Origin of the sequence: Nocardia sp. NPDC049707, assembly GCF_040674855.1 — a bacterium.
GTDB lineage: Bacteria > Actinomycetota > Actinomycetes > Mycobacteriales > Mycobacteriaceae > Nocardia.
Genome location: NZ_JBFANN010000012.1, coordinates 57,019 through 114,689, shown reverse-complemented (window position 1 = coordinate 114,689; position 57,671 = coordinate 57,019). Strand labels below are relative to the sequence as shown.

51 protein-coding genes and 1 tRNA gene (2 of these 52 only partly in view) are annotated in these 57,671 nt (G+C 65.2%); 21 read left to right on the top strand and 31 right to left on the bottom strand.

Features of this window, described 5'->3' with window-relative positions:
* A protein-coding gene (locus AB0J29_RS14185; RefSeq protein WP_364784626.1) for an FAD-dependent monooxygenase crosses the window boundary here: on the bottom strand, positions 1-1,568 show its 5' portion. The gene continues 22 nt to the left of window position 1, outside the view; 1,568 of the gene's 1,590 nt are visible here — the first part of the coding sequence; the start codon lies at positions 1,566-1,568; the stop codon falls past the left edge of the window.
* Positions 1,569-1,656: 88 nt separating this feature from the next.
* Between AB0J29_RS14185 and AB0J29_RS14180 the strand changes: the two genes are divergently transcribed.
* Positions 1,657-2,373 (top strand): TetR/AcrR family transcriptional regulator, encoded by a 717-nt coding sequence (locus AB0J29_RS14180; RefSeq protein WP_364784623.1) that lies wholly within the window; start codon positions 1,657-1,659, stop codon positions 2,371-2,373.
* A 443-nt stretch (positions 2,374-2,816) separates the two neighbouring features.
* Here the strand turns inward: AB0J29_RS14180 and AB0J29_RS14175 are convergent, their stop codons facing one another.
* Together AB0J29_RS14175 and AB0J29_RS14170 are read right to left on the bottom strand one after the other, a co-directional pair.
* On the bottom strand, positions 2,817-4,835 hold the full coding sequence (locus AB0J29_RS14175; RefSeq protein ID WP_364784620.1) for a glycosyltransferase family 39 protein: 2,019 nt from the start codon (positions 4,833-4,835) through the stop codon (positions 2,817-2,819).
* Positions 4,836-4,972: 137 nt separating this feature from the next.
* Positions 4,973-6,169, bottom strand: a complete 1,197-nt coding sequence (locus AB0J29_RS14170; RefSeq protein WP_364784617.1) for a hypothetical protein — start codon at positions 6,167-6,169, stop codon at positions 4,973-4,975.
* Positions 6,170-6,409: 240 nt separating this feature from the next.
* On the opposite strand from AB0J29_RS14170, the gene AB0J29_RS14165 reads away from it, so the two are divergent.
* The 4 genes from AB0J29_RS14165 (at position 6,410) to AB0J29_RS14150 (ending at position 11,152) form a co-directional block, all read left to right on the top strand.
* Positions 6,410-7,297, top strand: a complete 888-nt coding sequence (locus AB0J29_RS14165; RefSeq protein ID WP_364784615.1) for an alpha/beta fold hydrolase — start codon at positions 6,410-6,412, stop codon at positions 7,295-7,297.
* A 118-nt stretch (positions 7,298-7,415) separates the two neighbouring features.
* The gene (locus tag AB0J29_RS14160; protein ID WP_364784613.1) at positions 7,416-8,537 is read left to right on the top strand and encodes a metallophosphoesterase; all 1,122 of its coding nucleotides are present in this window, start codon (positions 7,416-7,418) and stop codon (positions 8,535-8,537) included.
* Between the two features lie 61 nt (positions 8,538-8,598).
* The gene (locus tag AB0J29_RS14155; protein ID WP_364784610.1) at positions 8,599-9,771 is read left to right on the top strand and encodes a permease; all 1,173 of its coding nucleotides are present in this window, start codon (positions 8,599-8,601) and stop codon (positions 9,769-9,771) included.
* A gap of 73 nt (positions 9,772-9,844) precedes the next feature.
* Complete coding sequence (locus tag AB0J29_RS14150) at positions 9,845-11,152, top strand: family 1 glycosylhydrolase (protein WP_364784607.1); 1,308 nt, start codon at positions 9,845-9,847, stop codon at positions 11,150-11,152.
* A 79-nt stretch (positions 11,153-11,231) separates the two neighbouring features.
* On the opposite strand, the gene AB0J29_RS14145 is transcribed toward AB0J29_RS14150, so the two are convergent.
* Positions 11,232-11,999 carry a hypothetical protein gene (locus AB0J29_RS14145; protein WP_364784604.1) on the bottom strand — a complete coding sequence of 256 codons (768 nt, stop codon included), beginning with the start codon at positions 11,997-11,999 and terminating at the stop codon, positions 11,232-11,234.
* Positions 12,000-12,050: 51 nt separating this feature from the next.
* Positions 12,051-13,472: an MFS transporter gene (locus tag AB0J29_RS14140; protein ID WP_364784601.1), complete on the bottom strand. Its 1,422-nt coding sequence runs from the start codon at positions 13,470-13,472 to the stop codon at positions 12,051-12,053.
* A gap of 71 nt (positions 13,473-13,543) precedes the next feature.
* Here AB0J29_RS14140 and AB0J29_RS14135 point away from each other — a divergent pair, with 71 nt between their 5' ends.
* Positions 13,544-14,200: a TetR/AcrR family transcriptional regulator gene (locus tag AB0J29_RS14135; RefSeq protein WP_364784598.1), complete on the top strand. Its 657-nt coding sequence runs from the start codon at positions 13,544-13,546 to the stop codon at positions 14,198-14,200.
* 34 nt (positions 14,201-14,234) lie between these two features.
* Here the strand turns inward: AB0J29_RS14135 and AB0J29_RS14130 are convergent, their stop codons facing one another.
* The 4 genes from AB0J29_RS14130 to AB0J29_RS14115 form a co-directional block, all read right to left on the bottom strand.
* Positions 14,235-14,396, bottom strand: coding sequence for a hypothetical protein (locus AB0J29_RS14130; RefSeq protein ID WP_364784595.1), 162 nt, complete (start codon positions 14,394-14,396; stop codon positions 14,235-14,237).
* A 17-nt stretch (positions 14,397-14,413) separates the two neighbouring features.
* A complete protein-coding gene (locus AB0J29_RS14125; protein WP_364784592.1) occupies positions 14,414-14,614 on the bottom strand; it encodes a hypothetical protein in 201 nt (66 codons plus the stop codon).
* Positions 14,615-14,761: 147 nt separating this feature from the next.
* Positions 14,762-15,112, bottom strand: a complete 351-nt coding sequence (locus tag AB0J29_RS14120; RefSeq protein ID WP_364784589.1) for a hypothetical protein — start codon at positions 15,110-15,112, stop codon at positions 14,762-14,764.
* A 172-nt stretch (positions 15,113-15,284) separates the two neighbouring features.
* Positions 15,285-16,205 (bottom strand): LysR family transcriptional regulator, encoded by a 921-nt coding sequence (locus tag AB0J29_RS14115; protein WP_364784586.1) that lies wholly within the window; start codon positions 16,203-16,205, stop codon positions 15,285-15,287.
* Positions 16,206-16,291: 86 nt separating this feature from the next.
* Between AB0J29_RS14115 and AB0J29_RS14110 the strand changes: the two genes are divergently transcribed.
* Positions 16,292-17,626, top strand: a complete 1,335-nt coding sequence (locus AB0J29_RS14110) for an aspartate aminotransferase family protein (protein WP_364784583.1) — start codon at positions 16,292-16,294, stop codon at positions 17,624-17,626.
* Positions 17,627-17,637: 11 nt separating this feature from the next.
* Here the strand turns inward: AB0J29_RS14110 and AB0J29_RS14105 are convergent, their stop codons facing one another.
* Positions 17,638-17,979, bottom strand: a complete 342-nt coding sequence (locus AB0J29_RS14105) for a hypothetical protein (protein WP_364784580.1) — start codon at positions 17,977-17,979, stop codon at positions 17,638-17,640.
* 180 nt (positions 17,980-18,159) lie between these two features.
* Entirely contained in the window at positions 18,160-18,738 is a 579-nt protein-coding gene (locus AB0J29_RS14100; RefSeq protein WP_364784577.1) for an alanine-zipper protein, read from the bottom strand.
* Positions 18,739-18,979: 241 nt separating this feature from the next.
* On the opposite strand from AB0J29_RS14100, the gene AB0J29_RS14095 reads away from it, so the two are divergent.
* The 6 genes from AB0J29_RS14095 (at position 18,980) to AB0J29_RS14070 (ending at position 25,600) form a co-directional block, all read left to right on the top strand.
* Positions 18,980-19,195 carry a hypothetical protein gene (locus AB0J29_RS14095; protein WP_364784574.1) on the top strand — a complete coding sequence of 72 codons (216 nt, stop codon included), beginning with the start codon at positions 18,980-18,982 and terminating at the stop codon, positions 19,193-19,195.
* A 354-nt stretch (positions 19,196-19,549) separates the two neighbouring features.
* Positions 19,550-20,416, top strand: coding sequence for a hypothetical protein (locus tag AB0J29_RS14090; RefSeq protein WP_364784571.1), 867 nt, complete (start codon positions 19,550-19,552; stop codon positions 20,414-20,416).
* A gap of 597 nt (positions 20,417-21,013) precedes the next feature.
* Positions 21,014-22,912: a serine/threonine-protein kinase gene (locus AB0J29_RS14085; protein ID WP_364784568.1), complete on the top strand. Its 1,899-nt coding sequence runs from the start codon at positions 21,014-21,016 to the stop codon at positions 22,910-22,912.
* A 356-nt stretch (positions 22,913-23,268) separates the two neighbouring features.
* Positions 23,269-24,159 (top strand): hypothetical protein, encoded by an 891-nt coding sequence (locus AB0J29_RS14080; RefSeq protein ID WP_364784565.1) that lies wholly within the window; start codon positions 23,269-23,271, stop codon positions 24,157-24,159.
* A 250-nt stretch (positions 24,160-24,409) separates the two neighbouring features.
* Entirely contained in the window at positions 24,410-24,679 is a 270-nt protein-coding gene (locus tag AB0J29_RS14075; protein ID WP_364784562.1) for a hypothetical protein, read from the top strand.
* Between the two features lie 549 nt (positions 24,680-25,228).
* Entirely contained in the window at positions 25,229-25,600 is a 372-nt protein-coding gene (locus tag AB0J29_RS14070; RefSeq protein ID WP_364784559.1) for a hypothetical protein, read from the top strand.
* 88 nt (positions 25,601-25,688) lie between these two features.
* Here the strand turns inward: AB0J29_RS14070 and AB0J29_RS14065 are convergent, their stop codons facing one another.
* The 4 genes from AB0J29_RS14065 to AB0J29_RS14050 all read right to left on the bottom strand — a co-directional run bounded on the left by AB0J29_RS14065 (position 25,689) and on the right by AB0J29_RS14050 (position 29,904).
* Positions 25,689-26,471, bottom strand: coding sequence for a hypothetical protein (locus AB0J29_RS14065; protein ID WP_364784556.1), 783 nt, complete (start codon positions 26,469-26,471; stop codon positions 25,689-25,691).
* A 219-nt stretch (positions 26,472-26,690) separates the two neighbouring features.
* Positions 26,691-26,764, bottom strand: a tRNA-Leu gene (locus tag AB0J29_RS14060).
* 107 nt (positions 26,765-26,871) lie between these two features.
* Positions 26,872-28,395: an amino acid permease gene (locus AB0J29_RS14055; protein WP_364784553.1), complete on the bottom strand. Its 1,524-nt coding sequence runs from the start codon at positions 28,393-28,395 to the stop codon at positions 26,872-26,874.
* A 42-nt stretch (positions 28,396-28,437) separates the two neighbouring features.
* On the bottom strand, positions 28,438-29,904 hold the full coding sequence (locus AB0J29_RS14050; RefSeq protein WP_364784550.1) for a peptide MFS transporter: 1,467 nt from the start codon (positions 29,902-29,904) through the stop codon (positions 28,438-28,440).
* A gap of 295 nt (positions 29,905-30,199) precedes the next feature.
* Between AB0J29_RS14050 and AB0J29_RS14045 the strand changes: the two genes are divergently transcribed.
* Complete coding sequence (locus AB0J29_RS14045) at positions 30,200-31,012, top strand: neutral zinc metallopeptidase (RefSeq protein WP_364784547.1); 813 nt, start codon at positions 30,200-30,202, stop codon at positions 31,010-31,012.
* A gap of 35 nt (positions 31,013-31,047) precedes the next feature.
* On the opposite strand, the gene AB0J29_RS14040 is transcribed toward AB0J29_RS14045, so the two are convergent.
* From AB0J29_RS14040 to AB0J29_RS14020, 5 genes are all read right to left on the bottom strand, one after another.
* The gene (locus AB0J29_RS14040) at positions 31,048-31,995 is read right to left on the bottom strand and encodes a Ppx/GppA phosphatase family protein (protein WP_364784544.1); all 948 of its coding nucleotides are present in this window, start codon (positions 31,993-31,995) and stop codon (positions 31,048-31,050) included.
* Positions 31,996-31,997: 2 nt separating this feature from the next.
* The gene (locus AB0J29_RS14035; RefSeq protein WP_364784541.1) at positions 31,998-32,531 is read right to left on the bottom strand and encodes a DUF501 domain-containing protein; all 534 of its coding nucleotides are present in this window, start codon (positions 32,529-32,531) and stop codon (positions 31,998-32,000) included.
* Positions 32,528-33,175 (bottom strand): septum formation initiator family protein, encoded by a 648-nt coding sequence (locus AB0J29_RS14030; protein WP_364784538.1) that lies wholly within the window; start codon positions 33,173-33,175, stop codon positions 32,528-32,530. Before AB0J29_RS14030 ends, AB0J29_RS14035 begins: the two co-directional genes overlap by 4 nt.
* Before the next feature lie 94 nt (positions 33,176-33,269).
* Positions 33,270-34,556, bottom strand: coding sequence for a phosphopyruvate hydratase (gene eno, locus AB0J29_RS14025; RefSeq protein WP_364784535.1), 1,287 nt, complete (start codon positions 34,554-34,556; stop codon positions 33,270-33,272).
* 156 nt (positions 34,557-34,712) lie between these two features.
* Complete coding sequence (locus tag AB0J29_RS14020; RefSeq protein WP_364784532.1) at positions 34,713-35,438, bottom strand: lytic murein transglycosylase; 726 nt, start codon at positions 35,436-35,438, stop codon at positions 34,713-34,715.
* Positions 35,439-35,570: 132 nt separating this feature from the next.
* On the opposite strand from AB0J29_RS14020, the gene AB0J29_RS14015 reads away from it, so the two are divergent.
* Positions 35,571-36,926: a 2OG-Fe(II) oxygenase gene (locus AB0J29_RS14015; protein WP_364784529.1), complete on the top strand. Its 1,356-nt coding sequence runs from the start codon at positions 35,571-35,573 to the stop codon at positions 36,924-36,926.
* A 201-nt stretch (positions 36,927-37,127) separates the two neighbouring features.
* On the opposite strand, the gene AB0J29_RS14010 is transcribed toward AB0J29_RS14015, so the two are convergent.
* From AB0J29_RS14010 to AB0J29_RS13995, 4 genes are read right to left on the bottom strand one after another with little or no spacing between them, the layout of a single operon-like run.
* Entirely contained in the window at positions 37,128-38,855 is a 1,728-nt protein-coding gene (locus AB0J29_RS14010; RefSeq protein WP_364784526.1) for an ATP-binding cassette domain-containing protein, read from the bottom strand.
* Positions 38,852-39,724 carry an ABC transporter permease subunit gene (locus AB0J29_RS14005; protein WP_364784523.1) on the bottom strand — a complete coding sequence of 291 codons (873 nt, stop codon included), beginning with the start codon at positions 39,722-39,724 and terminating at the stop codon, positions 38,852-38,854. Before AB0J29_RS14005 ends, AB0J29_RS14010 begins: the two co-directional genes overlap by 4 nt.
* A 44-nt stretch (positions 39,725-39,768) precedes the next feature.
* Positions 39,769-40,692 carry an ABC transporter permease gene (locus tag AB0J29_RS14000; RefSeq protein WP_364784793.1) on the bottom strand — a complete coding sequence of 308 codons (924 nt, stop codon included), beginning with the start codon at positions 40,690-40,692 and terminating at the stop codon, positions 39,769-39,771.
* The gene (locus AB0J29_RS13995) at positions 40,692-42,209 is read right to left on the bottom strand and encodes an ABC transporter substrate-binding protein (protein ID WP_364784520.1); all 1,518 of its coding nucleotides are present in this window, start codon (positions 42,207-42,209) and stop codon (positions 40,692-40,694) included. The genes AB0J29_RS14000 and AB0J29_RS13995 overlap by 1 nt, the downstream gene beginning before the upstream one ends.
* 309 nt (positions 42,210-42,518) lie before the next feature.
* Here AB0J29_RS13995 and AB0J29_RS13990 point away from each other — a divergent pair, with 309 nt between their 5' ends.
* The 6 genes from AB0J29_RS13990 to AB0J29_RS13965 all read left to right on the top strand — a co-directional run bounded on the left by AB0J29_RS13990 (position 42,519) and on the right by AB0J29_RS13965 (position 49,844).
* On the top strand, positions 42,519-43,712 hold the full coding sequence (locus tag AB0J29_RS13990) for a TauD/TfdA family dioxygenase (protein ID WP_364784517.1): 1,194 nt from the start codon (positions 42,519-42,521) through the stop codon (positions 43,710-43,712).
* The gene (locus AB0J29_RS13985; protein ID WP_364784514.1) at positions 43,684-44,694 is read left to right on the top strand and encodes an ornithine cyclodeaminase family protein; all 1,011 of its coding nucleotides are present in this window, start codon (positions 43,684-43,686) and stop codon (positions 44,692-44,694) included. The genes AB0J29_RS13990 and AB0J29_RS13985 overlap by 29 nt, the downstream gene beginning before the upstream one ends.
* Complete coding sequence (locus AB0J29_RS13980; protein WP_364784511.1) at positions 44,685-46,196, top strand: Y4yA family PLP-dependent enzyme; 1,512 nt, start codon at positions 44,685-44,687, stop codon at positions 46,194-46,196. The genes AB0J29_RS13985 and AB0J29_RS13980 overlap by 10 nt, the downstream gene beginning before the upstream one ends.
* Positions 46,197-46,249: 53 nt before the next feature.
* Complete coding sequence (locus AB0J29_RS13975; protein ID WP_364784508.1) at positions 46,250-47,281, top strand: cysteine synthase family protein; 1,032 nt, start codon at positions 46,250-46,252, stop codon at positions 47,279-47,281.
* A 175-nt stretch (positions 47,282-47,456) separates the two neighbouring features.
* The gene (locus AB0J29_RS13970) at positions 47,457-48,863 is read left to right on the top strand and encodes an MATE family efflux transporter (protein WP_364784505.1); all 1,407 of its coding nucleotides are present in this window, start codon (positions 47,457-47,459) and stop codon (positions 48,861-48,863) included.
* Positions 48,864-48,929: 66 nt separating this feature from the next.
* Positions 48,930-49,844, top strand: a complete 915-nt coding sequence (locus AB0J29_RS13965; RefSeq protein ID WP_364784502.1) for a putative PEP-binding protein — start codon at positions 48,930-48,932, stop codon at positions 49,842-49,844.
* On the opposite strand, the gene AB0J29_RS13960 is transcribed toward AB0J29_RS13965, so the two are convergent.
* The 7 genes from AB0J29_RS13960 to AB0J29_RS13930 form a co-directional block, all read right to left on the bottom strand.
* Positions 49,826-50,401 (bottom strand): TerD family protein, encoded by a 576-nt coding sequence (locus AB0J29_RS13960; protein WP_364784499.1) that lies wholly within the window; start codon positions 50,399-50,401, stop codon positions 49,826-49,828. The two genes, AB0J29_RS13965 and AB0J29_RS13960, sit on opposite strands and share 19 nt — an antisense overlap.
* Before the next feature lie 76 nt (positions 50,402-50,477).
* Positions 50,478-50,963: a hypothetical protein gene (locus tag AB0J29_RS13955; protein ID WP_364784496.1), complete on the bottom strand. Its 486-nt coding sequence runs from the start codon at positions 50,961-50,963 to the stop codon at positions 50,478-50,480.
* Between the two features lie 121 nt (positions 50,964-51,084).
* Positions 51,085-51,543, bottom strand: coding sequence for a flavodoxin domain-containing protein (locus tag AB0J29_RS13950; protein ID WP_364784493.1), 459 nt, complete (start codon positions 51,541-51,543; stop codon positions 51,085-51,087).
* Positions 51,544-51,723: 180 nt separating this feature from the next.
* Positions 51,724-52,842: a glycerol dehydrogenase gene (locus tag AB0J29_RS13945; RefSeq protein WP_364784490.1), complete on the bottom strand. Its 1,119-nt coding sequence runs from the start codon at positions 52,840-52,842 to the stop codon at positions 51,724-51,726.
* A 160-nt stretch (positions 52,843-53,002) separates the two neighbouring features.
* The gene (locus tag AB0J29_RS13940; protein WP_364784790.1) at positions 53,003-53,635 is read right to left on the bottom strand and encodes a MazG family protein; all 633 of its coding nucleotides are present in this window, start codon (positions 53,633-53,635) and stop codon (positions 53,003-53,005) included.
* A 173-nt stretch (positions 53,636-53,808) separates the two neighbouring features.
* Positions 53,809-57,420 carry a transcription-repair coupling factor gene (mfd, locus tag AB0J29_RS13935; protein WP_364784487.1) on the bottom strand — a complete coding sequence of 1,204 codons (3,612 nt, stop codon included), beginning with the start codon at positions 57,418-57,420 and terminating at the stop codon, positions 53,809-53,811.
* Between the two features lie 215 nt (positions 57,421-57,635).
* Positions 57,636-57,671, bottom strand: the 3' portion of a protein-coding gene (locus AB0J29_RS13930) for a TetR/AcrR family transcriptional regulator (RefSeq protein ID WP_364784484.1). 612 nt of this gene lie beyond the right edge of the window; only the last 36 of its 648 coding nucleotides appear in the window; its start codon lies beyond the right edge, outside the window — the gene reads right to left on this strand; the stop codon is at positions 57,636-57,638.

Here is a 57,671-nt window from a genome sequence, read left to right as displayed (position 1 = left end):
ATTCGCGCGAGCGCGCGAGTGAGTTCGTCGGCCGGATTCGACGGGGCGGCCGGCGCACGCCAGCCGATGATCTGATCGGGTCGGATGAGCAGCGCACCGCGGTCGGTGATTCCGACTTGCTCCGGCCAGTCCGGGGCGTCGACCACCACCGCGGGAAGAGGTACGAGCAGACGGTCGGCAACCTGCTGTGCGGCGCGCAGCCACACCGCGCTGTCGCGACCGACCAAGAGCGTGAAACGGGACTCGATGAGGTCGAGTGTGGAGCACCGGTTGCCGTTTCGTACCACCCAGGTGTGCGGCAATCGGGATCCCGGAGTGCCGTCGAGGACGAGTTCGATGTCTTCGGTCGAGGGCAACTCCGGCTGCGGTTCGATCACCACGGTGGAGTCGTAGCGGTAGCCCATATGCACGATCGGCGCGTTGACAATGCCCATCGCGGCCGCGACCGGGCTCGAATCCCAGTGCAGGCGAGGGGCTTTCAGTCGCAGCAGTGCCTGGGTCAATGTATTCGTCGCGACCGGTCGCCGCTCGGCGTCGTAGGTATCGAGGAGGGCCGGATCGGCGGCGCCGGCCAGCACCGCACCCAGTTTCCAGGCCAGATTGTGCGCGTCGGCCGCGCCGGTGTTCAGGCCGAATGCGCCGAGCGGCGGCACCGCGTGCGCGGCATCACCGACCAGGAATACTCGGCCCTGCTGGAATCTGTCGGCCACCGAACCCCTGGCCCGCCAAGACAATCTGCTGACGATCAGTGGATCGAGATCGGGATCACCGATCGCAGCGCGGATCAGTTCACGGCAACGGTCAGCGGTGAAGTCGTCGGCCGATTCGCCCCGGTCCGGATCGTAATCACTGTGGAACGCCCATTCTTTCGCGCCGTCCACGGTCACCAGGATGCCCGGCGCCTCGGGGGTGGTGATATCGCACGCGACGAACTGTCGCCCCTGGGTATACGGACGAAGGTCGGCGTGGAACAGGATATTCATCTTCGGATTGCCCAGCGCCCCAGGGCCGGTCGTGCCGATATCGAGCGCTTTACGCACGCCGCTGTGCACACCGTCCGCGGCGACCAGGTAGTTCGCGCGAATCGTCTGCCCGTCATCGAGGTGCGCGGTGACACCATCGGCGTCCTGCTCGAAGGACAGCAGCCGCGTGCCGTATCGCACGGTGGCTCCGCCCTGCGTGGCCGCGGGCAGCAGTACCGAATCGAGGCGATGTTGTGGGCAGGTGCCGCGAATGGTCGCCGGGGTGACCAGGTCCGAACGCCAGCCCGAGCGCATGGGTGCGGCGGCGGGCAGCCCGGCGAGGTCTGCCGAGGCGAGGGTCGCCGCGGATAGCTTGCCGAGATTGCCCGCGGACATATCGACCGCCACGGCATCGACCGCGTCGATGACGCCGGCCGCGCGCAGGAATTCCAGCGTGCGCGGGCCGAGACCGGTGGCCCGTGGGTGCACCGACGGCTCCCGCTGCGCCTCCACCACCAGCGCCTCGACCCCGTGCCGGACCAGAAATAGCGAGGTGAACAGGCCGACCGAGCCGCCGCCGACAATCAGAACCTTGGTGTGCAACATGAAAACTCCACTATGGCTACAGTGTGCTCATTACGGATACACCGTAGCCATACTGCTACGATGTTCGCAACCGCCCAAAGGAGTAGCAGTGACGAATTCGGCGAAGCCCCCCGCGCTGGTCTGGAGCAAGCAGCGGCGGACCCCGCGCCGCCAAGCCCCCGGTGTGGAGCAGATCGTCCGCACCGCCATCGGACTGGCCGATGGCGAGGGACCCGATGCGGTCTCCATGCGCCGCATCGCCACCGAACTCGAATCGGGCACCGCATCGCTGTACCGCTACGTCGCGAGTCGCGACGATCTGCTGGATCTGATGATCGATGCGGTCCGCGGTGAGGTCGCGCCGCCCGAACTCGCCGGCGACTGGCGCACCGACCTCACCGCCGTCGCCGAGCATCTGCGCGACACCATGATCCGCCACCCGTGGCTGGCCTCCGAACTCACCGGCCGCCCCACTCTCGGCGCGAATTCCCTTCGTCTGCACGACACTTCACTCGCCGCGGCCACCGAGCTGACTGCTGACATCACCGAGGCGGCCGCGATCGTGGATACCGTGCACGCCTATGTCTTCGGCGTCACCGCGGCCCAACTGGCCGAGGAACAGGCGCAACGTCGCACCGGACTTACCGAGGATCAGTGGCGCGAAACCGTCGCGCCGTATATACGCGAAGTAATCGAGAGCAACGAGTACCCGCATTTCGCTCGCCGGGTACGTGATGCTGCCGACGCCGACGCCGATGAGCGCTTCGAATTCGGGCTCGGATGTGTGCTCGACGGGATTGCCGCCCGACTACGCGACCGCGATTGAACTGCCGAGCTGCCGGCGGCGACCCGCCGTCGAGAAGTTGCGGTTCAGCCCGGCGTGGACCATTCGAGGTCAGCGGACTGGCGCCGACCTCCCGTTTGAACCCATCACGGAAGACGGTCGGCGAACCAAAGCCGACCTCGGTGCCAATGTGCGGTCGACCGGATGGTCGGTGGCTTCGAGGAGGTACTGGGCCCGACGGACGCGGACGCGGTGCAGCGACTGCAATGGGTGGCGCCGGTCTGTTCGCGGGAGCGGCGGTTGAGCGTGCGCGAACCCACACCAACCTGGGCCGCAACATCTTCCAAGGTCGGTACGACCGGCCGAAAAGGATGACGATGATCAACTCCTGGAGCTGATCATCGTCGCGGGTTGGTATCGCTCGCTCAGGACCGTAATCAACAGTGCCCGAATCGAATTCGAAGCCCGTTTCCGACGCGGGCCGCTCAGTTCGGTGTCGCGGCCAAGTCGTAGACCGCGATATTGCCGATGTGGGTGGCCTGGTAGTGCTGGGCCACCCAGTCGCCGATGTCCCGGTGGCCGATGGGTCGCCACAGCTCGTCTTCCGGTGCCGACGTCGCGGTATCGCCTTGGCTGGGCACTCGCCAGGAATCCGGCAGCTGCACTTCCTGTGCCAGGTAATAGCGAACCTGGTGGGTACGGACCAATTCCTGGAACTGGTCGAGGGTGGGCACCGGATCCCTGGAGGTGAAACCGCCGATCGCGATAACCGCGGTGCGGCTGGCCAGTTCGAGGGTCGCGGCGGTCGAGGAGCGGTCCACCGCCGCCGACCAGCGGGTCGTGGTGCCGCTCAGCAGGCCGACCACGTGTGGCTCCGCGAAGTTGCCGCCCATGATCCGGTCCACCTCGGATTGCTGTTCGGAACCGGGCTTACCCGCCTTGGCCGGCCCGACCGTTGGGTTGCCGCCGGTATGCGACTGCGGCAGCGTCGCCACCGCGTATGCCGTCGAACCGCCCAGACCGGCGATGACGCCCCCGATCACCAGCACCGAGGTCACCCGGTCCCGCAGGCGTCGCCGCCCGGCCGCCGGAACCGATGCGATGAGCAGACCGACCGCCGCGAGCACCGCAATCGTGATAATCGTCCAGCGCAGCCACGGCTGCCAATCCGAATTCCGTTGCAGGACAACGAATGACCACACACCGGCGGTGAGAATGAGTGCGGCCGAGCCGATTCGGCCGAATGCGCTGGCCCGGTGGCGCCACATTTCGTGCACACCGAGTGCGAACATGCCGGCCACGGCGGGCCCGATCGCCAAGGTGTAGTACGCGTGCATGCCGCCCTTCATGGTCGAGAAGGCGATGCCGTCGATGATCAGCCACAAACCGAAGGTCAATGCCGCGCCGCGGACCAGATCGGTGCGTGGTGCGCGCCACCGGGATGCCAGCACCACAACGAAGGCGAGGATCGCCGCCGGCAGCAACCAGGAGATTTCATAGCCGATTTCGCCGGTGAACAGCCGGTCCGGTCCCGAACCGAAACCGCCGGAGCCCGGTCCGAGTCCGGGTCCCGGTCCGGCATTGTGCGGCATTTCGTAACCGGGTGGCAGCTCGAAGCGGTTGCCGCCCTTGTAGTTGCGGCCGAGGAAGCGGGCGAAGCCGTTGTAGCCGAGCACCAGATCCATGAAGGTGTTATTCGTCGATCCGGCCAGATACGGCCGCGTGGATTCCGGCCACAGTATGGTCAGCACGACATACCAGCCGGACGAGGCGACCAGCGCGGCCGCCGCGGCCAGCACATGCGACAGCCGTGCGCGCAGTGTGGCCGGCGCGACGATCAGATAGGCGATGCCCAGTGCGGGCAACACCATGAATCCCTCGAGCATCTTCGCCAGGAATGCGAAGCCGAGCGCGACACCGGCCAGCATCAGCCAGCGGACACTGGCCTGCCGCAGTGCTCGGATCGTGCAGTACGCGCCCGCCGTCATCAGCAGGACCATCACCGCATCGGGATTGTTGAAACGGAACATCAACGCCACCACCGGCGTCACCGCGAAGACGGCACCGGCGAGCAGTCCCGCACCGCGGCTCAGCGCCGCCCTGGTCACCGCGCCATAGATCAGCGCGACCGTCGCGACGGCCATGAGCGCCTGCGGTATCAACATGCTCGCACTGCTGAAACCGAACAGCTGACCCGAAAGTCCCATCACCCACTGCGATACCGGCGGCTTGTCGACCGTAATGAAGTTCTCGGGATCCAGCGAGCCGAACAGCAGCGCCTTCCAGTCCCGCGAACCCGACCAGGCCGCCGCGGCATAGAAGCCATTGCCCATGGCATTGACGGTGATATTCCACAGGTAGGCCACCGTCGTCCCGATCAGCAGCACCGCCAACCCGATGCGCTCCCACCGTCGGATCGGTGGCAACGCGGTCGCGGGTGCGGGCGGGGTGGTATCCGGTGGGGTCGTATCGGGCAGGGACGCCGGGGCACTGGTCACTGTCACCTGGGGAGTATCACAGCCGTCCCGGTGGACCCCCTTTGCGTTTCCTGTCAGTCCGCTGTGAGCCATGCCCCGAACCCTGTGACCATGGATTCGGGATGCTGGATGCGGTGCGGACCCGGGCATCCACGCAGATCTGATCAGATGGCCGGAAGTTCGCGTTGGAACCAGTCGAGGATTTGCGGGAGCGCGATGGGGGCGGTGGCGGAGTGGTCGATATCGCCGAGATCGGTGAGAGTGGCCCGGTCGGTGTGCATGGCCTGCAGACAGTGTTCGGCATTGGCGTAGAGCACATTTCGATCGCCGGTGGCGGCGTAGAGGTGGACCGGGACGCGTGGGGTCCAATCGCAGGTGCCGTCGCTGTCGGCGACCGCTTCGCGCGCGGGTCCGGTCGGATCCTGTGCCAGGGCGAGAAACTTCGGCGTCAGCAAGAGTTCGGGGCGCACGGGTAGGGCGGTGCCGATGGTCATCTCGTTCTGATGTCCGTCGAAGAGTCGTTCGATGCGGTCGGCAATGGGTTCCTGGAAGGCGTCGGAGGGCCGGTCGTAGAGGTGGTAGATCCGGTTCATCGCGGTGATCCAGTAGGCGAGATAGAAGACCGCGACCGCCGGGAGAACCCGCCCCGCGATGGCGCCGGGCGTCTCGACGTGCTGGACGTCGTAGGGGCCACTGATCGGTGCCAGCGCGGCCAGTCCGAAGCCGGGGGCGGCACCGCCCTGTAGCGCCTTGCCCAGTGCCGTTGCGGCCTGGCCGCCCTGGGAGAACCCGGTGACGAGGATATCCGGGTCCACATCGTGCTGCTGTCCGACGGCCATGGTGCGGGCGGCGCGCAACAGATCGACCGACGCGCTGACCTCCGAGGGCGCGTGGCTGTATGGATGTGTGCCCGGGCCCTCGCCGAGGCCGAGGTAGTCCGGTGCGACAGCCGCGTACCCCGCGGCGGCGAACATAACGGTGCGGGCCCGATCGGCGCGCGTGTCGTTCACCGACGGCGCGTCGCTCTTGAGCACCAGCGTGCCGTGCTCATAGGTGACGACGCGCAGCCGCCGAGAATCGGTGCGCGGCAGGACGACAAGGCCGCTCGCCGTAGTCGGGTCACCCGTCGCAGTGACGGTTCGGTAGACGACGCGGTAGGCATCGACGCCATTGCGCACCGGAGTGCCGATATTCGCATCGGCCAAATAGGTCGTGGTCTGTTCCGGCGACAGGTGCGCGACCGGCGTGGTGCTGACAATCCCGCCACGTGGGACCGCTGGTGCGTTATCGGATGCGCAGGCCGGGGCGACGAGCAGGGCCGCGGCGAGCAGCGCGATTACCGAACGTGGCGTGCTGCGCATGAATTCGGTTCCTCTCGAACGACCACACCGACCATCGTGACACCACCGGCTCGTGGTTTCCGCGACTCGCCAGCCGAGCAGATATGTTTGCTCATTATTCGCTGCCATGTTATTAACCAGGCGATTGACAGCCGCTTCGGCCCAGACCACCGAGCCGATGGCGTGTTTCGTTTGCATGTCCCGATCTGTGAGCGAAGGAGCGTTGCGGTGTTTGCGAAAAGTTCGCGTCTTCTCTTATCGATGATCGTGCCCACGGTACTCATCGGCACCCTCTTCGGCGTGCACGTTCCGGCACACGCCGACGATGACCATCCGGACGGGACCGTGCCACCGGCCGGTGCCAATGATTGGGCCTGCCGGCCTTCGGCGGCGCATCCACAACCCGTCGTCCTGATTCACGGCACCTGGGGGAATCAGAACTCCTGGGATGTGCTCGCACCACAGCTGAAAGCGCAGGGCTACTGCGTATTCTCGCTGAGTTACGGGCGCGCGGTTTCCAGCATCCGAGGTGCGCAGCCCGGTGTCTACGGCACCGCGGATATGCGCAGTTCGGCCCGGGAAATCGCGGGATTCGTCGATACGGTGCGCGCGGCCACCGGAGCACCGAAGGTGGATATCGTCGCGCATTCCCAGGGCGGTCCACTGGTGCGGCAATTCATGCGCTTCGAGGGCGGCGCGAATCGGTGGAATCCGGCGGATAACAAGGTTGACCATCTGGTCACCATCGCGGCGACCAATCACGGCACCACCGCGGAAGGGCTCGGCTTTCTACTGCCGACCGGAAGTGCGCAGGCGCCGACCCTCGGCCTGATCGCGGGATATCTGGGTGCGGCCGCATCGCAACAACTGATCGATAGTGAATTTCTGCGCAGGCTCAATGCCGGGGGCGATACCGAGCCCGGAGTCAAGTACACGGTTATCGCCAGCCATCTCGATCGGGTCGTCACCCCGCCCGAGACCACTTTTCTCACCGCAGGGATCGGGGCAACAGTCGACAATGTCTGGGTGCAGGACCTATGCCCGGATGATGACTTCGACCATGGCGCGCTACCGACATCCCCCACCGTCGGCTACGTCGTGCAGAAAGCCCTCGATCCGTTGTATCTCGGTATCCCCTGCCAGAGCTGACCTACCCGGATCCTGGACGCCTACGTGGTTGGGTTGACGCTGTTATCGTCGATAGCGCCCATGGTGCTCCGGTGGTGGGACCGTGCGCCGCGCCGTGCCCTGCGAGGATTGAACTTTCGTGAAATACGTTCCGCGTATCGCCCTGTTTCTGGCGATTCCCGCCCTGCTGTTCGTGGTGCCGTGGTGGACCTTGATCGGTGCCACGATCGACGGGCCGCTGTTCTGGCTCGGCTCCGCGGTTTTCCTGGCCGGTTTCCTTTGTCTGCCCGCGGCGATGTTCCTCGGCCATGGGCCGAGGCAGCACGATGCGGCGTCCATTGTCGGCGACACGTTGCTGGGCCTGATGTGGGTGGTTTTCAGCTGGTCGGTACTCGGCAATGTGGTCGGGCTCGGATTGGCAGTGTGTGGGATGGGCGATCCGGCGCGCTCGAGGGTCGTCGCGGCCGGGGTATTCATGATCGCCGCCGCGCTGTCGGGCTGGGGTGTGTTCGAAGCCCGCCGGGTGCCGCGGGTCCGCACCGTCGATGTCGCGATCCGCGGGCTCGGACCTGCGCTCGACGGACTGCGCATGGTGGTCATCACCGATACCCACTACGCCGCGTTGGACCGGTTGCGCTGGTCAGAGCAGGTCGTCGATGTCGTGAACGCCCAACAGCCCGATATCGCTTGCCACGCAGGCGATCTCGCCGACGGCTCGGTCGCGAAGCGGCATCGGCAGGTCGATCCGCTCGGCAAGATCGAGGCGCCGCTCGGGCGGTTCTACATCACCGGCAATCACGAATACTTCGGCGACGCACCGGGCTGGATCGAGCATATGAGTTCGATCGGCTGGCAGCCGCTGCACAACCAGCACGAAACGATCACCCGCGGCGATGATCGGCTGGTGCTCGCGGGCATCGACGACCCCACCGGCGTCGGCCTGCCCGGTCACGGACCCGATCTCCCCGCCGCCCTCGCGGGCGCGGATCCGGACGCACCGGTCGTCCTGTTGGCCCACCAACCCCGGCAGGTCACCGCGGCCGCCGCGGCCGGGGTGGCCCTGCAGATTTCCGGCCACACCCACGGCGGCCAGATCTGGCCCTTCCACTATCTGGTCCGCCTCGAACAACCCGTCGTCGCGGGCCTGAGCCGCCACGGCGACACCCAGCTCTATACCAGCCGTGGCACCGGCTTCTGGGGTCCGCAATTCCGCGTCTTCGCGCCCAGCGAAATCACCGTCCTCGTCCTGCGCAGCGCCTGAACGAGAGTTGCGCGGTACGGGTATAGCTTCGTGTGCAGACACATCCCGCTGAGACGAGGTTGTGGTGAACGCTATCTGGCACGCGCTATCCCTGGCCGGGTCGATGACCTGGGAGATCCTCTGGGCTCTCATTCTCGGTTTCGCGCTGTCGGCCGTCGTACAGGCGGTGGTGCGTAAGTCGACCATTCTGCGGCTGATGGGCGACGATCGACCGCGCACCCTCGCCATTGCCGCCGGGCTCGGCGCGGCCTCCTCGTCGTGCTCGTATGCGGCTGTGGCGCTGGCCCGTTCGCTGTTCCGCAAGGGGGCGAACTTCACCGCGGCGATGGCGTTCGAAATCGGCTCGACCAATCTCGTCATCGAACTCGGCATCATACTGGCGCTGCTCATGGGCTGGCAGTTCACCGCAGCCGAATTCGTCGGTGGGCCCGTCATGATCGTGCTGCTCGCGGCACTTTTCCGGTTGTTTGTGCGGGCCGAGCTCGTCGCCGAGGCCCGCCGCCAAGCCGATCGTGGACTGGCTGGATCGATGGAGGGCCATGCGGCCATGGATATGGCGGTCGCCGCCCAAGGCTCTTTCCTGCGAAGGCTGCTGTCACGGTCGGGGCTGACCGCGGTTTCCCATGTATTCGTCATGGAATGGGCCGCGATTCTGCGCGATCTCGTCCTCGGTCTGCTCATCGCGGGCGCGATCGGCGCCTGGGTGCCGGAGACGTTCTGGCAGAACTTCTTCCTCACCGGTCATCCGCTGCTGTCGGCCGTCTGGGGACCGATTATCGGGCCGCTGGTGGCGATCCTGTCCTTCGTCTGCTCGATCGGCAATGTGCCGCTGGCCGCGGTGCTGTGGAACGGCGGCATCAGCTTCGGCGGCGTGATCGCCTTCATCTACGCCGACCTGTTGATCCTGCCGATCCTCAATATCTACCGCAAGTACTACGGCACCCGCATGACGCTCACCCTCCTCGGCACCTGTTACGCCGCCATGGTCGGCGCCGGGTATGTCGTCGAAATCCTTTTCGGCACCACACATCTCATCCCCACCGAGCGCAACGCCAAGGTGATGGCGGAGGGAATCCGGTGGAATTACACCACTTGGCTCAATATCGCCTTCCTGATCCTCGCCGCCGTGGTGGTCACGATCTTCATACGTACCGGCGGAATCCCGATGCTGCGCATGATGGGCGGCTCACCCGACCCCCAACACGATCATGGCCCACCGCACGCGGACAGGTAATCCGTTCACTGTCCACTACCGAGCGCTGTACGGTTTTCACCGGAAGTGCCCTCGACGAACAGGAGCCCATCCGATGCGACTGCGCGCCATCTGGGTAGCCGCCTTGGCCGCCGCACTCCTGCCCAGTTCGCCCGCCTTCGCGCGGCCGGAGCCGCCGGCACAGGTCGCGCCGTTCGGCCCGGACTTTCTCTGGGGTGTCGCGGCCTCGGGGTATCAGTCCGAAGGGCATGCGCCGGACAGCAATTGGAGCCGCTATGTCGCGACAGGCAAAACCGATGACCCGTACCGGGATTCGGTCGACTTCTACAGCCGCTACAGCTCCGATATCGACTTGGCCGCAGGCCTCGGTGTGCGGGTGTATCGGATCAGTGTCGAATGGGCGCGCGTGCAACCGCAGCCGGGGGTGTGGTCGGAAGAGGGATTTCGCTTCTACGACAACGTGATCAGAAAGATCGAGGCGGCCGGTATGCGGCCGATGATCACCTTGGATCACTGGGTGTTCCCCGGGTGGGAGGTCGACCGTGGCGGCTGGCACAACCCGGATATGGTGGCCGACTGGCTCGCCAATGCCCGTACGGTGGTGGACCGTTATGCCACACACAACCCGCTCTGGGTCACCTTCAATGAACCCACCTTCTATGGACTGAACGAACTGCGCCACGGCGGACTCCAGATCACCGATGTGCCCGCCATGCAGGACCGGCTCGCCCAAGCGCATAACGCCATCTACGACCACATCCACCAGGTGCAGCCCGGCGCCATGGTCACCAGCAATGTGGCCTACATCCCAGCGGGCGAGGATGTGGTCAACAAGCCGTTCATCGATAGGATCGCCGCCAAGCTCGACTATGTCGGCATCGATTACTACTACGGTTTGTCCCCGGATACTGCGACCGCGCAGGTGGAGAACCTGACGAAGCTCTGGAACAACCCGCTGCAGCCCGAGGGCATCTACTATGCGCTGCAACACTATTCACGCCAGTTCCCCGGTAAGCCGCTCTACATCGTCGAGAACGGCATGCCCACCGAGAACGGCAATCCCCGCGCCGACGGCTACACCCGCGGCGACGATCTGCGCGACACCGTCTACTGGATCCAGCGCGCCAAGGCCGACGGCATCAACGTCATCGGCTACAACTACTGGAGCCTCACCGATAACTACGAATGGGGCAGCTACACACCGCGTTTCGGCCTCTACACCGTCGATGTGCTGACCGATCCGGCACTCACCCGCAAGCCGACCGACGCAGTGCCCGCCTACACCGCGATCACCCGCGACAACGGCGTCGCCGGCGACTACCGCCCGACCCGGGCACCCCAGCTCTGTTCCCTGGTCGACGCGGCAGCCAGTTGCACCGACCCGGTCACGGTTCCGCGCTGAAGCTGTCGTAAACGACTCTTCAGTAGGGCGGCGGTGGCAATGCAATGGCCGCCGGACCCGAAGCCGGCAGCGAATTGTGTCAGGTGGTGGTGTCGGGGTTCGAGGATGCGCGCGAGAAGGTAATGGGCATCCGCAACGACAGGCGGACCGGATTGTCGGTCGCGCGACGCATGAACAGCCATTGGGCGATGGCCGCCATGGTCGAACCGAGCGAGGTCACCACGGCGAGAAATCCCGAGTGGGTGAGAGCGGCGGATGAGTAGCTGGAGGTAGCGGTGCCCGGGAGGACGAATTTACCTCTACCGGTAGCCCAGTTCAGTACCTGTCCGACGTAGCCGCCCAGATCACTGGAGCGACCGGTCATGGCCTTGAGTTCGGTGCCTTTGCTATTGAGGTAGATCAAGCAGAGGATCACGAAAAGCGCGGAACACGCCAGCGAAATCGTCGTGAGGCGGGCGAGAAACTCGCTGCGAAGGCGGATGTTCAGCACGATGGCACAGAGCGCGATGATGATGGCGGCGCTGGCGAGGATGGCCCAGGTGCCGGTGACCGTCGGCGTTTTGGGCTTCGCTTGCGACCAGACGTTGAGGTAGTTCGTAGTTGCGTCGAGCCGACCGAAGGCATTGGCGGCGACCTTGCCGTCGGGCCCCTGTGCGGTGATCCACGACTGGAACAGCAGGATGAGGGTGGCTGTACTGCCGACCGCGGCCAATATGTAGCCCCAATAAGACCGGAGCGGTCCCAGCCGCGCCCGGAGATCAGCCAGTTCCGCGGCGCGGCCTGGTATCGGTCTCTCGGGCGCGGTCCCGGGGGATGTGCTGGCTCGGGAGGAGTTCGGCTGCTCCATGAACTCAGCTTAAGTGTCGAAAACCACGCATATTCACCTTCAGTGGGAACCTCAGTCGGTGGCGACTGCCGCCCGCCGCGGCAGGAATGCGGCGAGCGCACCGGCGGCTAGGGCCGCGACCGCCGCGATTGCCAGCACCACTCGGAACGCGTTTTCCGACGGCAGTTCGGTCCCGCCGAGCGAGATGGTCAGCTGCGCGACCACCACGCCGGTCACCGCACTGGCAATCGAGGTTCCGATGGAACGCATGAGGGTATTGAGCGCATTGGCCGCGGCGGTTTCGGTGACGGGTACCGCCGACATGATCAGCGCGGGCATCGCGCCGTAGGCCAAGCCGATACCCGCGCCGATGACGCAGGAAACGAATACCAATCCCCAGATGGCGGACATGAATTCGACGCCGAGACCGTATCCGGCGGCCACCACGATCGCACCAACGATGAGCGTGGTGCGCGGTCCGCTGACTGCGCTGATGCGCGCGGAGACCGGAGCGATCAGCATCATCACCAGACCCGACGGCGCCATCACCAGACCGACGGCCATCATCGACCGACCGAGTCCGTATCCGGTGGCCTCGGGCAATTGCAATACCTGCGGAATCACCAGCGACTGGGCGAGCATGGCGAATCCGAAGGCCGCCGACGCCATATTCGTGATCAGCACCTGTGGCCGCGCGGTGGTGCGCAGATCCACCAGCGGCTGCCCGACGCGCAGCTCCCACCAGCCCCAGATCAGCAGTGCCACAGCACCTATCGCGAACAGCCCGAGCGTCAGGCCGCTGGTCCAACCCCAACCCGCGCCTTTCGACGCCGCCAACAGCAGGGAGATCAGCGCCACCGACAAGCCCACCGCACCCGGCAGGTCGAAGCTGCCGCCGGAGCGCTGCGCGGACTCCGGTACCAGCAGAAAGACCAGCGCGGTGACGATCACGCCCGCACCCGCGGCGGTCCAGAACAGCACATGCCAGTCGGCATGTTCGGCGAGGAAGGCGGCCGCGGGCAGACCGAGCGCACCGCCGACGCCGAGTGATGCACTCATCAAAGCCGTTGCCGCACCGAGCTTTTCGGCGGGCAGCTCGTCACGCATGATGCTGATGCCCAACGGGATGACACCGGCGGCCAGCCCCTGCAGGGCGCGAGCGCACACCATCGGCGCGAGGCTATTGCTGAGCCCGCCCAGCGCCGACCCCGCCACCAGCAGGGCCAGGCTGACCAGCAGCATCCGCCGCTTGCCGTACATATCGCCGAGCCGCCCCATGACCGGTGTGGCCACGGCCGCCGCGAGCAGGGTCGCGGTAATCGCCCACGCGGTATCGGATGCGCTGGCCCCCAACAGTTTCGGCAAATGCGGCAACAGCGGAATCACCAGGGTCTGCATGAGCGACACCACGATGCCGCCCGCGGCGAGCACGGCGACGACGACATTGGTGCGTGGCGGAGCGCCGACTTCCGGCGAGACGAGGACATTAGCCATTTCAAGGACATTAAATCAACTGACTGACTTACTGCAACTGACTTAACAGGCCGGTTACCATGGTCGACGATATGAGCGGCAACATCACACGTCCGGACCGGACCGTGACCACCAAGGAAGCCATCCTGTCGGCGGCCGAACAGCTCTTCGCTGAGCACGGCGTCTTCGCGATTTCGAATCGGCAGGTCAGCGAGGCGGCGGGCCAGGGAAACAATGCCGCCGTCGGCTATCACTTCGGCACCAAGACCGATCTGGTGCGGGCGATCGTGCGCAAGCACACCGAGCCGATCGAGGAACACCGCATGCGTCTACTGGCCGACCATTCCGGTTCGACCGAGCTTCGCGACTGGGTGTCGTGCCTGGTCCGGCCGGTCACCGAGCACTACGCCGACCTCGGCTCCGCCAGTTGGTACGCGCGTTTCGGCGCGCAGGTGATGACCGATCCGACACTGCGCATCATCATGCGCGAGGAATCGCTGAGCTCACCGTCACTGCAGACGATCATCGAGGGCTTCGACCGATGCCTGTCCGACCTGCCGCCGGAGGTCCGCGAGCAACGCGGCGAGATGGCGCGGCACCTGATGGTGCACGGCTGCGCCGAATTCGAACGCACCCTCGCCGACGGCCGGACCGGACCGCGCGCGAACTGGTACGACTACGGCACCGGACTCATCGACGCGATCGTGGGCATCTGGCAGGCGCCGGTAACCGCACAACACATCCGGTAACCGAGGTGTTTTTCGACCGCAAATCGGCACAGACCTATTCGGATTCTTCCGCGGTCGACTCGGCGGCAGGACCGAGGCGGACCACACCCGCGTCGAGATCGATCTCGACGCGCGGCCGATGCACCTGCCCATCACTATCCTCACTGCCCTCATCGGCCAGCTTCTGCCCCGGAAACAGTTCACCGATAACGCCCATACCTCGACGATAGCCCGCTAAGTGCGGGTCCGGCGCGGACATTGATGGGGGCGGCCTGCGGCGACCCAGTCGTTATGGGTTTCGGTGAAATTGCCGTGCACCCGAGCCCATTCCCCCTCGGGACCGAGTGGAACGGCCTTGGTCGGCTTGACGAACGCCGCCCCGAGTTGGTCGAACGGATCCAGATAATCTGCCCGTACAAGATCCAGATGCAGCACGTGATATCCACCGCCAGATCGAGCCGGCCGTCCGCCGCTCTGGCCAGCGGGATCAACTGGGGATCCCCGAACACAACCTCAGACGTTGAAGGTCAAGTTAGAGCCCGTGTCTCACCATTGATCTCGTGGTGAGCCGGGATGAGCGTTTCAGTCTCCCTGCGACCACGCGGCTGACGGGAGTGACAAGTAAATGCCGAAGTCGCGGAGTCCAGTCGCGGTCCTGATGTCCTCGTGCAGCTTATCCACGCGTTCCTGGCGGTTGGAAGCCCTGCTCTCGAACCACTTGGACTTTACCTCGATCACCACGTCCAAGCCGCTGTGGTCCAAGGGACTCAGGCTTCGGAAGCGAATCTCGACATCCCCCGGCTGCAGGGCCCCGTCGTACGGTTCTTCGGGACACTCCACGGCCTTGGACACCAAGTGCGGCAGCACCGAACCCAGTTCGCGGAGCTCCGATTCGGCGACATCCGGAGCGTAGGTCACTTCCACAAGCGGCATCAGGCCACTGTAGAACCTCTGGCAAATGATCACAGTGGATACTCGCGGAGCCGGCGGACGAGCGAAGCAACGTGCAGGTCGGCGAGATGACGATGTGCTCGCGCGGGCTCGATGTGCCAGTGCGGTGTTGGAGCAGGGACTCGGAGATTACCCTGAAGGCCGAAAGTAGCTGTCACGCTTCAAAAGTCGTCGATAGACGCGGGTCGACCGGCAGTTCGCGAATCCTACGCAGCTCTTCGAGAACCAGATTGACAGCGGCCCGTGGCGGTGCGCCGCGGCGAATGACAGCGGTGATCGCCCGGGTGACCGGGTTGGCGAGTTCCCAGGTCACGACGCGATAGCGCGGATCGACCGCCAAGCCGGGGAGCAGGGTGATCGAGAGTCCGGCTTCGACGTGCTGCAACGTCATCAGGTAATTGCTGAACCGGCAGACCACCCGTGGCTCGAATCCGGATTCGCGGCACAGCCGAGTGGCCAGATTCGCCATATACGACTTCGGCATATCGAAGGCCCACGGTTCATCGGCATAGGCGGCGAGCTCGGCGGGCCCACGGACGGCACGATCCGGTGGCAGCACAAGCACGATCGGATCGGTGGCCAGCGGCACGATATCCACATCCGAGCCGAGCGGATGTTCGACGAAATCCGTTGTGGTGATAATGATGTCGGCGTCGCCGACCCGCAGCGCGGGCATGCTCTCATGCGGTTCCAACTCGACCAGTTCGACATCGAGATGCGGATGCGTCTGCGCGAGGCGCGTCACCGCGGGCACACACAGCGAGTGGATGGCGCTCTGGAATGCGCCGAGCCGGACCAACCCCACCGGTTCCTCGCCGAGGCCGCGCAGCTCCGCCTCGACACTGTCCATCTGATCCAGGATTGCCCTGGCGCGGCGGGCCAACATCAACCCGGCGGGCGTGAGCCGAACCCGGCGACCGGTTCGTTCCAGCAGCTGAGTGCGAGTTTCGGCCTCCAACACCGCGAGCTGCTGCGACACACTCGATGCGCTGAGGTGGGCCGCCTGCGCGACCGCGCGGACGGTGCCGAGCGAGTCGAGCTGGCTGAGCAGGCGCAGTCGCCACGGGTTCAGCATGGACCCATTATTGTGCGGCTCCGCCGAACAGCACAGCCGGAAATGTGAGATGGACCCGACGCTCGGGGCGCCCTTACCGTCGGAATATGGCCGCTCCAACCTCCGCTGCACTGTCCACCGACGACTTCTGGGCCGACGCCGATCGGCACCTCGTCCGCTATGCGGGCGCGGGTGAATTCACCCGTGAAATCATCACCCGGGCTGCGGGCAGCTTTCTGTACACCGAAAGCGGCAGGGAGATACTGGATTTCACTTCAGGTCAGATGAGTGCCATTCTCGGACACGCACATCCGGATATCGTCGCGACGGTGCGACGTCAGGTCGGTGAACTCGACCATCTGTTCAGCGGCATGCTGAGTCGCCCGGTCGTCGACCTCGCCCGCCGGCTGGCCGAGACCCTGCCCGAACCGCTGGTGAAGGTGCTGCTGCTGACCACGGGTGCGGAATCGAATGAGGCCGCGATCCGAATGGCCAAGCTGGTCACCGGAAAACACGAGATCGTATCGTTCGCGCGGTCCTGGCACGGTATGACACAGGCGGCGGCGAGTGCCACCTACAGCGCGGGGCGGAACGGCTACGGCCCCGCCGCACCGGGGAATTTCGCCATCCCCGTGCCGAATTCGTATCGCCCCGATTTCACCACGGCCGCCGGCGAACTCGACTGGCGTCGGCAACTCGACTTCGCCTTCGATCTGATCGATGCCCAGTCGGTCGGCAGCCTCGCGGCCTGCCTGGTCGAGCCGATACTCAGTTCCGGCGGCGTCGTCGAACCGCCGCCCGGCTACTTCGCCGCGCTGCGGGACAAATGCCGCGAGCGCGGCATGCTGCTGATCCTGGACGAGGCCCAAACCGGTCTGTGCCGCACCGGATCCTGGTACGCGTTCGAGCGCGACGGCGTGGTGCCGGATATTCTGACGCTATCCAAGACACTGGGCGCGGGATTGCCGCTCGCGGCCGTGATCACCAGCGCCGAAATCGAGCAGCGGGCACACGATCGTGGGTTCCTGTTCTTCACCACCCATGTCTCGGATCCGCTGGTCGCGGCCGTCGGCAATACCGTGCTGGATGTCCTGGTTCGCGACCGTCTCGACGAACGTGCCGCGGAACTCGGCACGTTCCTCCGTCGCGGCCTGGAGCGAATCGGGGAGCGGCACAGCGTAGTCGGCGATATCAGGGGGCGCGGCCTACTCGTCGGACTGGAACTCGTGCTCGATCGGGAAACCAAGCAGGGCTCCGACGAACTCGGCGCAGCCGTCACGCGCCGTTGTCTGGAACTGGGCCTGCATATGAATATCGTGCAACTCCCCGGCATGGGTAGCGTCTTCCGCATCGCCCCACCGCTGACCGCCAACGAAGACGAACTGGCCCTTGGCCTTTCGATCCTCGATCAAGCCATCGGCGATGCCGTCACCGGCAGCTAGGGCGGCTGAGGTCAGTTGCCGTTGACGCCGGTGTTGAGCCGGACCACGACCTTGTCATCGGTGATTTCCTGCACCGTCCCGCTGAGCCCGTTGGCGGGTTGGGTTTGCCCTACCGGAATGTCGACCTGCTGACCGCCTATCTTCAAGGTGACCGTATTGCCGTTCACCGCAACGAGTTCCGCATCGATACCGAGCACACTGGCCTTGGCATCGACTCCGCGTGTGAAGGTCACCGTACAACCGTTGACCTGGCATTCGGATTTATACCCGGCCCCTTCGGATGAGCACGCCGCCCCCGCGAGCGGCGTGAGCAGGGCGAACGTGGTCAATGCGAGCATCCGTGGCACAGACATGCGGGCCAGTGTAGGTGTAGTCGTTGTGGCCCGCCCACGGTGCGATCGGAGTCGTTGCCGCTGCCGTCAGGGTCGCACGCCGCGGCCGCCAGCCGTGCCGAGCCGGACGACCGGCCCACCGGTTACCCGATGTGGCCGGTCCCCGGGCATCGCGGTCAACCCGGGTCGGGTACGCCCTGGTCAGTAACTGGCCAACTGCATGCGCCTGGCCTGCTGCCGAAGGTGATTCAGCTGCATTTCCGCCTGATTGGCCCGGTCGTTCGCCCGTACCGCCTGATCTTCGGCCTGCTGCGCCAACTGGACGGCCTGGTCGGCCTGGTCCTGCGCACTGGAAGCCCGCTGCTGACACTGATTGGCCTCGCTCTGAGCCTGCTGCGCCTGGCCCTGCGCCTGATCCGCATCACTCTGGGCCTGCTGCGCCTGATTTGCTGACTGCTGCGCCTGATTGGCGGCCTGCTGCGCCTGCTGACGAACCTGCTGCGCCTGCTGAACCGCATGGATTGCGCTCTGGTGCGCCATCTGCGCCTGATGATGCACCTGCCGTGCCTGCGTCTGCGTCTGGCGTGCCAGAGCCGCGGCCTGGTTCGCGGCTTGGCGGGCATTCTGTGCGTCGAGGCGCGCTTCGTTGCAGTAGGCCTGGCACTGAACCTCTGCCATTTCCGCGTCCCGCCTGGCCATATCAAGCTCGTCGCCCGAGCGGGTGCCGGCCGTCGACCGCCGCTCAGCGGCTTTCTCAGTAGCTACATCCTGTGCTGCCATATTCGAGCTCCCTTCCAGAAAGTGTGGGTGGTACTGGGGAAGAACTCGCATATCAACGGGTCTCATCATTACCGAAGCTGTGCGCTGCCGCAGCAACTTCGACGCAATCAGCAGAAAGGGCAGCACACACGAGGCTTGGCAGTGGCGCAGCTCTAAGTGCCCGCCATTTCGGTAGGCGCGGCGGGCTGGTTCGGTCGCGGCGAATCGGCCGCGCCGGGAGGCCACGACCGTCGGCCCGCTCATGTGCTATTTCTGCACCGGCTCGTTGCTCGGTTCCTTCGCCGCGGGCTTTCCCGCCGACGCCGAGATCTCTGGCGAGGAGCATCCGCACCTGAACGAGGCGCATCTGCTCGCCGAGCGGCAGCAGCGCATCGATCGGTACACGTTCGAGGTCGGCCTCGAACCGATAGTGGATGGGCTGGCGGGTCGGTACCGGTCGCTGCCGCGTGGCGGGTAGCTCAATTCCGGTGCGCTGGTAGGCATCCGGAGTCGGCTGTCTATCGGGTCACAACCGGCGCGGTGGCCGGGGCCGCACCGGCGCGCCTGCCCGGGCAACGTGCGGACCACGAAAACGCCTACGACAGAGCGAGTTTCAGCGAAAACGTCCGACTCGGCAAGGCTCCGATCACGACCGTTTCACAAGTATTGTGTGCATGGGGTCACGTTGCCCCGAAGAGCGCGGAGTCCTAACGTAAATTTCTGTTAACAGACGATGTCGTCTGTACCAATTCCTTTTATTCGTCCCAGGAGGACATGCCCCGCAGCGTCCGTTTCCTCGAATCCGGAAGCGGCACAGCAGGTGTGGTTAGAAATGGCACACACAACGCCTTGGCAAGAGAATGATGTTCAGCTCGGTCGCTCCGATAACGATGACGATCTCATCGGCGAGGTGACCACCCAACGTTTCGACCTACGATCCGACTGGGGCTATCTATGTGCCCCGGCTCTGAGTCTGCTCACCTTCCTACTGCTGTTGCAACCCTGGATTTCGGCAACCGGACCCAACGGCACAATCAGCTCCAATGCCTTCGGCCGAATCGACGGATTCACCACCGGCTCATTCCAATCCGTGGTCAGCATCAGCAGCACCTGGGCCGTCCTGACCACCCTCGCGGTCGCCGGCACGGTCGTCACGACCGTCCTGTTTTTCCGGGTCCGCAGCCGGGTACTTTCGTTCCTGACACTGGGCTGCAGCGCTGCGTCCGCCCTGTTCGTACTCGCCGCCATGAACTACCTCAACGGCAAGGTGCCGGAGCTGCGCGCAATCACCGAACCCGCAAACCGTGCCGGACTCTTCAGCTGGCTCTTCGGCGATAATTCGGCAACCGACCTCGTGGGTGGTGAGCAGCGAATCGCCGACGCCGGTCTCGATTCCGCCGCGACGCTCGGCGCGATCGCCGCATGCTGTGCCGCACTCGCCGCCGGTGTCATGAGCCTGCGCAAACAACGCTTCGCGGTGGGTCAGATCTCGACTCCCCTGCCGAATAGCACCACGGTGCAGAACCCGCCGCAACCGTCCGCGGAGAAGGAATCGGACACCAACATATTCCTCTGGGAGCAACTGGCTTTCGACGATGACCTGGCCGTATACGACCCCCAGGTCCGTCGCCGGATGGTCCGCCGAACCAGGACGGCCGACCGTCGTCCACCGGCGCGCGAGACGGCACTCACCAGGTAAACGTCTACGCACGCAAGAAGAGGGCCGGGCAGCCGACAGGCGCCCGGCCCTCTTGCAGTGTGTTCGACTACCTCCGATGCGCGACCTATCACGAGAACGGCGAGTAGAAGCCCATCGCGCACCGACACGTCATTTCCGATTTCCATCGACGTTCCCCGACAAATAATGCGCCGCACAATTGATTGATGTGATCGAATAGCAGCGCGTGGTCGATTTCATTACTCCGCCGAGCGTGTAGTCGAACTACGCACAGCGTCACTGAACGCCGGAAAATCGGTCGCCGATCGGCGCGAAATTCAGTTACCGCACTACTCGATACTTCCCGGCTCGTGGCAGCCGGGCTCCCTCGCGCTGCTCGCATCGGCAGACGCCGACAGCAGCACGTTGCTCTTGCGGCGGCGACGCGAATCCGTAAATGTCAGCGCTACAACAGCATTCGGAACCGTGCCATTGTGCGCCGCGCCGGCGCATTCGCCAGGATTATGCGGCCGAACGGTGATGCAGCGGGACCGTCCGGGCCGATACGATCGATACACAACCGTTTCACAAGGCAGATCCCTCGCGGCACATGCGATCGATCGGTGCGGGAGGTGGTTGGTGGACGGTATTTCATTCGGTCGCTATCAGTTGCGAGAGCTGATCGGTGCGGGTGGCATGGGCCAGGTGTGGCGGGCCTATGACACCGACACCGACCGCATCGTGGCGGTCAGACTACTGCCCGAATGCTGCGCCGCTGATCCGAGCTTCCGGGAACGATTCCGGCGCGAGGCCAACGCCACGGCCCGGCTGCGTGAACCCCATGTGATCCCGATCCACAACTACGGCGAAATCGGCGGCCGCCTCTACCTGGATATGCGGCTGATCGACGGGACCGACGCGAAAACCCGGCTCGCCCGCGAAGGTGCGATGTCGCCGCAGCTGGCGGTGTCGGTGCTCGGCCAGGCCGCGGCGGCGCTGGATGCTGCACATGCCCAAGGTTTGCTGCACCGCAACGTGAAACCATCGAACCTGCTGATCACCGACACCGGTTTCGTCTATCTGATCGACTTCGGTATCGCCCAAGCGGCCACCGATCTCGGCCTGACCAGCACCGGCGCGGCGGTCGGCGCCTTGGCCTATATGGCTCCGGAGCGATTCACGTGCGGCGTCGCCGACGCCAGATCGGACGTGTACTCCCTGACCGGTGTGTTGTGCGAATGCCTTACCGGAATTCGGCCCTACCCGGGCGAGGGCTTCGAACAGCAGATCGCAGCGCATTTGCCGGTCGGATTCGATGACGTCATCGCTCGGGGCATGGCGAAGGACCCGAACCACCGCTATCGGACCGCCGAAGAACTGGCCGCCGCCGCCCGCGCCGCCCTCCCCGGCGCCGCCGCACCGCACCCGGAGCAAGCACCGACGATTCGCGACCGCCAATTCGATAGCCTGCCGCTCGCCCAATCCGACGCGGAGACGATACGTCGGGAGATTCCCGCACCGCCGCGGCGTAAACGACCCGGCATCTATGCCACAGTGACCCTGATTGCCGTGCTGACCGCCGCTGTGGTCGTAGCGGGACTGTGGCTGAACGACCATCGGATCACCGAACGGGCCCTAACCAGCCAGCCTCCGCAACCCGTGCTCGCCTTCAACGGCAAATACGAGGTCACCCGCACAGCCCGAACGATCAACGGGAAGCCGGTCAACTCGCCGAACCGGTACACCCAGGTGTGGTCGGTCCGGTCGTACTGCCCACCACACAGCGAACGCTGCGTAGCCTCGGTAACCACCCAGGACCCGTCCGCGCCGGAGCAAGCCGCGGCCCAAGTCGTCGCGGACTATCGCGACGGCGCATGGATCATCACAAGAGAGCTACCGCCCAGGCCGGACTGCACGGGTTCGGTCAACGAGGCATCCATCGAGGCCCCGGTGTGGGAGCGGATCGTTGTCCGATTCGCCGCCCAGGCGTGGACCGGCACGGCCTCCACTTACGGCACCGGACCATGCACGAATGTCCAAGAGGATGCAATGACGCTGCGCCGCGTCGGCGCGATCGACCCGAACGTCGCCGTCGTCGCACCGGAAACCATCCCCGCCCGCGTCGATATGCCCATTGCGCGGATCAGCGGAACCTACGACATGACCCGCACCTACCTCCCGACACCGGACTTTCCCAATCCCCCACCACCGGATATCGTCCGGCAACGATACGACACCATCTGCATGCGCAGCGGAGATCGTTGCGCCGCAACAACATCCCCGGCACCTGATGCCACTGTTGTTCCGCTGTTCGTACTCGAAGGCGGGGCATGGCGCAGCGTCTACACACTTCCGTACGCGTGCTACCCGGGATCGAACGAGCCGGTCACCAATGCGACAGTTCATTGGGATCTGTTCCGGTCCGATGCGGGCCCCGACCCGATCAAATCCTTGACCGGCACCTGGCTGCTCGACACATCCGACCCATGTCACGCCACCAACCGCGCCACCATCGAAATGCTGCGGGTCAGCGACTGATTCCGCCTGCCGCGATCCCCTTTCACAACCTGCCTCCGAACCGCAAGCTACCTACCAGTACTTTTGCTGTGCCCCCAGTCGGACTCGAACCGACACTTTGCAGATTTTAAGTACGCCCGGCCCGCTGAACTGGCCCCGCGCCTACCTGCGTGTTCAGCACACGCCCTGTCGCATCCCCACAGGTAGATAGCACTAATTCGCCACCTCTTGCGCACCGCCGGTCACCTACTGAGCACCTTTGATTGCCCGCGCGTGGATGGCACGGGGGTGGGATGGATGGGCCGCGATGGATGTCAGTGGCCTGGGCTACGCTCTGACGAACCACTCCGACGCGCACGCTTGGAAGGATCCCGGTTTTGCCCGACGACGAAATGGAACCGTTCTATTCGGCCCTTCTAATCCGAGAAGACCCAACCGGGCACACAAAAGCGTTTTTCGAGCCTCTACATGAATTCTCCAAGGAAGAGGCCGAAAGGTACGGCTCGGCTTACAAAACACTGGACCATATCGTAAACGTAAACGTCTTTACGTACGTCAAGGCGACGGTCGGCGATCTCGTACGGACGGTCCAGAAGGACATGAAAGAGCTTGCAACAGGCCAGCATTCACCAGCTTCCCCGGATGGAATCATCAAAATCGGCGTCCGCATGAGAACCGCCGTACTCGCGTTCTGCTCATCGCTACACTTCCACCAGGAACACAACTACAAGCAGATATTCATTAAGTTCGGAGAGAACAGTCGCGAACACAAACAAGTCCAAAAGATATTCAACAGATTGTTCGAGAAGTGCCCTGAGTACCGATTGCTATACCACTTGCGCCACACAATGGTCCACTATGCAATGGATGTAGTCAGAATCTCCGCCGGGGCAGTCTTAGTTGCTGGCGAACCGAGAGGCTGGACAGATCCAAAAGTTGACATCTCAGCCATGATCGAACTCAATACAGAGCTTAAAGAGAAATATGTAGAAGAACTACGCTCCCTTCCGGATGATCCAAGTATCATTGAATTGGTTCCGACTGCAATCAAGGCGCTCGTAGAGGTCAACGAGAAAGTTATTAAAATCCTTCATCCAGAAGTGGATGCGGCCTGCGCGACTGTGCGCGAATTCAACGGCCTTTTTGGCGACCGGGTCGGCGTACGCGCACTTTCAACCGGAAAGACAGCAGCTCCACCACCACCTCTGCACTTTGCCTATGCACCGTGGGCATCCACCGTTCTGCAGTACGCCGAGCAACACCGGTAGCGGAACATCATTCCCCGGCGTCTCCCCGTCGGCTGGCGCCGGTGGTCAACGGCTACAGCCGACGAGCAGCACGGTTCTCACCGATGTTTCTAGCGGCCTGCGGCGTTCGCTGGCGAAGCCGGAGCGCTCCCTTTGGTGGCTTTGGATCCGGCCCCGACGACCGGGCCGGGTTCGGCTTCACAGTTACGGTGAGTGTGCGACTGGGTTTGTCCAGCTTGGGCGTGACGTCCAACCGCCGATCGGGCTTGCCGTGGTATCCGACAATGGCTTTCGTGACCAGACCGCGTCCGGTTGGTGTGCGGAATTCCGCGCCGACCTTCACACCTTTGTAGTCGCCGCCCTGTCCGACTTCGAGGCGTTTCTGGAACCGCCAGTCACATACGAATTGCGGGCGCTGGTCTTCACCTTTCGCGCACCGGTTCGAGTGGCCGCGCTCGCGACGCGCCCCGCCGCCTTGGCCGACCTGGGTAGCTTCACCCCGGCGACGCTGGCAAACCGTCCTCGGTTGTCGCGCTTGTAGCTCCGGGCCATCACACACCGCCGCGCTGAGCGCGCTCGGCCAAGGCGTCAACCAGCGCTGCGACGCTGAGCTGGTCACCGCACCAAGCGCAGCCGATTCACCCACACCGGGTCGGTTGCCCGCTTATCCCATCTACGGGCTGATGGTGGACTTCTTGGCGTATACCGGGCTGCGCGCCAGCGAGAATACCGGGCTCGAAGTGCAAGATCTGGAATTCCGCATCACGCCAGCACGCCCAAATACCAACGGCGCGAACGGTTCTGCGGTAACCCGATGCACAGTGCACATCCGCCGAACCAAGAAGCGCAAGGGCAAACGGTGGGTATCCACTACGCCGAAGTCCAAGCGCAGCAAGCGAACCGTACCTCTCCCGCCTTGGCTCGCGGCACGGATGTACGTTACTTACACAGCGGACCCGAATCCAACCCAACTGTCCGGCATCCCCGGTCCGCGGAACCAACCACACCTCTCTGGCCCAGCCGGAAGAACGGCGGAGGCTAGCGCGCCAAAGGGCAGCGGTACGCGGTTCCGCTGGACTGGTCGCAGCCGATGGCAATGGGCTCCTTCTACGACACCATTCTCAAGCCCGCGCTCGTTGCCGTGGGTCTGCCGGTCGGCGCTCCCGAGATACTCGCTATCGACACCGCCCCGGCCGTTCCCGCGACGCGCGGCGTCCGACTCCACGACCTGCGGCACACCTTCGCCGTGATGCAACTGATGAGCAGTACCCACTACATGCAGGTGTCAAAGTGGTTGGAGCACAGCACATTCACGTTCACCCCGAACACCTATGGTGACTGGATCCCCGAAGAGGAAGGCGGCGCAGGCAACAACCTGCCCGAGCCACCATCGGCTATTCCGGTTGCACCACAGGAGATTCCGTCGAAAGTGGTGCCGTTGTTTGGGCGACGGTCGGGCTAGACGATTGGGCAGGACCACCTGCTTCGGTGCCGCTCTCCGTTTCGAACTGATGTGGCACCACCTGCCGTAACAGGGCGTCAATTCGCCGTCAGCTCTCGGCGGCTTCCTCGGCCTCCCGCTGCGCTCGCTCGGCACGAAATTGGCGCTCAGCGTCGTCGCGGCTGCCGTAGACCCAAATGCCCTGGTGCTCAACGGAGTACCTTGCTAGCACCTGGCCGATACCCTCTAGCAGCTTGTTTTGTGCCTCCAGTCGGTCGTCCAGGAGCTTCGCTATGTCGTGGACACCTTTCGTATCCACGTGCATTGTGCCGACAAAGATGTCCCAGTCCAGGATTGCATTTGTGGTGAACGCTTTACCGCGACTGTCCTCAAACTTGATCGCTGCCTCGTGACGGGATGCAATGCCGCTCGTTCGGACGCGCGAAGGACCGGAATCCCAGAACGTGCGCCATTCCTGGCTGGGTGCGAGGAATGGAATCAATTCGGGGTAAAGCAATTCCATCACATCCTCGCTCTGTGCTGCAGCGCTTACTTGGGGCGTCGGAGTGATGCTCATGCGTACGTTCAAGGCAGGCGTCGTGCCGAAATTCTTAACTACGAGCTCAAGCATGTGCCAGTCGGCGTGGTTGTGCTCCATGAATACGACGACATTCGGCTGGGCCTGCTCGTCGCGAGTCGTTTGCGCTTCTCGCACCTGTTCGAGGGCAGCCCCCAACTGCCGATGTGCGTATTTGCCCGCGACGATCACCGTCGCAAGTGCGATAAGCGCTGTGACCCACCCGGCTGACGCTGCCCATGCGTCCGCTTGCACAGCAGTGAGCCAGCGCCACACGTCGCCAAACCAGGTACCTATGCCCCGCAGCCAGTCCACCCGGACGATCCTCCCCACCCGCGATGGGCGTCAACCAATACCTAGAGGAACATTGTTGCATCCCAGTGCCACAAGACCGCACGGTAGAGGCCATAAAGCGGCGGATTGAAGACGAAGACCTGCCACCCCGGTAACCCGGCGGGATGGCACAGGGGTGGCACGGCAGGGCGGTCTCGACCTGTCTCCCGAACCGCAAGCTACCTACCAGTACTTTTGCTGTGCCCCCAGTCGGACTCGAACCGACACTTTGCAGATTTTAAGTCTGCTGCCTCTGCCAATTGGGCTATGGGGGCGCCCGGTCAGCGTACCGACTCGTACTGCCGTACCGGATTCTCTCTGCAGGCTAGTGCATTACCGGTGGTGGCGAGAGTAATGCGGCCATCGCGCCACCAGGTACCACCTAGTCACGGGCGGCTACTGGTGCGGGTGGTTGGCCGCCGCCGGAGGAATCGTTATCCGGGGTGTTGGCGAGGACGGAGTGTCGGCGGCTGTAGCCGAAGTAGACGATCAGGCCGACGGCCATCCAGACGAGGAAACGCAGCCAGGTTTCGACCGAGAGATTGAGCATCAGCCACAGGCAGGCGAGTACGGCGAGGATAGGGATGAGCGGGACCAAGGGGACGCGGAAGCCGCGCGGGAGATCGGGGCGGGTGCGGCGCAGGATGAGGACACCGATGGCGACCAGGACGAAGGCGAAGAGGGTGCCGATATTGACCATCTCTTCGAGAGTGCCGAAGTCCACGAAACCGGCGAGCACGGCGCAGACGACGCCGACGACGGCCGTCAGCCGGACCGGAGTGCCATTCTTGCCGGTCTGTGCGAGCTGACGCGGCAGCAGTCCGTCGCGCGACATCGCGAACAGCACGCGGGTCTGTCCGAGGAACATGACCATGACGACCGTGGTGAGTCCGGCGAGCGCGCCGATGGAGATGATGTTCTTGGTCCAGGTGGCGCCGTGCTGCGCGAAAGCAGTTGCGAGCGTTGCGTGATCACCGGAAAGCGCGGTGTAGGGCACCATTCCGGTGAGGATCAGTGACACCGCGACATAGAGAATCGTGACGATCACCAACGAGGCGAGAATGCCGCGCGGCACCGAGCGTTGCGGATTCTTCGTCTCCTCCGCCGTGGTCGCGACGACATCGAAACCGATGAATGCGAAGAACACCAGACTGGCCGCGGCGAGCAGACCGTACCAACCGAAGGTGCTGTGACCGGCGCCGGTGAAGTAGGAGAACAGCGACTGGTGCAGCCCCTCCCCTTCCGCGCTGGACTGCGACGGCGGGATGTAGGGCGTCAGGTTCGACTTGTCGAAGTAGGTGGCGCCGACAACGAGTACCACCGCGATGACGCTCAGCTTGATGGCGACGGCCACCGCCGAGACCCGTGAGGACACCTTGGTGCCGACCGCAAGCAGCACACCAAGGACCGCGATGAGAAGTACCGCACCCCAATCGAAGTCGATCGGACCCAGGTGCACGATCGGCGAATGCGATCCCATCACCTCACCGAGGTACTGCGACCACCCCTTGGCGACCACCGACACCGCGAGCGCGAACTCCAGAATCAGATCCCAGCCGATGATCCATGCGATGAGCTCACCGAAGGTGGCATAGGAGAACGTGTACGCGCTGCCCGCCACCGGCACCGTCGAGGCGAATTCGGCGTAGCACAGCGCGGTCAACCCGCAGGCGATGGCGGCGAAGACGAAGGCGAGAGAAACCGAAGGACCGGCGACATTGCCCGCGGTCCGTGCGGTGAGCGTGAAAATGCCCGCACCGACGACCACGGCGACCCCGAAGATGGTGAGGTCCCACGCGGTCAGGTCCCTGCGCAGTTTCGAATCGGGTTCGTCGGTATCCCGGATGGACTGCTCGACCGATTTGGTGCGGAACAGACCGCCCCATCGAGTTCCTGGGGTAGCCAACACTCTCTCCTTGCTGTCGTCGACGGGTTCTCCGCCGATTCTCTAATGCACGCCGGCCATATGTCGTCTCACCCATGGTGAGAGTGCGACGACGATAAGACCGGCACAGATCGCGACTGCTCCGGTGATGCCGAAGTACGCGAACTCGTGATCCGCGTCATAGAACCGAGCCAAAGTACCCGACATCGAGGTTCCGATGCCAACGCTGAAGAAGTACAGCGCCATCATCTGGGCACGGAACGCCTCGGGCGCCAACTGCGTGGTGACCGACAGACCGATCGGGGAAAGCAGCAATTCGGAGACCGCGAATCCGCCCATGATGAGCAGTACCAGCAACGCCGGTACCGACTTGCCACTGCTGCCCGAGAACAGCACGAACAACCAGAACGCCAGCCCCATGCCGATGACGCCGAGGGCGAATTTACGCGGTGTGCTCGGCGCGCGATTGCCCAGTTTGGTCCACATCAGCGCGAACAGCGGCGACAGGCAGATGATCCACACCGGCTCGACCGAACCGATCCAGTTCGACGGTGCGGTCCAGCCGAAGATGTTCCACCGTATCCGCTCATCGGAATACACCGCGAGCACCGTGAAGATCTGCTGGAACAGCGACCAGAAAACGGCATTCGCGATGAACAGCGGAATAAAGGCACGGACCCGGCTGCGCTCGACCGGCGTCACCTTGGCACTGGTCAACATGAGTACGAAGTAGGCGAGCGAGGTAGCGATGATGACGCCGGTGGTCACCTCCGAGAGGTTGTCCAGGTTCACCAGTCCGGTGCTCAATGCCAGCGCGACCACGATGGCCGCACCAGCCCCGATGCCGACGATCGGTCCGGCGGCACTGCGCGGCAATGGGTTGGGCACCTGCCTGCCCGCCGCGCCGAGGTTGCGCCGGAACATCACATACTGCGTCAGCCCCAACGCCATACCGACCGCGGCCGCACCGAAGCCGTAGTGAAAGCCCCAATTCCGTTGCAGCAGGCCGGTGAGCAGCGGACCGACGAACGCACCGAGGTTGATACCCAGATAGAACAGCGTGAAGCCGCCATCGAAGCGCGGATCGCCCGGGCGGTAGAGGGTGCCGAGCAGCGAGGACGCATTGGCCTTCAGTCCGCCGCTGCCGAGTGCGACCAGCACGAGACCGACGCCGACACCGGACAGTCCGGGCAGAATCGCCAGCGCGATATGCCCGGCCATCACCACGACACCACCGTAGAAGACGGTGCGTTCCATGCCGATCAACCGATCGGCGATCCACCCGCCGAGCACCGTGGACAAATACACCAACCCGCCGTACGCGCCGACGATCCCGACGCCGGTGCTCTTCGCTAGGCCCAGTCCGCCATCGGTCGTCGAGTAGTACAGGTAGTACCCGAGGATGGTGAGCATTCCGTAGAACGAGAACCGCTCCCAGAGTTCGACCCCGAAGAGGTTGGTCAACCCGATGGGATGGCCGAATACGGTTCGCTCCCGAACCGATTGCTCTGCCATTGCTGCCTCGGACATGCTCAGACCCTCCCATACGGGCAGGGAATTTCTGGCATACCGAACAAAGTTTCCCTGCTCACGGCCGATACGACCAGACAGGCCGGAGCCGCCGTTCGAGCAATCCGTCAACCAGTACGTCCATCTTGCAAGTATCCATCCACCGCTCTTTCACAGCGAATTCGGGGCAACGTCGAATATTCGTCGATCGCGATCGGTGACCCACAGCACTCGACGAGAAAACCGGAGAATTTCCCGGTAAAGTTCGCCTCGCTAGACGGGGAACCCTCGTTTGTTGGCTGGACGGGGGTACCTGATGAAGCGCTCGAGCGCGCATGCGGCGCTGCTCCTCGCCGTGATCGGCGCGCTGGTTTCGCTGCTGAGCACCGGATGCGCGTCGGTATCCGCGTTGGACGCCGAGCCAGTCGTCGGTGCGATGGCGGAACCGCCCCTGACAGCGAATACGCTGCACGCCGAGCTCCGATTGTCCCCGCTGCGGTGTCAGCTGCCGACGCTCCAGATGAGCGCGGGGGGACAGCGGCAATTCGTGCAGACCGAGTTGGACTGCTTGACGAAGGCCTGGGACCCGGCCCTGCGCGCCGCGGGTATGAGCCTCGCGCCGCTGCAACTCGTGGTGGTCGACACCGTGACGACCGGCTGCTCGAGACAGGTCCAGTCCACCGATCCCGCCTTCTATTGCGGCGGCAGTGTGTACTGGCCGACCGACGACCCGATCCATCGGGGTTGGGGTTCACAACTCGCGCAGTACCTGATGTTCGTCGTCATGCACGAATACGGCCACCACCTGCAGTCCTCCACCGGAATCCTGCGCACCGCCGATAGAGATATCGGTTCCGCGGGCGAGAAGTCGCCGCTCGGATTGGAACTCAGCCGACGCATCGAACTCCAGGCCCAGTGCCTGGCCGGGGTGATGCTAGCCGCCGCGCAAGCCGGTGGCATGCTCACCTCGGCCGCGGCCGTGGATTTGATCGATATCCAATCCGATACCGAGGAGGATCCGACCCACGGCACCGGCGTGAACAGTCGCCGCTGGGTCGAATCCGGCTTCCGCAGTGGCGCCACGTCATCGTGCAATACCTGGGCGGCCGCGCCCGACGAGGTGGAGTGACAACGACCCGGGTGGGCGGCGGCCGCGATAGCGCGTCAGGCGATGGACAGGGCTATGCCGTCGAGGATGTCGTGTTCACTGACGATGAGGGCGGAAATATCGGTGCGGCGGGACAGCTCGTAGGCGAGCACCTCGGTGATGACGGCGCCGCCGCCGATTACGTCGACGCGGCCGGGATGCATGGGGCCCAGGGCGGCGCGCTCGTCGTGGTTCATGCCGATCAGGCGGTCGCAGACCTCGCGCACCTGGTCCAGGGTGAGGCTGGTGAGATGGACACGCTCCGAATCATATTCGGGCAGATCGAGGGCGACGGCCGCGATCGTGGTCATGGTTCCAGCGACGCCGACCCAGGTGTGTACGCCCTCGACGGGCACCTCGGCGAAGGCCTCACCCAGTCGTTCGGTAGCGAATTCCCGTGCGGCGGCGACCTGTTCGGCGGTCGGCGGGTTGCCGGGCAAGCATCGCTCGGTAATGCGGACGCAGCCGATATCGGCAGAGAAGGCGGCCCGGACGCCACCGCTGTCGCCGACAACGAGTTCGGTGGAACCGCCGCCCAGATCGACGACAACGAAAGGCCCTGCCTCGCTGGCCAATTCGCCGACCGCACCGGTGAAGGACAGCCGCGCCTCCTCGTCACCGGTGATCACCTCGGCCTCGGCCCCCACGACCACCTTGCCGAGTTCGACACGGGCCATGGCGAAGAAGTCCTCGCGGTTCGTGGCATCGCGCATGGCGGAGGTCGCGACCATCCGCACCCGCGCGACCCCCGCCTCCCGCATCAGCTCGACATAATCGGCGAGCGCAACCCTGGTGCGCTCGATCGCCTCCGGCGCCAGTGCCCCCGTCGCATCCACCCCCTGACCGAGCCGCACAATGCGCATCTCCCGATGCACATCCGCCAAACGGCCATCACCGAGCACCTCGGCGATCAATAGTCGGATCGAATTCGTCCCGCAATCAACTGCCGCTACCCGATCACTCATGCTCAGCTCCGCTCATATCCGGGTGTGTGGGGCGGGTTGTATTCGGGCCAGTCGGCGGGGATTGCGGTGCCGCGGAGGCCGGTGTCGGCGGCCATGGCTACCGATTCGTCGCCGAAGGGGTTGACGCCCGGGCCTTTGGCGAGGGCGTGCGCGATCAGGACGTGCAGGCATTTCACTCGCTCGGGCATGCCGCCGCCGGTGAAATCGGTACCGAGCGATTCGATTTCATCGCGCTCGGCCAGATAACTCTCATGGGCGGCGCGGTAGGCGGCGGCCAATTCCGGGTCGGTGGCGAGGCGTTCGGTCATTTCCCGCATGACTCCCGCGGATTCCTGCCTGCTCGCCTCGGCGGTGAGGCGCGGATCGGTCAGGTAGTACAGGGTCGGGAAGGGGGTGCCGTCGGGCAGCCGCGGCGCGGTCTTGACCACCGCGGGCAGCCCATCCGGGGTGCGGTAGGCGATGGCGAGTACGCCGCGCGGTTCGCGTCCCAGCTGCTTGGCGATGATCTCGAGATCGCGTTCGTTCGGTGCGGTCACCTGGGTCCTTCCGGTGCTGGCTGCTGCGGGGCGGGCGGCCCGGCCGATGCGGCGGCGGGCGCCTGGGCCTGTTGCGGTTGCGAAATACTGCGCCACAGTTCGGTGTACCAGGGCTCCGGCGCCTTCGACTGGGTCGGTGCGGCGGGCGGTGCGGGCGCCTCGATACCGGGCACCTGGACGATATAGGGCGTCTCACCCGGCATGACCAGCCGCAACCGGTCCCTGGCCTCGGAGCGCACGTAGGCCGGGTCCTGTTGCTGCGCGCGGCGATCCCGCAACTTGGCGAGATCGGCCTCGAGTTCGATGCGCTCCTGCGCCAGGTGCGCGGCCTCGGCGCGTTGGGTGAAATAGGTGCGCAGCGGCACGGCCAGCGTCAGCGCGAGTGCGCCGACGACGATGGCCAGGATGACCGCCTTACCGGTGGGCAGGCCGAGGATGGTGCGATCGTGCCGGTCCTCATGCCCGCCGGTGCGCAGCCCTACCTTCTGTGGCTTGGCCTTCTCGCCGGATTCGGACCGCCTGCGGGTCGTCCGCTTCGGTGCGGCCGCCCGCGATTCGGCGGCCGGGCGCGATCTGGCAGAACGCGACGTGCGGCGGTTCCCGCGTCCGGCCGGACTGGATCCACGCGCACGTCGCTCTGTCATACCGCTTCCCTGCATCTAATGTGCGGTGCTCCCGGGGCCCTTCGTGGTTGCGCTGGCTACCGCCTCCGGGCCCATCGCTCGCACCGCGCGGTGACTAGCCTTCGAACGCGAACCGTGGGAACGCGACGTCACCGGCGTACCGTGCGGAATCACCGAGCGCATCCTCGATGCGCAGCAGCTGGTTGTACTTGGCGACGCGCTCGCTGCGCGCCGGGGCACCGGTCTTGATCTGACCGCTGCCGACCGCGACGGCCAGGTCGGCGATGGTGGTGTCCTCGGTCTCACCGGACCGGTGGCTCATCATCGTCTTATAGCCGTTGCGGTGCGCGAGCTCGACGGCATCCAAAGTCTCGGTGAGCGTGCCGATCTGGTTGACCTTCACCAGCAGCGCATTGGCGGCTCCCTTGGTGATGCCCTCCTCCAGGCGCTCCGGGTTGGTGACGAACAGGTCGTCGCCGACCAGCTGTACCTTGTCGCCGATCTGATCGGTCAGCGCGATCCAGCCGTCCCAGTCGTCTTCCGAGAGCGGGTCCTCGATGGAGACCAGCGGGTAGGCGGTGAGCAGTTCGGCGTAGAACTGCGCCATGTCGGCGGCCGAACGGACGCTGCCCTCGAATTTGTAACCGCTGCCCGTGGTATAGAACTCGGTGGCGGCGACATCGAGCGCGAGCGCGACATCGGTGCCCAGCTTCAGGCCGGTCTTCGCGACGGCGACACCGATCAGGTCGAGCGCTTCCTTGGTGCCCGCGACGGACGGCGCGAAACCGCCCTCGTCACCGAGACCGGTGGACAGGCCCTTGGACTTCAGCACCGACTTGAGCGCGTGATACACCTCGGCACCCCAGCGCAGCGACTCCTTGAAGGTCGTCGCGCCGATCGGGGCGACCATGAACTCCTGGACGTCGACGCCGCTGTCGGCGTGCGCGCCACCGTTGAGGATGTTCATCATCGGCACCGGGAGCACATGCGCGTTCGGGCCGCCCAGGTAGCGGAACAGCTCCAGACCCGAGGATTCGGCGGCGGCGCGTGCCACCGCGAGCGAGACGCCGAGCAGGGCGTTCGCGCCGAGGCGGGACTTGTCCGGGGTACCGTCCAGATCCAGCAGGACCTGGTCGACGGTGCGCTGCTCGACTGCGTCCAGGCCGATGACGGCGGGCGCGATCTCGTCGAGCACCCCCTCGACGGCCTTCTGTACACCCTTGCCGCCGTAGCGCTCGCCGCCGTCGCGCAGCTCGACGGCCTCATGTTCACCGGTGGAGGCACCGGAGGGCACGGCAGCCCGGGTCAAGGTGCCGTCGTCGAGGGCGATCTCGACCTCGACAGTGGGGTTTCCGCGAGAATCGAGGATCTCGCGAGCTCCGACCTGTTCGATGATGGCCACGAAAACGACACTCCTTCGGCTGTTGGCACGGTAGGTCTGACGGGAAGGGCCGTGCGCCTCGAGCCTAGCGTCCTTGCGGATTTCGCAGTAACCGGCACTCCGACGAATCGCCGCGCACTGTCGCGATGCGCATCCGTTGTTTTGTCCAATAGGTGCTCATGCCCGGCGTCCGACGCTGTAGGCGGCGGCGCGATCGCGGACGGTCAGTAGGTAGGCATTCGACTGGTTGTAGGTCAACAGGGCCTGCTGCCAGCCGCGCTCGGAGGTCAGATCACCACCGCTCGCGCACAGATAGCGGGCCGCGGTGAGGGCGGCGTCATCGATATTCTGCGCATCGGCGACGCCGTCGCCGTTGGCGTCGACACCCCAGCGCTTCCAGGTCTCCGGAATGAATTGCAGTGGGCCCAGCGCCCGATCGAACTCCGGGTCGCCGTCGAGTGTGCCGCCGTCGGTGTCTTTGACCAGCGCCACACCCGGCGCACCGTTCAGTGGGATGCCGATGATCGGCGGGCGCACCGTGCCGTCCGCGCCGACCTTAGAGCCGCCATGGGCGCCGTGCTTGCTCTCCACGCTGGCGATCCCCGCGATAGTGGTCCAGGCGATCCCACAGTCGGGCCGGGACCGGCCCATGATCGCCGCGGCATAGCCGTACGCCTCCAGCGCGACAGTCGGAATGCCGAGTTGGCCGGATTGCTCGTCGGCCCACTCGCGCAACTGCACGGCGGTGCGGCCGGGCGCATCCAGGTCGATCAGCGGCAGCGGTGTGCCGGGACCGGGCGGAATTCCTTCGGGAATGGGCGGCAGATTGGGTTCGCCGCCGCAACCAGCGAGCACGAGGGTCACCAGTGCGGCGGCCAAGACGCCGGTCAGCTTCGCAAGCATTCCTCCATCATCCAGATCCGAACGGCCACCTTCGCGCAACACACATCGCGGCCCGCTGAACACCATGAGCCCCTCATCGTCGGTGGGCTCTGCGAGGATGCCCGCGAACGTTGTCGAACGCGGGAGAAGTGCATGACGGACAAGACTTTACGGGTGATCGGCAAGCTCATGTGTTCGGTGCCGCCGACGGGTTCATTTGCTGCGCGTCGGGCGGGCTCGGCGGAGAACCTGGTGATCGAGGTAGATGGGGTGGGGCCGATCCGGTTGCCGGTGACGCCGGCTCAGGCGCGGCGGCTGTGCGAGGTCGCGCAGCCGGCGCGGTATGGTCTGCGCGAGCAGACCCTATTGGACGCGAATGTGCGCGACACATGGGAGGTTCCGCGGGACCGGGTAACGGTCGACGAGCGGCAGTGGCACGAGACGTTGCTGCCCACGCTGGACATGCTGCGGGCCGAGCTGGGTCTGGCGCCGGACTGCGAGTTGTCGGCGGAGCTGCATTCGATGCTGGTGTATGAGCCGGGACAATTCTTTGCGCGCCATCAGGATTCGGAGAAGGCCGATGGCATGATCGGCACGTTGGTGGTGACTCTGCCTTCGGCGTTCGCCGGCGGGGAGCTGGTGATCGAGCAGCAGGGGACGAAAGTCACCGACCAGGGTTCGCCGGAGGAGCTTTCCTTCGTCGCGTTCTACGGCGACTGCGAGCATGAGGTGCTGCCGGTCACCGACGGTTTCCGGATCACGCTGACCTACAACCTGGTGGCGAAGGGGCGTACCGGCCCGGACGCCGCCGCGCTCGCCACGCATCCGTCGGTCGCGTTACTGGCCGAGCAGTTACGCGCGCATTTCACCACACCAAAGGAATTGTCGACGTTGTCTGCCGACGGCCAGCTGGAGAAACGCCCGCCTCATCAACTCGTCTACCTGCTGGATCATCAGTATTCCCAGCACGGATTCGGGTGGGATCAGCTCAAGGGCGCCGATGCTGCCCGTGCTGGGGTGATGCTCGCGGCGGCCGACATCGCGGGATACGACACGTCGCTGGCGCTCGCGGAGGTCGAGGACACCTACGATGAGGACTACGCCACTGAGATGGCGATCTATCGTCAGCGTTGGGAGCGCGTCGAGGACGGGTGGAAGTGCGTCGAAAGCGCTGACATGGACTTCGATGAAAACGGGGAAATGGTGGAGGCTGAGCCCGATGACCCCGCGAGCCTTCCGGTGCGTTCCAGCCTTCCTTTGACCCCGGGATCGGAAGATCTCGGCGAGCCGCGCTGGTCGACCGTCACATTGACGTGGCTGATCGACCGGTCGGGGGCGGCCGGTGAGCCCGCTGTTCGGCAGGTCCGGGATGGGGAGTTGTGTACGGGTGCATCGAAGTCGACGCTGGAGCCGTTCGCGTCGGAAATCGAGGGTTACATGGGCAATGAAGGAAACACCGCCAATTTCTGGTACAGGCGCGCGGCGATCATCATCCGGCCCCGTCAGTAGAACTGCCCGGCAAGCAATCCCCCACGTCAACCTTCGACGCCGGACGACTTGTCAGCCACGGGCTGACAAGTCGGCGGGTTGCCTCTGCCGCTGTTCGATCGGGGCGAGTCGGGCCATCATGGCTCATCGCCCCCTTGTGGGACCAGTTCGCCGCGAAAGCCGAGTTTCGACGCGGCCTTGCCAATGCGGACAGCGAAACCACTAGCCGAGGAGTTCGCGGGTCGCGATATGGCTTGGGCCGGTGAGGATCGCTGTCGCCGAGCCGGATTCGACAATGCGGCCGTGGTCGAGGACGACGAGGTGGGCGCAGTGATCGGTGACCAGGGGCATATCGTGGGTTATCACGAGGAGGCCGGTGTCGTGTTCGGCGCGGATGCGGTCGAGCAGGGTCATGATCGAGACGGCGGTGCTGTGGTCCAGGGCCGAGGTGATTTCGTCGCAGACCAGGACGGCGGGCTCGGCCGCGAGCGCTCGGGCCAGGGCCACCCGCTGGCGTTGGCCGCCGGAGAGTTCGTGCGGGTAGCGGGTGGCGAGATCCGATGCGAGTTCAACCGAGTCGAGTAGATCGGTAATGCACTGCGTCAGTTGCCGTTTCGATACTTTACCGATTCGGCGCAGCGGACGGCCGAGGGTTTGGGCGACGGTGCGGCGGGGGTTGAGCGCGGACCGTGGGTTCTGTGTGACCAGCTGAATCCCATTGCGGCCGTTGCGAGCTCGCCCACCGGATCCGACCGGAATCGACGCCCCGTGCAGTTCCAGCGATCCTGTCGCTTCCCGGTGCAGCCCGGCGATCACCCGCGCGAGCGTGGTCTTCCCGGCTCCGGAAGCCCCGGCGATCGCCAGTGCCGCGCCGCCCGGCAGCACGAAATCGATATCCGCCAATACCTCGTGCCCGTCGATCGAAGCACCGATATTCCGCGCCCGCAGTACGGGTCGCGTAGCCGACTCGACCGTCCTGGAACGTACCGCTACGGCCCCGTGCCCTTCACTCGGCCGCGCAGCCGGGCCTCCGGCGTCGAACTGCAGCTCCGGAGCCGTCGCGTCGATATCCGCCGATACCTGGTGCCCATCGATCGAGGCACCAATATTCCGCGCCCGCAGTACGGGTTCCGCAGCCGACTCGACCGTCCTGGAGCGCACCGCTACCGCCCCGTGTCCTTCGCTCGGCTCCGAAGCCGAGCCGCCGGTGTCGAGCTCTCGGCCGAATGGCGGTCCCGGAGCGGTCACCACGATCGATGCGATGGCTCCGTTCGGTCGCGCTGAATTCGATGCACCGTGCACCGCAGCCAATTCGACCACGTCATCGGCGATGGCATGGATAGTCGCGGTGTCATGACCGGACAGCAAGATCGCGGTAGCGCGCTGAGCGGCGATATCGGCGAGCAGACGGGCGATGTCGGTACGGAGGGCACCGTGCAGACCGGCCAAGGGTTCATCGAGAATGAGGATCCCGGTGTGGCGGACCAGCGCACGGGCGAGAGCAACGCGACGCTGCTGTCCGCCGGAGAGTTCGCCGGGGCGGCGGCGTAGGTGTTCGTCGGATAGGCCGACCAGTCCCAGAGTTTCGGCCACGTCGGCAGCAGGGTGACGAACCTCGTTCAGCAGGGCACGCACCCGCATCAACGGATGCAGAGCCGAACCAGGATCCTGTCCGACGTAGGCGATGTTGTCACGCCGAAATCGTTGCAGCTCAATGTGATTCAACGCGAATACGTCCTGCCCGGCGACCTTCACCGAACCCGCGGATCGCCGCGCTCCCGCCGGCAAATGCCCGAGCAGTGCCCGCATCAACGTGGTCTTGCCCGATCCCGACGGACCGGTCAGGGCGGTGACCTTACCCGCCGCGACGCTGAAACTGGTCGGCTCGAACAACTTCTGACCATTCGATCCGCATACGGTCAGCGCATCGACAACAACGGATGCCTTCATCCCTGCTCCTCCAACGCATTGCCCGGCAATTCCGGCCCGTCCACAGGTGACCGAACCAGCGACGCGGAATCGCGCGCCCTTGCCCATCGTCGCGAACGATGCTGATCGAACGAGGTCACCGCAAGATTCACGCTGACCGCGACCACCCCGATCGCCAGGCTCGGCGCCAGCACGGACCAGGGGTTGAGGAGCATGCCGGAGGAGTTCTCGCGCACCATGACCGCCCAGTTGCTGGCGCCGAGCGTGGTCGGCAGTTGCAGGAACGATGCGGTGCTGACCACATACACGCCCTCGACGAAGCGAAGCCCGAGCTGGGCGGTGAAGACCTCGCGCAGATTCGGGATCACCTCACCGAACACCAAGTGCGGCAGAGTTTCACCGCTGGCCTGGGCGGCTTCGACATAGCCGCTCGCCGCGACAACGGCGGCGGCCGCCGCGAAAACTCGTGCGCAGTAGGGAGTTCCGAAGAGCAGAGCCACCACGACAAGCCCGTAGCCGCCCGCATCCGGCCATGCCGTCAACACCAACAGGATCCCGAGTACCGCCGGAATCAGGATCGCGAAATCGGCGATGCCCTCGATCAACGCACCGACCCGAGGACGCAGCGCCGCGATCGCGCCGAGCACGCACGACAGCACAGTCACCGCGACCGCGATCACACCCGCAAGCAACAGCAGACCCCAACCGCCATAGAGCAATTGGGCCAGCACATCCCGGCCGAGCCGGTCCGTGCCCAGCGGGCTGTCCGCACCCGGCCGCGCGAACGGTATCCCGATCGCCTCCTCCGCGGGGCGAGTCGCCAGAGTCGGCCCGAGCGCGGCAGCGACAATCACCACCAGCGCGGGCAATACCGTGAGGAATCTCCGCACCTGCGACCTCCCGGTCCGAGCCATCGGAATCCGCGGCGCGCCGGTCATATCCGCCCCCGCGATGCCCAGGCCCGAATCCCGTCCGCCAGCGCCAGCATCGCCATGATGACCACCCCGGTCAGCGCGAGTACCGCGGCGATCAGAGAGGTGTCCCGATCGGCCACCGAACCCGCGAGCACCGCACCCAGTCCCGGATAGTTGAAGATGGTCTCCACCACCAGCGCACCACCGAGCAGCATGCCGACAGTGGTCGCGAAACTCGCCACAATCGTCGGCAGCGCGAACGGCAGCACATGCCGGGTCAACACCGATGTGGCCGAAAGTCCGTCCAGCACCGCACTTTCCACATGTGGCGAGCGCGCCGAAGCCAGCAGGGCGGCCCGCACCACCCGGGTATTCCAGCCGATCTGCGGTATCGCCAGTGCGAGCACCGGCAGCACCAGCATGTCGGGACCGGCCGGAAATCCGGAACGCCCGGTAATGGTGACGGCGGGCAACCAACCCAGCCCCAAGGCGAACACCAGGATCAACAGGGTCGCGATGACGAACTCCGGAATCGCCGCCGCCGCGGTGGTGGTCGGCTGCAGGAACCGGGTAGCGATGCTGCGCCGCGCCGCCCACCAGCCGCCGAGTAGTAGCGAAGCGACCACCGTCACCAGGAAGGCGAGCCCGCCGAGCAGCAACGTCGGCGGAAACTTGTCGGCCAATAGCTCATCGATCGATCGCCCGCGCGCCGTGCGACCGAAATCGCCGGTCGCCACACCAGATATCCACTCGAGGAACCGCACCGGCAGCGGACGGTCGAGGCCCAGTTCGTGTTCCTTGGCCGTTAGCTGCGCCGCGGTCGCATCGCGGCCGAGCACCGCGCGGGCGGCGTTGCCCGGCAGCAGGTCGATGGCCGCGAATACCGTGGCCAACAGCGCGACCAGCAGGACGATGCGCCGGATGAGGAGTCGGGCGATGAACATCACTGCGCGAGCCAGGCTCGTTCCAACTGCACCCTGGCGAAGCCGCCGAGGGTCGGCACATCGCGCACCCGGGACGCCGCGATATCGATACCATCGGCCATGCCCCACACCAGATAGCCGCCGCGGGCGTATTGAATCCGCTGCACATCACGGCAGGCGGCCATGTATTCCGAGTCATCCGCAGCGGCAAGCGCTTTCGCGGTCGATGCATCGAATTCGGGATCTGCGAAGGCGGTTTCGTTGCGATTGGATGTCGAGGACATCAGCTTGGTCGCGAAGAACAGCGTGGAATCATTGGTGCCCCAGGAGACCGTGTACAGCGGCGCCTTCATCCAGGTCTGGTCGTAGAAGGTATTCGACTCCTGTGTCACGACATCGAGGCGCAACCCGATATCGGCCAGCTGGGTGGCGATCACCTTCGCCGATTCGACCTCGCCCGGCGCCTCGGCCTTGGTGCGGAACTGATAACCGCGCCCGGTATCGAATCCGGCATCGCGCAGCAGCGCCTTCGCCCGGTCCACATCGCGGGTCCGCTGCGCAATGGTGTTGCCGTACAACGGATCGCCGGTGCCGAGGATATCGTTTGCGACCGTGCCGTACCCCGAGTGCACCTGATCGACCAGGGCCTTGCGATCGACGCCCAGCCGAATCGCTTCGCGCACCCGCGCATCGGCGAACGGCCCGTCGGAGGTCCGCATCGCCACCCCGACCATGGTGTCGTTCGACCGTCGCACCACCCGCAGATCACCGCGCCCCTCGGCGGTGCGTCCCGCGATCGCACCGACATTCGAGGCCAGATCGATCTGCCCGCCGAGTACCGCATTACCCAATGCCGTCACGCTGTCGAACATGGTGACCTCGATGGCGTCCAGTAGCGGCGCCGGACCGTACCACCGATCGTTGCGCACCAGCCGGGCATTGCCGCCCTGATAGGACTCCAACCGGAACGGCCCGGTGCCGATGGCCTTGGTGAAATCGGTGGTGTCCTTCGGCACGGTAAAGGTCATCAACCGAACCAGAAGCGGCAGTTGGGAATTCGGTTCGGGCAGCGCGATCACCACCCGGTTCGGCCCGTCCGCGGTGATGTCCTCGACGGCGGCGGGCATTTTCGACGCACCGCCGACGGTCCGCAGCCGACGCAGCGACCACACCACGTCATCGGAGGTGACCGGGTTTCCGTCGTGGAAGGTCGCGCCGTCGGCAATGGTGAAGCTCCAGCGGCGGCGCTGCGCATCGGCTTCCCACCGATTCGAAAGGCGCGCAGCAACATTCGGGTTCGCGCCCGGTACCGTGAGCGCGTCGTACACCAGCGAGGTGATGAGAAAGTCGCTGTCATTGCTGAGATTCGCATGCGGATCGCGTTCGATCCGCGCCGCGCTGCCGAGCGCACCGACTCGCAGGGTGCCACCGCGGCGCGCGGGGCCGTCCGAATTGCCACCGTTCGAGCAGGCGGCGACCAACAGCAGCGCGCCGACGCCGATTCCCGATCGCAGGAGTTGTCGTCGATTCCATTCCATGGTGCTGCCTTCCTCGAACCTTGCGAGTTGCCCGCGCGACGGCGAACTCTAGCGAATCTAGCTAGGACAGGCTAGCCTAATAGAGCTCCGGTCGTTGAGTTTCGCCGAACCACAGCCATCAGTCACCACCCCGAAGGCAATGCCGCACATTTGCTACAGCTAGCCGCGGCAGACTCGGCCCCATCCGTGCACGCTCAGAGTCCACGACCCACTTAGGTAAGCCTTGCTTAATTCGGCCGGACCCGCTAGCTTCGCAGATCGAATCGTCATAGCCCCGCTTTTCGACCCGATGCGAAGAAGGGATCTCTGGTGAAAGGCGTTCTCTCCGAACGTAAGACGCTTCACCCACTGGATATCGAACGGCGCGAGCTGCCGACCACCGCCGGACATGCGGTGCGCGCGCTCGCCCGTGAGATATGCGCAACGCTCGACTCCCGGCCCGATGGCCCGGCCGATACCGCTCGCACACTGACCGATCCGACATTGCTCGAGCACATCGATGCGCGCGTCGGCGAGTTACCCGACGCGGTACGCGTCGCCATGCGACCGCCCGCGACCGCGGCCGGCGCCACCATCGTCGGCACACTGCCGCTGACCGATGCCGAATTCGGCCCGACCCCGCCGAGCTGGGTCGAAGCGGCCCGCTGGAGTGGTGAATCCGACCGCCGCGCAAGCTCATTCGAACTCGATATCGTGATGCTGCTGCTCGCCCGGAGCGCGGGTGAACCGTTCGGCTGGCAGGGCCAGCAGGGCGGGCGGCTGGTCAACAACATCGTGCCCTCCCCCGGCCACGAACACGAACAATCCGGTGCTAGTAGTAAAACCCTGCTCAGCCCGCATACCGAGGACGCGTTCCACCCGGACCGGGCCAACCTGCTGATGCTGCTCTGCCTGCGCAATCCAGACGGTGTCGGCACTACCATCTCCTCGGTACGCCGCACCGAGCTGTCCGATGACGAACGCCGACTGCTCGGCACACCGACCCTGCCGATCCTGCCCGACGTCTCCTACGGCACCGGTCACGAGCGCTATTCCGCGACTCCGTTGCCGACGCTGTGGAGCGCCGAATCCGCTGACAACACAGCGGATTTGACGCTTCGCTACGATCCCGCATATACCCCGCTCGACGATGCCGATGCCGAATTCCGGAACGCGTACGCGCACCTCACCGCGGAACTCGAACGTGTCTGCGTCACCGCCGCACTCGCACCCGGCGAACTATTGCTGGTGGACAATGACGTAGCCGTGCACGGTCGAGTACCGTTCACCGCGCGCTACGACGGCACCGACCGCTGGCTCAAGCGCGTCAATATCCGCCTCACCGAACGACGACGGCGGGCCGCCGAGGCCGACGAAAATGGTTATGGGCAACGGATCGTCGCCCCGTTCCGAGCGGCAAGCAACCCGCTCGCGATCGACGGTGTACCGGCTCGGGCTACCGCCCGGACCGCAGTAGGACTGGATACGACACAACATGATCGAGGAACCGTTGAGCACTCGTGACCGGAGCACACCACTGCGTGTGCTGAGCCGCAGCGATCTCGCGGACGTGCCCATCACGCCCGCCGAGGTGGTGCGCGCGGTGGAGGATGCGTATCTCGCCTTCGCCGAGAGAGATTCGGATAATCCGCGCAAACTCAGCGTCGCGAATCCGGACGGCTGGTCGGTGGCCTACGCCATGCTCGGGCGCGACGGCCGGCGCCGGGTGGTCGCGATGAAGACCTCCTATAAATTCGATCCCGGCCATGACCGCAGCACCAAGCGCTACTACACGACCATCACGCTCTATGACGACAGCACCGGCGCGCCGATCGCCATGATGGACTGCGCCAGGGTCGGCGCGCTGCGCACCCCGGCGGTTTCGGCGCTGCTGGTGCGCGAGACCGTACGCCGCGGCGCGGAAAGCGTGCTGCTGATCGGCACCGGCACCCAGGGCCGAAATGCCCTGCCGCACTTGCTCGCCGCCAATCCGCAGCTGCGCAAGCTGATGCTCTACGGCACCCATCCGGAGGGACTGGCGGCGGTAGGCGATTACCTCGCCGCGTACAACCCACACGCTGTGCTCGAGACCGTCGAGGATCCGCGTGCGGCCGCGGGTATCGCCGATGTGGTGCTGGCGACGGCGGGCCCGGGTACCGAGGTCGCGATCGAATCCGAGGATCTCGCACCGGGGTCCACCGTGGTGCTCGTCGGCTACGGATTGGCGCCGTCCTCGCTGATCGACGCCGATCGGGTCATCGCGACCAGCGCCGAGCAGATGGCGCTGACCGGCACCGATATGGCCGGTCCCGACGGCAGGTTACGCACCGTCGACGCCGAACTGCCGCAGATCCTGAGTCGCCGTGCGATCGCGCGCCGCTCCGACGACGAGCGGATCTTCGTCTACAACAGTGGATTGGTGCTGACCGATATCGCCGTCGCGCACGCACTCGCCGAACGCGCCATTGCCGAGGGCCGCGGCACGGAGGTGCCCCTGTGGGACTAGACATCAGCGCCGTCGAGTTCGACAAAGAGGTGCACAACCTCGGCACGGCCGAACCCGACGGCACGCTGCTGTTCGACAACGGCTCGACCCGCGACAAAGTCAAACTCGGCGAGCCTGCTTCGGGTACCGAGACTGCCCCCGATCCCGCTGTACTGGCGGCAGTGCAGGGGCTGCTGAACATCTGCGCGCCTGCCCTGCCCGCAAACACCGACGACTGGGAGCGCAGGCTACTCGCCGATCCGAATCTGCTCGGCGATATCGCCTTTGCGATCGGCGGGCCGTTCCATGTGATGTATCCCCCGCGAATCGCGGTGAATATCAACGGGTTCCAGCGGGCATTCGAACAGGCCGATGTGGACGGAGTTGTCTACTACGGCAAGAAAGCGAATAAAGCCGCCTGTGTGGCTCGCGCCTGCGCAGAATATGGTACGGGCGTTGATGTTTCCAGTGTCGGCGAGCTGCATGCCGCACTGTCACAGGGTATTCGCGGTGACGAGCTGATGATCACCGGTCCCGCCAAATCCGACGATCTGCTGTGGCTGGCGGTGCGGCATCGCGCACTGCTCGCCGTGGACAGCCTCGACGAACTGCACCGGTTGGCCGCTTGCACCACCTCGGCCGCCACGGCCCGGGTGCTACTTCGGATACTGCCCAACGGCTCCGCGAGCCGATTCGGCATGACCGCCGCGGAATTGGATCGGGCGATTTCGGTAATCGGCACCGTCGGTCACGAATCGATTCGCCTGCAGGGCTTCAGCTTCCACCTCTCCGGCTACGATGCCGTAGCACGCGCCGAACAGGCCGACGAATTGATCACCCGGTGCCTGGATGCGCGCACACTGGGCCATCCGGCCACAACCATCTCCATCGGTGGTGGATTCGGCGTCGACTATGTGTCCGCGAGCGCCTGGTCGGAGTTCACCGAGCATGCGAACGGCCAGTGGTTCCATGCGGGGAAATCCTTCGATTCGTACTACCCCTACCACTTCCCGGCACCGGGTCCGGCCATGCTCACCGCCATTCTCGAACACAACGCACTGGCGCAACGACTGCGCGACAGCGATATCCGGCTCGCCATCGAACCCGGCCGGGCATTGCTCGACCGCGCCGGATCCAGTGTCTTCCGGGTGCAGGGCAGCAAGACCCGCACCGCCGACGGTCACCCCTACCAACTGCTCACCGTCGACGGCACCAGCCTGAGCCTGTCCGAGCAATGGTTCGACAGTGAATACCTGCCCGATCCGATACTGTGGCCGCCGCGCCCCGGCGAGCTCACCCCGACCTGCGTCGGCGCGGCCAGCTGTCTGGAGTCCGACATGCTCAGCTGGCGGCGCATCCCATTACCGCGCCGAGCCGAGGTCGGAGATCTGCTGATCTATCCGAATACCGCCGGTTACCAAATGGATTCGAATGAATCGGCCTTTCACGAACTGCCGATTCCGCCGAAGGTCGTGCTGCGCGACACCGGCGATCTACTCCGCTGGACGCTCGACGCCGGATAATCCGGCACCCCATTTTCGACCATTACCCTTACGGCCCGAACGAGGAGACCTCCATGGCGCTCGTCACGCGTGTGACGGATCTGATCGGTCGCACCCCACTATTCGAACTGGCGACCACCGCGACCGGCACCCGGCTGCTGCTCAAACTCGAGCAGTTCAATCCGACGGGTGCGGCCAAGATCAGGATGGCCCGCGCGATGATCGATGACGCCGAGCGTCGAAGTTTGCTCAGCGATGGCGGGCATATTATCGAGTCCACATCTGGGAATACCGGGCTCGGCCTCGCGGTAGTAGCGGCCGAACGTGGGTATCGCTTCACCGCCGTGGTCGATCACCACGCATGTAAGGACAAGTTGCGCGCGATGCGAGCAATGGGTGCGGAATTGGTATTCGTCGCCGATGAGGGCGATGACAACCTGGCCACCTCGGCGCGGGAAGACCTGGCCGAGGCCATGGCAGCCGGGCGGTCGGACGCGTACTTCACCGAACAGCACAACAACGACTCAAACGCGGTCGGGTACTACGCCGTGGCCGAAGAATTGCTGGAGGACGTGGAGCGCGTCGATATCCTGCTCTCCGCGGTGGGCACCGGCGGTTCGCTGTTCGGCACCGCGACCCGACTGCGCCAACTCGGCTGCACGCCACGGGTGATCGGCGTGGAGCCCGTCGGCTCGATCGCCTTCGGCGGTCCGGGCGGTCCGTACTGGCAGTCCGGCACCGGCACCCCGCCCGGCGCCACTATCGGCACCGCCGTGGACTATTCGCTGCTCGATGAGGGCGTCAAGGTCTCCGATATCGCAGCCTTCGCCACCGCCCGCGCGGTCGCGGCCAAACTCGGCCTGATGATCGGCGGCTCCGCGGGCGGCTCGGTGCACGCCGCGCTCACCCGCCTCGCGGAGTTCCCGCCCGGCTCGACCGTGGTCACCATCGTCTGCGACGGCGGCGAAAAATACCTCGACACGGTCTTCGACGACGAGTGGATGAGCGAACACGATCTGCTCGATGCCGCGACCGAACGCGACGTGCACGCCATGCTCGACCGCTACGCCCCCACGCGACGCGACCAACTCGTGGAGGCGCTATGAGGTACCCGCGCACCGGGATCGGAGCCTTCGATGCAGCGCGGGACGCTCGCGCAACACCCCGTGCGCCTGAAATAATCACCTCATTAGGATTGCCTAACCGAAACGAACAAACTCAGCAACGAGTTGGGATGAGGCACATGGCGATCGGTTTCAGGATTCGACCGGTGGAGGCACGATGGTGAAACTGGCCACCCTCCGTGCCGATGGGCGACAACTCACCGCACTGGCCGCACCGATCGCGCTCACCCAACTCGCGCAGATCGCGGTGTCCACGACCAATATCGCGCTGATGGGCACGCTCGGCGTGCGCGAGGTCGCCGCGGGCGGGCTGGCGATGGTGCTGTTCAACCAGATTCGCACGATGTGCGTCGGGCTGATCACCGGGACCGGAAATCAGATCGCGTCCGCGGTGAGTGCGGCAGGTAACCGTGGTGAGTCGGCCGATGGCGAGGTCCGCGATATCGTCCGGTCCAGTTTCCTGATCGCCACCTTCGCCGGAATCATCGGCGGCGCGGTGCTGATCGGACTCGGCTGGGCGCTGCGCTGGCTCGGCCAGGACGCCGGCGTGCTCGCCGACGCACGACCGCTGATGCTCGCACTCGCGCCCGGACTGCTGCCCTGCCTGTGGTTCCAAGTGCTGCGGCAGTACACGGTCGGTATGCGGCGTCCGCAGGCGCTGCTGCTGGTCACCCTCGGCTCGGTGGCGCTGAATCTGGTGCTTGCCCTCACCTTCATGCACGGCTGGGTCGGACTGCCCGCACTCGGACTGACCGGCATCGGCGTCGCGACCTCATTGGTCTTCCTGATCACCTTCGGCGTCTTCTTCGCGATGGTGCGCGCCGATGCCGAACTCGGCGCCACCCTGCCACTGCGTCCGTGGCCGGTGCATATACCGACCATTCGAGCCGAGATCGGACTCGGTGCGCCGATCGCACTCACCTACGGTTCGGAGGCGGGCATGTTCTCCGTACTCGCCCTGGTGATGGGCAGTATCGGACCGGCCGCGCTGGCCGCGCACAATGTGGTCTACCAGATCATCTATATCGTCTTCCAGATCGCGATCGGCCTGTCGCACGGCGCGTCCATCCTGGTCAGCCACACCGTCGCGCGGGACGAATTCGGCCATGCTCGGACGCTGGCCTGGCTGGCGCTGCAACACGCGGGCATCGTCGCCGCGATCACCGGCGTGGCTTATATCGCCGCGCCGAAGCTCGTGCTGAGCCCGTTCCTCGAACCGGGCGACACCGCGACGATCGAACTGGCCCGCTCACTGCTGCTCATCGGCATCGTGCTCCAATTCTTCGATGCCGCACAGAACATCGGCACCGGCCTGCTGCGCGGGCTGAAGGAGACCAAGGCGGGCTTTCGCCTGTCCCTGGTCGGCTACTGGCTCGTCGGCCTGCCCACCGCCCTGCTGCTGGCCTTCCCGCTCGGCCTCGGTGCCGCAGGTGTCTGGTGGGGACTCACAGCGGGTCTGGCCAGTACCGCTGTGCTGATGCTGCGCCGTTACTTCGCGCTACTGGATACCGCGGCCTCCGCTCACCCCCATGCGACGCCACAATCCCTACCCACCCCTTCCTGACCTCGTAGAATACGGACCGACTGGGCGGCGGAAAGCGTTGTGCAGCAACCTGATAGCGTGCCGGGAATGCGGCAGAGCCTGGCATTGAGTTGTGAGCGGATCTCCGCTGAACTGCTCGACCACTTCGATGGGGTCGGCATGGTGCGCGGTGAGTACGTGTTCCGCGCGGCCGGGAAATATCCTACGCCCGAATCGGTTTCGGGTTATCTCGTGCCGTATCTGCGCCATATTGCGAAGCGGGCGAGCGGAACGATCTGGTATCGCACCATGGAAGCCGATACCGCCGAATGCAATACCCTCGACGGCGTCGACGAGATCATCGACGAGCCGCATAAACTGCTCGGCCTGCGCGGTATTCGCCGAGCGCGCCGCTTTCCCGACGCGTTCATCGCCGAACTCGAGGGCATTGCGCAGGTACGCGACGAGGGCGCGGATATCGGAGTGCTTTTCCCCTTCGTCACCTATGTCGACGAATTGCAGTGGGCCATCGAGCAAACCCGGGCCGTGATCGGCGACTGCCCGGTCGCCACCATGATCGAGATCCCGTCACTGCTGCTCGAGGTCGACCGTGTCGTCACCACCGGAGTGTCACGGGTGGTGATCGGCTGCAACGATCTGTCCTCGCTGCTGCTCGGCCAAGCCCGCGCCACCCTGCGGCCGGTCCGCCCCGTTCCGCCGCTGCTGCGCGCGATCGAACGGGTGACCATGATGGCCGCCGCCGCCGGCGTGCAGACCGCCGTCGCGGGCTATCTGCATCCGGACCTGCTCGCGGCCTGTGCGAACCTCGGCGTCGACGAGTGCGTGCTGCACTACTCCGATCTGCCCGAAGTACTGGGTGAGCAGTTCGCGGACCTGCCGGATCTCGATGTGCTGCAAGCGATCAAGCGCAAGACCCGCGCCGCGATCGCGGTATACGAGGCGGAGCGGGCGGCCAGTTCCGATCCCGACCACCCGCACGCCCATCAGACGTTGACGCCGTAATCGCGGGCGATGCCCGCGAGCCCGGAGGCATAGCCCTGACCGATGGCGCGGAACTTCCACTCGTTGTTGTGCCGGTACAACTCCCCGAACACCATGGCGGTCTCGGTGGACGCATCCTCGGTGAGGTCATACCGGGCCAGCTCGGCGCCCGTGGTCGCGTCGACCACGCGGATGTAGGCATTGCGGATCTGGCCGAACGACTGTCCGCGCGCATCGGCATCGTGAATGGAGACCGGGAAGAAGATATTGGTGATCGTCGGCGGCGTCGCCGCCAGATCGACATTGATCACCTCGTCATCGCCTTCGCCCTCACCGGTGAGATTGTCACCGGTATGTTCGATCGTGCCCTCGGGCGAGCGCAGATTGTTATAGAACACGAAGTGCTGATCGGATAGCACGCGCTGATTCGGCCCGGTGGCGAGCGCACTCGCATCGAGGTCGTAATCGGCCCCGGTGGTCGTTCGCACATCCCAACCGAGCCCGACCGCTACCTTGGTGAGATTTGCGGTCTGCTTCGACAGCGAGACATTTCCGCCTTTGGCCAATGTGACGCTCATGATCCCCTTCCATCCGACGCCTTCGCGCCGTCTTTCATCACGATGATTACTCTGTACCGGACAGGGTTGTGCCGGTTCAGCTCTGGGTATCGGCCCAGGCACGCAAGGTCTGCACACGCCCTTCGAGCGCATGCAATTCACTCGCGTCGAGTACGGTGCGCTCGATTCCGTGCGCTACCGCGAAGGCCGACTGTCGGTGGTCGTCGATGACATGCACATCGATCTGCACCGCGACATAGTCTGTCGCACTGGGCATTTCCTCGGCGACAACTCGTGCCTGCCCGCGCGCGCACAGCGCGACATTGCCACCGCCGAGAATAAGCAGTGCGACATCGGGCCGTTCCCGCAAGCGGGCCAGCGAACCGCGATCGAATTTCAGGCTGAGCAGAATCCGCCGATCACCGGCGCGCACCGGCCAGGACACCGGAATCGCATGCGGCGCTGGATCGGTGGTGACCAGCACCGCGATCGTTTCCTGCGGCCATTCCGGGAGTACGTCCAGTTCGGGATGATCGGAAGTCGCGTGGTCTTGACGTTGCACGGGGCTCGCTCCGGCTGCCATGTTCGTCACCTCTTGATCGCTGCAACGCGGCGGGCTGTGCCACGTTGCCTGCAAGTCTAAGGTCCTGTGGCGCTTGTTCGCTGGCGCTGCGACCTTTGTCCGAAGTGCTCACAGGCACCTCTCAGGACACCGATACGGCGTCGCTGGTGCTGGGCAGAGCCCTGGCCCAGTCGCGCGCCATATCCTTGACGCGGATCCCGGTAGACGCGTCATGGCGCCCGTGCTCGCCGATCTGGGTGGCGCCGCGGGCCATGAGCAATTCGGCGGCGATCTCCCCGCCACGGTTGAAGGTATCGCCGTAGACCGAATCGCCGAGGCCGAAGACCGCGAAGGTCAGCCCGGTCAGATCGGGTTTACCGGCCTCGAGTGCGTCGAAGAAGGGTTCGGCGCCGGACGGCAGTTCACCGTCGCCATAGGTCGAGCAGACAATGATGTGGAAGGCATCGGTGTCCAGATCGTCGATATCGAAGTCGGTCATGTCGTAGACCGAGACGTCATGGGCCGACAGCTCATCGGCCACGCACTGCGCGGCCGCCTCGGCGGTGCCCATCTCCGAACCGAACAGAACGACTACCCGCACTTCCTGACTCCTCTCGCCCGACAAGGTCAAGCAAGGTAAGGCTACCTTAATTTGCAGTCGATTGGTCGGTCTCGGGAAGGTCTTCGGCACCAACGCCCCGAAGGTCATGCACAAAGACCACCGGCGTCCCGGCCATCTCATCAAAGACGACATGCTTGCCGGCAGGTGCGTTCGGCGTCATTACGCTCGGTCAGGGGCAGCTTTGTCGCAGCCGGCGCCGAGGGCGTCAGCGGTACAGAGGGCGTCGAGGGCCATCCGGGTGTCGACGGTGAAGGGTTCGTTGTGGATGGTTTCGCCGGGGGCGGTGGCGCGGTCGGCGATGGCGGCCAGGGTTCGATTGTCAGCGTCGGCCAGGCCGAGTGCGGCGAAGGTGGTCGGCAAGCCGACCGACGTGCAGAACTCGAGGACCGTTGAAATCTCTTCGGTGGGAGCGCCTTCCAGTACCAATTGGGTGAGGACACCGAAGGCAACCTTTTCGCCGTGCAAGTACGGGTGCGTTTGCGGGGCAGCGGTCAGGCCGTTGTGGATGGCGTGCGCGGCGGCCAGGCCGGAGGATTCGAAGCCGAGGCCGGAGAGCAGAGTGTTCGCCTCGACGATGCGTTCGAGGGCCGGGGTGACGGTGTGGTTGCGGACCGCGGCGAGGGCGTGGGTTCCATCGGCGAGCAGGGTGCGATAGCAGAGTTCGGCCAATGCGGTGGCGCTGCGCGTGGAGGCGCCGCCGCGCATATTCCGGACCCGCGCGGCACTACAGGTCCGCGCCTCGAACCAGGTCGCGAGCGCGTCACCCATCCCAGCGGTGAGCAGCCGCGCCGGAGCCTGCGCGACAGCGGAGGTATCGACCAGCACCAGTGCCGGATTCCGCCGAACCAGCTGATAGGACTCGAATTCCCCGGCGTCGGTGTAGATCACCGACAACGCACTGCACGGCGCATCACTGGACGCGGTCGTCGGGCAGCTGATCATCGGCAGCTCCAGATCATCGGCCACCGCACGCGCCGTATCGATCACCTTGCCCCCACCGGCCCCCAACACCACCGTGCTCTCGCTCTCCAGCACAGCCGCCGTCACTCGCGCGATCTCGGCCCGACTGCACTCGCCCCCGGACCGATGCACCGAATACTCGATCTTCGCCTCGGTAAGCGACTCCCGCCACGTCTGCGCCAACAACCGATACGCACTGGCCCCCGCCACGATCAACACCGGCCCCCCGATCCCCAGCCGCGTCATCTCCGCCCCGAGCGCCGCAGTCGCATCCCGCCCTTGCACGTAATGCCCCGGCGAAGAAAACACACTCAGCATCTGCCACCTCCCGATCCCGGGCACCGCCGATTCGCCCACACGACCGGCACCCGACAGCCGACTCCGTATCGCAAACGCTACGCGCTTGCGCTGGCCCCGGCTGAGCCATCAGACGTATGGCATCGGCACCCTCGATGCCGGGGGCTTGCCTGACTCCCGGCTACCGCGGCCAGTACTTGCGCCAATCGGCTTGTAATAGTGCGGTGCGTTCGCCGCGGGTGGCTTCGGCGGCGTCTTCGGTGGCGCGGATTTTCGACGCGAAGGACAAGGTGGCCTTGCGGAGGCGTTCTTCCGCGCTGTCTTCGCCGCCCAGGTGGACTGTGCGCAGGGCGTCGGGGATCAGGTCTTCGGGCAGGCCCGCTTTGCGGCTGTGGGAGCGGATTTTCTCGGCCAGGGCGAGGGCGGGTTGGGCCATAGCTATGCCGTCGAGGCAGGAGCGACGGGACTTTTCCGCGGATTTGCGCTCCTCCCAGGCTTTTTCCTGGGCGGCGATCTTTTCCGCGACGGTGGCCGACGGGTCGATGGGCGCGTCGGCGAGGTGGGGGCTGCGATTGACGAGTTTGGCGACCAGGGCGGCGGCGACATCGTCGACTGTGAATTCGCCCGCGGCCTGGGCGATTCGGGAGTGGAACAGCACCTGCAGCAGCAGGTCGCCCAGTTCCTCCTTGATGGTTTCGGCATCGTTGTGCTGAATGGCGTCGAGGAGTTCGTAGGTTTCCTCGAGCAGGTAGGGGCGCAGCGAATCGTGGGTTTGGGTTACTTCCCAGCCGCCGAAGTTCCAGAGGCGATCCATCACTTCGACCGCTCCGGCCAAACCGGCCGCCACCACAGCGGTATCGGTGCGTTCGGAATTCGAGTCGGCACCGATAACCGGTTCGGACTCGCGGTGACCAGTGCCGTTCGCCGGCCCCACCGCCGCGGCGGCATGGCGGGCCGCACGCAGGACAGCTTCCTCGCGGTTGGAGTTCATCGAACGGTTGCCTCGGTGGCGACGCGCAATTCGACGAAACCCTTGGGCTTGCCATCCAATTGCAGCAAGAGGTCGGCAACGAATTGCAACAGGACGAGGTCGCGCACCCGGTCCGCACCGACGCTGTCCTCCACCCGGGGCAGCGGCAATTGCACAACACCACTTGCCGCGCGATAACCCGCGCTCGGGTACAGCCGCTTCAATCGCATCTGCTTGGAATCGGGCAGGCTCATCGGCGAAACCTTCAATGTGGTTCCGGTGACTGCGATTTCGGTGACATCGTATTCACGAGCCAGCAGGCGCAGTTTCGCCACCGACACCAACCTGCCGACCTCGACGGGCAGTGGCCCGTACCGGTCGACGAGTTCCTCGACAACGGACTCCACCGTCGGATCATCTTGCGCCGCAGCGAGTTTGCGATAGGCCTCCAGCCGAAGCCGATCGCTGGTGATGTAGTCGGGCGGTATGTGCGCATCCACCGGGAGGTCGATGCGAACCTCCTTGATCTCCTCGGTCGTAATCGGCTTACCGTCGGCGGCGGCCCGATACGCCTCCACCGCCTCACCGACCAACCGCACGTACAGGTCGAAGCCGACTCCGGCCACATGCCCGGACTGCTCCGCACCCAGCACATTTCCCGCACCGCGGATTTCGAGGTCCTTCATGGCCACCGCCATACCCGCGCCGAGATCCGAATTCTGCGAAATGGTCGCGAGCCGGTCGTAGGCCGTCTCGGTGAGCGGTTTCTCCGGTGGATAGAGGAAGTAGGCATATCCACGCTCGCGACTGCGACCGACGCGCCCACGCAACTGGTGCAGCTGCGAAAGACCGAGGGCATCGGCGCGTTCCACGATCAACGTATTCGCATTGGAGATATCGAGTCCGGTCTCGATAATGGTGGTACAGACCAGCACATCGAATTCGCGCTCCCAGAACCCCTGCACGGTCTTTTCGAGCATGTCCTCGTTCATCTGACCGTGCGCGACCACCACCCGCGCCTCGGGCACCAGATCGCGAATCCGCTTGGCCGCCTTGTCGATCGACGAGACCCGGTTGTGCACGTAGAAGACCTGGCCGTCGCGCAGCAGCTCACGCCGAATGGCCGCGGTGACCTGCTTATCGTTGTACCCGCCGACATAGGTGAGCACCGGATGCCGTTCCTCCGGCGGCGTGAGGATGGTCGACATCTCGCGAATGCCCGCCAGACTCATCTCCAGGGTGCGCGGAATCGGCGTCGCGGACATGGTCAACACGTCGACGTGCGTGCGCAGCGCCTTGATGTGTTCCTTGTGCTCGACACCGAAACGCTGTTCCTCGTCGACGATGACCAGGCCGAGATCCTTCCACCGCACGCCGGTCTGCAGCAGCCGGTGCGTGCCGACCACGATATCGACGGCACCGTCGACCATTCCCTCCAGCACGGCGCGGGATTCGGCCGGATCGGTGAAGCGCGACAGCCCCTTCACCGTCACCGGAAATCCGGCGACCCGTTCGGTGAAGGTCTGCAGATGCTGTTGCGCCAGCAGCGTTGTCGGCACCAGCACGACGACCTGCTTCCCGTCCTGCACCGCCTTGAAAGCGGCGCGCACAGCGATCTCGGTCTTGCCGTAGCCGACATCACCACAGACCACGCGGTCCATCGGGACCGCCTTCTCCATATCGGCCTTCACCTCGGCAATGGCGGTCATCTGGTCGACGGTCTCGGTGAACGCGAACGCGTCCTCCATCTCCTTCTGCCACGGGCTGTCCTGACCGAACGCATGCCCGGGTGCGGCCTGCCGCGCCGCGTACAGCTGAACCAGCTCGCCGGCGATCTCGCGAACCGCCTTGCGCGCCTTGCGTTTCGTATTCGCCCAGTCGGAACCGCCGAGCTTGGACAGGCTCGGCATCTCGCCGCCGACATAGCGCGAAAGCTGATCCAGCGATTCCATCGGCACGAACAGCCGGTCACCGGGCTGACCGCGTTTCCCGGGCGCATATTCGATGACCAGGTATTCCCGCCGCGCCCCGCCGACGGTGCGCTCGATCATCTCGACGAAGCGGCCGATGCCGTGCTGATCGTGCACCACCATATCGCCGGCGGTCAGCGCCAGCGGGTCGACTTGGTTGCGGCGCTTGGCCGGTAGCCGCTTCCCCTCCGCCGGTGCGGTGACCCGATTGCCGGTGAGGTCGGATTCGGCGACGACAACCAGACCGGCGTCATCGAAAACGAGTCCATCGTGCAGCGAACCGCACAGCACACCGACCAGTCCTGCCGTCGGCTCGGCACCCGACGCCAAGAGCGCAGCGGGCACGTCCGCATCCGAGAGCCGTTCCAGAATGCGTTGCGCCGTACCGTGACCCGCGACGACCACGACCGCGCGCCCACCGGTCAGCACATGCGCACGCAGGGACGCGAAGATCGTCGCCACCAGCTCATCGGAACCGCGCGCCGCCGGACCGGCCAATACCGGCAGCACGACCTCGGCGGGATCACCGGAGGTCAGCGGGCTCAGCGTCCACCAGGGCAGACCGAGCGCGTTGGCGCTGTCATGGATTTCGGGCAGCGCGCGGTAGCCGGAGGCGGCCAGATCGAGTCCGTGCCCGCCCAGCGGCGCCGCACCGCCGAACGAGGCCGCGGTCCATGACGCCTCCAGGAATTCCGCACCGGTGCGCACCAAATCGGCCGCGCGCGTTCGGATCTTCTCCGGATCACACAGCAGCAGCTGGGTTCCGTCCGGCAAAACCTCGGTGAGCAGCCGCAATTCGCCGGGCTGCAGCACGGGCAGCAGGGCCTCCATACCCTCGACCGGAATGCCCTCGGCCAGTTTCTCCAACATCTCGACCAGCGCCGCATCGGCGGCATTCGCCACCGCGACCTCCGCGGCGCGCGCACGAACGGCCGTGGTGAGCAACAGTTCTCGACACGGCGGCGCGACGACCACATCGGCCGTCACATCGGTCAGTGAACGCTGGTCGGCGACCGCGAAGGGCCGCAGCTCGGTCACCTCGTCGCCCCAGAACTCCACGCGCACCGGGTGATCCGCGGTCGGCGGGAACAGATCGAGGATGCCGCCGCGCACCGCGAACTCACCACGCTTACCGACCATATCGACACGGGTGTAGGCGAATTCGATCAGGCGCGAGAGCAATTCGTCGAAATCGAACTCCGCACCGACACGCAGCACAATCGGTTCGATATCACCGAGGCTCGCGGCCATCGGCTGCATCAGAGAGCGAACGGTCGTCACCACGACCCGCAGCGGTTCCGGGAATACCCGATCCTCCGGATGCGCCAGTCGCCGCAGCACCTCGAGCCGGCGCCCCACGGTGTCGGCCCCCGGCGAGAGCCGCTCATGCGGCAGCGTCTCCCAGGACGGGAACTGCGCGACCGCCGCACCGAGGATTTCCCCGAGCTCGACCGTCAGATCATCGGCTTCCCGACCGGTCGCCGTCACCACCACGAGCGGCCGCTGGGCCGCGATCGTCGCCGCGACGAACGGCCGCACCGCCGACGGCCCGACCAACTCGACCGGCGACTTCCCGACCAGGTCGGCAACTGTCCGCAGGGCCGAATCGGCCCCGGCCACCGCGGCCAGTCCGGCAAGAGGTGGGCGGTGGGTGGACATCAAACACTCCTGAGCTCAGGCGGGGTTTTTTGATCGGCCAACCGAGTCTAAGCTCCCCCGCCTCCCGAGCCTTTTGCCGGTCGTTGGGTGCCACGACACAGTCGTAGCGGCCGGCGGTCGAGCGGGAGGTCGAGTTCTGGGCGTTCCCGACGAGTTACCCATGTGCTCACGAAATCAGTCGACACTGCACAACCTACCAACGCGCTGTGACACGTTTACGGGATGTAGCGGCGTAGGCGGCGGGCGGCGAA

Bases quoted from the DNA above. Each gene is read 5' to 3' on its own strand.
- AB0J29_RS13960 (WP_364784499.1), bottom strand. From the start codon at position 50,401: ATGAGCGTCACATTGGCCAAAGGCGGAAATGTCTCGCTGTCGAAGCAG.
- AB0J29_RS14050 (WP_364784550.1), bottom strand. From the start codon at position 29,904: ATGTCCGAGGCAGCAATGGCAGAGCAATCGGTTCGGGAGCGAACCGTA.
- AB0J29_RS14145 (WP_364784604.1), bottom strand. From the start codon at position 11,999: ATGGAGCAGCCGAACTCCTCCCGAGCCAGCACATCCCCCGGGACCGCG.
- AB0J29_RS14045 (WP_364784547.1), top strand. From the start codon at position 30,200: ATGAAGCGCTCGAGCGCGCATGCGGCGCTGCTCCTCGCCGTGATCGGC.
- AB0J29_RS13965 (WP_364784502.1), top strand. From the start codon at position 48,930: ATGCGGCAGAGCCTGGCATTGAGTTGTGAGCGGATCTCCGCTGAACTG.
- AB0J29_RS14105 (WP_364784580.1), bottom strand. From the start codon at position 17,979: ATGTCTGTGCCACGGATGCTCGCATTGACCACGTTCGCCCTGCTCACG.
- AB0J29_RS14170 (WP_364784617.1), bottom strand. From the start codon at position 6,169: ATGCGCAGCACGCCACGTTCGGTAATCGCGCTGCTCGCCGCGGCCCTG.
- mfd (WP_364784487.1), bottom strand. From the start codon at position 57,420: ATGTCCACCCACCGCCCACCTCTTGCCGGACTGGCCGCGGTGGCCGGG.
- AB0J29_RS14100 (WP_364784577.1), bottom strand. From the start codon at position 18,738: ATGGCAGCACAGGATGTAGCTACTGAGAAAGCCGCTGAGCGGCGGTCG.
- AB0J29_RS14020 (WP_364784532.1), bottom strand. From the start codon at position 35,438: ATGCTTGCGAAGCTGACCGGCGTCTTGGCCGCCGCACTGGTGACCCTC.
- AB0J29_RS14070 (WP_364784559.1), top strand. From the start codon at position 25,229: ATGGCAATGGGCTCCTTCTACGACACCATTCTCAAGCCCGCGCTCGTT.
- AB0J29_RS14120 (WP_364784589.1), bottom strand. From the start codon at position 15,112: ATGCCGCTTGTGGAAGTGACCTACGCTCCGGATGTCGCCGAATCGGAG.
- AB0J29_RS14095 (WP_364784574.1), top strand. From the start codon at position 18,980: ATGTGCTATTTCTGCACCGGCTCGTTGCTCGGTTCCTTCGCCGCGGGC.
- AB0J29_RS14110 (WP_364784583.1), top strand. From the start codon at position 16,292: ATGGCCGCTCCAACCTCCGCTGCACTGTCCACCGACGACTTCTGGGCC.
- AB0J29_RS13975 (WP_364784508.1), top strand. From the start codon at position 46,250: ATGGCGCTCGTCACGCGTGTGACGGATCTGATCGGTCGCACCCCACTA.
- AB0J29_RS14040 (WP_364784544.1), bottom strand. From the start codon at position 31,995: ATGAGTGATCGGGTAGCGGCAGTTGATTGCGGGACGAATTCGATCCGA.
- AB0J29_RS14130 (WP_364784595.1), bottom strand. From the start codon at position 14,396: ATGGGCGTTATCGGTGAACTGTTTCCGGGGCAGAAGCTGGCCGATGAG.
- AB0J29_RS14030 (WP_364784538.1), bottom strand. From the start codon at position 33,175: ATGACAGAGCGACGTGCGCGTGGATCCAGTCCGGCCGGACGCGGGAAC.
- AB0J29_RS13955 (WP_364784496.1), bottom strand. From the start codon at position 50,963: ATGGCAGCCGGAGCGAGCCCCGTGCAACGTCAAGACCACGCGACTTCC.
- AB0J29_RS14015 (WP_364784529.1), top strand. From the start codon at position 35,571: ATGACGGACAAGACTTTACGGGTGATCGGCAAGCTCATGTGTTCGGTG.
- AB0J29_RS13940 (WP_364784790.1), bottom strand. From the start codon at position 53,635: ATGGATCGCCTCTGGAACTTCGGCGGCTGGGAAGTAACCCAAACCCAC.
- AB0J29_RS14140 (WP_364784601.1), bottom strand. From the start codon at position 13,472: ATGGCTAATGTCCTCGTCTCGCCGGAAGTCGGCGCTCCGCCACGCACC.
- AB0J29_RS13970 (WP_364784505.1), top strand. From the start codon at position 47,457: ATGGTGAAACTGGCCACCCTCCGTGCCGATGGGCGACAACTCACCGCA.
- AB0J29_RS14135 (WP_364784598.1), top strand. From the start codon at position 13,544: ATGAGCGGCAACATCACACGTCCGGACCGGACCGTGACCACCAAGGAA.
- AB0J29_RS14000 (WP_364784793.1), bottom strand. From the start codon at position 40,692: ATGTTCATCGCCCGACTCCTCATCCGGCGCATCGTCCTGCTGGTCGCG.
- AB0J29_RS13985 (WP_364784514.1), top strand. From the start codon at position 43,684: ATGATCGAGGAACCGTTGAGCACTCGTGACCGGAGCACACCACTGCGT.
- AB0J29_RS14165 (WP_364784615.1), top strand. From the start codon at position 6,410: ATGATCGTGCCCACGGTACTCATCGGCACCCTCTTCGGCGTGCACGTT.
- AB0J29_RS14115 (WP_364784586.1), bottom strand. From the start codon at position 16,205: ATGCTGAACCCGTGGCGACTGCGCCTGCTCAGCCAGCTCGACTCGCTC.
- AB0J29_RS13995 (WP_364784520.1), bottom strand. From the start codon at position 42,209: ATGGAATGGAATCGACGACAACTCCTGCGATCGGGAATCGGCGTCGGC.
- AB0J29_RS14090 (WP_364784571.1), top strand. From the start codon at position 19,550: ATGGCACACACAACGCCTTGGCAAGAGAATGATGTTCAGCTCGGTCGC.
- AB0J29_RS14010 (WP_364784526.1), bottom strand. From the start codon at position 38,855: ATGAAGGCATCCGTTGTTGTCGATGCGCTGACCGTATGCGGATCGAAT.
- AB0J29_RS13945 (WP_364784490.1), bottom strand. From the start codon at position 52,842: ATGCTGAGTGTGTTTTCTTCGCCGGGGCATTACGTGCAAGGGCGGGAT.
- AB0J29_RS14150 (WP_364784607.1), top strand. From the start codon at position 9,845: ATGCGACTGCGCGCCATCTGGGTAGCCGCCTTGGCCGCCGCACTCCTG.